Genomic DNA, 57,671 nt, shown 5'->3' on the forward strand with positions numbered 1-57,671 from the left:
CTCGCTGCCCTCCCCACCGCTCGCCGAACTATTCAGGGCTCGCTGAATTCAGCGAGCCCTAGATAGTTCGGCGAGCGGTGAGTGGGGTGGGGTGGGTGGGTGGGTGTTGAGTGAGTGGGCGGGATCGCGGTCGCCCGGCGTGGTCGTGACCGATGCGGAACCTGGCGCGGCATCATGGAACGCAGGGATCAATCGACGAAGAGGGGTTGCGATGACTCAGGTGGTTCCGATCCTTCGTGTCAGCGACGTGGATGAATCGCTCGCTTGGTGGTCGCGGATCGGCTTCGTCCATGACTTCACCCACCGTTACGGCGGCGGCACCACCCACCGCTTCATGGGTATCCGCCGGGACGGCGCGGACATCTTTCTCAGCGAGAATCCCGCCGACGATGTCGGTCCGGCATTGATCTTCGTCTGGGTTCCTGACGCGGACGAGGTCGCCCACCGGTTCGGCGCCACGGTCGAACAGCACCCGTGGGCGCGGGACTTCGAGGTCACCGATCCCGACGGCCACCACGTCCGGGTGGGCACGAAGGAGATCGGCCAATCGGCCTGAACGCCACCGCTGGTTGAGCTTCATCGAAACCCAGACCACCGCTGGTCGAGCTTGTCGAGACCCCTTGGAAGGATCTCGACAAGCTCGATCAGCGGTGCGTATGTGGCTCTCAGCGCAGGAACAGTGCGCGTAGCCGCAGCGTGCAGAACGCGACGCCGGCCACCGACATCACCACGAAGTAGCCCAGGTGCACCCAGGTGGCGTCGGTGAAGGCGCCGATCGAGAGCTGCCGCATCAACTCGACGCCGTGCCATAGCGGCAGCGCCTGGATGAACCATTGGACGGCCTGCGGGTAGACGCCGATCGGGAACAGCGTGGCGCTGAACAGGAACATCGGCAGCAGCACGATGTTGATCAGATCCATCTGCTGGAAGGTGGTGAACCAGCTTGTCACCGCCATGCCGACGGCGGCGAAACCGAGCGCGATCAGCACCGCGACCGGCACCATGGCCAGCGCCCACCACGATGTCGCGATGCCCAGTACCCCCATCACGCCGAGGAAGCCGCAGGCGTACAACAAGCCCCGGAAGAGGGCCATCGCGATCTCGCCGGCGGCCACGTCCAGCGGGCCGAGCGAGGTGGAGAGCATCGCCTCGTAGATGCGTCCGAAGCGCATCTTGAAGAAGACGTTCCAGGTGGAGTCGTAGATGGCGCCGTTCATCGCAGACGTGGCCAGCAGCGCAGGTGCGATGAAGGCCACGTACGACATCTCGGCACCACCCGGACCGGTCACGGTGCCGACCAGTCCGCCCAACCCGTAGCCCATAGCGAGCAGGTAGAAGACCGGTTCGAAGAAGCCGGACACGACGATCGTCCAGTTCTGGTTGCCGATCACCTTGAAGCCGCGCTCGAGCACGGCGCGGACGTTGCCCGCGTACAGGCCTGACAGCGTTCGGGACGCCGGCGCGCTCATCGGGTCAGCCTCCGTTCGAACATCCGTGCGCTCGCCACGATGCCGCCGCCGGCGGCAACGACGAGCACCAGCAGGTGCAACCAGGTCAGCCACCACGGGTTCGCCATGCCGAAGCCGACGACGCGGGCCAACTGGGTGCCGTGCCACATCGGCGAGATCCAGCCGATCCACTGCAGATAGGTCGGCATCGCGCTCAGCGGGAAGAAGGTGCCGGCGAACAGGAACATCGGCATCACGATGAACCGCTGGACGAAGGTGAACTGATAGCCCTCGTCGGTCTGGGTGGCCGCGAACGCCATCAGCGGCGCCCCGAAGGCGAGCGCCGCCAGCGGCGCGATCAGCACCATCAGTACGGACGCCGGGGCGGTGACTCCGCCGAACCAGACCAGAGCCAGCCAGAACAGCAGTGCTTCGGGAATGAACCGCAGCCCGACGGCGACCACCTCACCCACCGCCACCTGACCGGGCGTGATCGGGCTCGCGGACGCGGCGAAGTAGTGCCGCTGCCACTTGAAGCCGCTCATCACCGGAAAGGTGAACTCGCCGCTGGACTCCATCACGATGGACGAGACCAGCAGCGCCGGGCCGACGAAGACCAGGTAGCTGACCCCTTCAACACGGCCGGCACCCGAGTCGACCAGGGCGCCCAGGCCGAGGCCCATCGACGACAGGTACAGCAGCGGCAGCCCGATGGAGCGGATCAGGATGGTCGGCAGGTAGGCGCGCATCGAGGTCAGCCGGTATTCGGCGTAGAGCCACCAGCCCCAGCGGCGTCCGATACGGGCCTGGGACGCGGCCGGCAGTGCGCCGCCGGCGTAGGCGAGCCGGTTGGAGTCGAGCAGTTCGGGGGCACGGTCAGTCAATGAGCGACCTCCCGGTGAGCCGCAGGAAGACGTCCTCGAGCGAGGAGCGCCGGACCAGCGAGGTGATCGGCTGAAGGCCGCGCGAGATGACCTGTTCGAGGGTGGCTTCGCCGTCGGCGGAGTAGAGCAGCACCCGGTCGGGCAGCACCTCGATGCGTTCGGCCACCCCGTCGAGTTGGGCGACGACTGCGGCGTTGCGGTCGGAGCCGAACCGCACCTCGAGCACCTCGCGGGTCGAATAGCGCCGGATCAGTTGAGCCGGCGAGCCCTCGGCGACGATCTTGCCGTGGTCCATCACCACCAGCCGGTCGCACAGCTGCTCGGCCTCGTCCATGAAGTGGGTGGTCACCACCAGGGTGACGCCCTCTTCCTTGAGCCGGAACAGCCGATCCCAGAGGATGTGCCGGGCCTGCGGATCGAGCCCGGTGGTGGGCTCGTCGAGCAGCAGGATCCGGGGTTCGTTGATCAGCCCGCGAGCGATGGTGAGGCGCCGTTTCATGCCGCCGGAAAGGTTGTCGACCTTCTCGTCGGCCTTGTCGGTGAGCTGGGCGAAGGCCAGCAGATCATCGGCGCGACGCCGCAGATACGACCGCGGCAGGCCGAAGTAGCGGCCGTAGGTGATCAGGTTCTCGCGGCAGCGCAGCTCGGTGTCGAGGTTGTCCTGCTGCGGGACGACGCCCAGGTTGGCGCGCACCTCGGGTCCGTGGGTCTCGGGATCGAGACCGAGCACGGTGAGCGTGCCGGAGGTGCGCAGCGAAGTGCCGCCGATCATTCGCATCGTCGTCGACTTGCCGGCACCGTTGGGACCGAGCAGGCCGAAGGACTCCCCCGGCGCGACGTCGAAGTCGATGCCGTCGACTGCGTTCAGTTCGCCGTAGCTCTTCACCAGGGCGCGGGCTTCGATCACGGACACGGCGAGAAACCTACCAACCGGCTCTGACAGATCCCGGGGCAAGCCCCCTGGGGCCCGCTTCGAGCAGCGCAACCACCGCGACAACCGGACGCCTACACGCTCAGCGATGTGCCTCCGTGTAGCGGTCGAGGACGATGTCGACCAGCTCGGCGGGCACCGGGCTGTCCGGTTTGAGCAGCGGCGCCGTCGTGACATCGCCGCCCGCGCGGGCGGCCAGGCCGGCGAAGTAGCCGGGCGCCAGCAGGTAGCTGGCGACCACCACGCGGCGTCCGGGACGAGCGGCACGGGCGGTGACGATCTCGTCGGCCAGTCGCGGCAGCGCGGCGGAGATGAAACCCACCGAGACCGGTAGGCCGAGCAGCCCACCGAGCCGGGAGGCGGTCTCGACGCAGTCGGCGACCGCACGGGCATCGCTGGAGCCCGCGGCGGCCAGCACCACGATGTCGTCCCTGGTCAGACCGGCCTCGGCGAGGCGGCGGGCCAGCAGTCGCACCAGCCGTTCGTCCGGTCCGAGCGCTGCGGCGACGGTGGCACCGGTGGCGTGCGCCACCTCGGCGAGATCGACATGGACGTGGTAGCCCGCCGACAACAACAACGGCACGATCACCGACCGCCGGCCCTCCGGAAGCGCGCCGAGCACCGTGGGCACGTCGGGCTGTTGGACGTCGACGAAGCCCTCATGCACCGCTAGCTTGGGACGGCTGCCGGTCACGGCGGCAACCAGGGCCGCCACCGCGGCCTGCCCGGCGGGCGACGACGTGCCGTGCGAGATGGCGAGCAGATCCGGCGCCAGGACCGGGGTGGCGACCGAAGTCACGCCGCGACCTCCACCTCGACCTCGCCGGCCACCACCCGCGTCCGGTAGGTCGCCACCGCGAGCCCGGGATCGTCGAGGCAGGCTCCGGTCTGCAGGTCGTACACCTGCTTGAGCAGCGGGGAGGCGATGGTGGCCCGGTCACCGCGGCTGCCGACGATGCCCCGGGCCATCACATAGGCCGAGGTGACCGGGTCGCGGTGGTCGATGGCGTACAGCTCGCCAGGTTCGACCAGCACCAGCGCGATCTGCCGTCCCTCGATCAGCACAGCCTCGCCCCAAGTGGGTTCCAGGGCGTCCACCGGGCACACCCGGTGCCAGGCGACGGCGGCCGGTTCGATCTCGCGTGCGGGCTCGGACGTCGTCCGGTCGGGAAGGGTGAGAGTCATGATCGGGAAGTCCTTTCACTCGGCGACACCGACGCTAGGCAGCCGGTGTTTCGTCGGGTGACGGCCTGGGTTTCTCCTCGGTGACGCTCTACTCACACGCTCCGGACGCCGTGGTGGGGTGGCTGTGAGGCGTCCGTTACATCGGGGAAACAGTCGGGCAATCGTGGCTTCATACCGTCGAAGAGCATCGACGGAAGGCACACCCCCATGACCGACAGCACTTCCCCACGCCAGGTGGTCGTGATCGGTGCCGGCCCGGCCGCGCACCGACTTGCCAGCACCATTCATCGCCGCGACACCGAGGGCGACATCCGGCTGACCGTGATCGGTGAGGAGGAGCATCTGCCCTACGACCGGGTCGCGCTCAGCACCCGATTCATCGGCGGCGCCGACCTGGCCCTCGACCCGACGATCTGGGACGGCGACGCGATCAGCCTGATCCGCGGCGAGCGGGTGATCGCCCTCGACCGGACGGCACAGACGGTGACCACCGACACCGGACGATCACTGCCCTACGACGATGTCGTGTTCGCGACCGGCTCACGCGCCCCGGTGCCCGACATCGCCGGCGCCGACCATGCCCGGGTGTACCGGACGATCGGTGACGTCGACGACCTGTCCGCCGAGGTGCGGCTGCTGGCGGTCGCGCTGGGCCGTCCGCCCCGGACGGTGGTGGCCGGCGGCGGCCTGCTCGGCCTGGAAGCGGCCGGCGGTTTGGCCGAACTGGGCGCCGAGTCGTCCATCGTGCACTCCGGCAACTGGTTGATGTCGGCGCAGCTCGACGAGGGCGCCGGCACCTCGCTCGGACGCCTGATCGGCGCCCGCGGCATCACCATGCATCTGGGGGTGCGACCGCGGGCGATCCAGGCCACCCGCGGCGCCGTCACGGGGGTGGAGCTGACCGACGGACGCATCCTCGACGCCGACCTGATCGTCTTCGCCATCGGCATCTCGGCCCGCGACGAGGTGGCTGCCGCCGCCGGCGTCGAGGTGGCGCCCCGCGGCGGCATCGTCGTCGACGAGGCCTGCCGGACGTCCGACCCACGAGTGTGGGCGATCGGCGAGGTCGCCCACGTCCACGATCGCTGCGTGGGGCTGGTGGCGCCGGCCAACGCGATGGCCGAGGTGGTCGCCGACCGGCTGCTCGGCGGCGACGCGGCGTTCACCACGATCGACGACGCCACCAAGCTGAAACTGGCCGGGGTGGAGGTGGCCAGCTTCGGTGACGCCTTCGGCCACGCCGAGGGTGCTCTCGAAGTGGTCTACGCCGACCCGGCCCGCGGCCTCTACCAGAAGGTCGTGGTGTCCGACGATGCCCGCACCCTGCTCGGCGGCGTATTCGTCGGCGACGCCTCCCCCTACCTGTCGCTGCGGCCGCTGCTCGGCCGGGAGCTCGGTTCCGAGCCGGCGGCGTACCTGTCGGCGTCCGGAGCCCAGCCGTCGGGTGCCGATGAGCTGCCCGACGACGCCCTGCTGTGTGCCTGCAACAACGTCTGCGTCGGTGCGGTCCGCGACGCCGTCACCGGCGAGCCGGCCTGCCAGACGGTGCCCGCGTTGAAGGCCTGCACCCGGGCCGGCACGCAGTGCGGGTCGTGCGTGCCGCTGCTGAAGAAGACCCTCGAACAGGAACTCGCCAAGGCCGGGCTGAGCGTGTCGCGGGCCTTGTGCGAACACTTCGCGCAGTCCCGCCAGGAACTGTTCGAGTCGATCAGGGTGCTCGAGATCACCTCCTGGGACGAGGTGCTGGCCCGGTTCGGCACCGGCCGCGGCTGCGACATCTGCAAGCCGGCGGTGGCCTCGATCCTGGCCAGCCAGCACGGCAGCTACATCCTCGACGGCGGCCGCGGCGCCCTGCAGGACACCAACGACCGGGCACTGGCCAATATGCAGCGCGACGGCAGCTACTCGGTGGTGCCGCGGATTCCGGGCGGCGAGATCACCCCGGAGAAGCTGGCCGTGATCGCGCGGGTGGCGTCCGATTTCGGGCTGTACACCAAGATCACCGGCGGCCAGCGGATCGACCTGTTCGGTGCCCGGCTCGACCAGCTGCCGGCGATCTGGGAACAGCTGGTGGAAGCCGGTTTCGAGTCCGGTCATGCCTACGGCAAGTCGTTGCGCACCGTGAAGAGTTGCGTCGGCTCGACCTGGTGCCGGTTCGGCGTCCAGGACTCCGTCGGCATGGCGATCCTGCTCGAGCTGCGCTACCGCGGGCTGCGGGCGCCGCACAAGATCAAGCTCGGGGTGTCCGGCTGCGCCCGAGAATGTGCCGAGGCCCGCGGCAAGGACGTCGGCATCATCGCCACCGACGCCGGCTGGAACCTCTACGTCGGCGGCAACGGCGGCTTCCAGCCCAGCCACGCGCAACTGCTGGCCGGCGACCTGGACGACGACACCCTGATCCGCTACATCGACCGCTACTTGATGTACTACATCCGCACCGCGGACCGGCTGCAGCGCACCGCCCGCTGGATGGAGGAACTGGACGGCGGCCTCGACCACGTCCGGGAGGTGGTGGTGCACGACTCGCTCGGGCTGGCGGCGGAACTCGAGGCCGCGATGGCCGCGCATGTGGACACCTACGAGGACGAATGGGCGGCGACCCTGCGCGATCCGGAACGGCTGAAACGCTTCCGCAGCTTCATCAACGCACCGGCGGACGCCGCGACCGTGGCACCGCGGGTCGCGGAACGGGGTCAGCAGCGGCCCGCGACGGCGTCCGAACTGGCGGACGGCCGGGTCCTGCTGGCCGGCGCGAGCCTTCCGGTGCGGAGGAGCGGCGATGAGTGAGCCGGCGGCCACCACCGGCCTCACGGTGCCGACGTTCCGCCGCGACCAGCTGGAGGGCTTCCGGATCGGTGTCACCAGCGAGCGTCGCGCGGCCGATCTGATCGACGCCCTGGAGCGCCGCGGCGCGCAGGTGCTGCACGCCCCGACGCTGCGGATGGAGCCGGCCTCCAACGACGAGCGGGTGATCGCCGACACCGAGGCGATCATCGACGCACGTCCCGACGTGGTGCTGGTGACCACCGCGTTCGGCGTCCGGCGCTGGCTCGAGGTGGCGGACGCCGCGGGCCTCGGTGAGCGGCTGCTCGCCACCCTGGCCGCCTCGGCGATCCTGGTTCGCGGTCCGAAGGCCCGGGGCGGCATCCGGGCCGCCGGGCTGGACGACGCCGGGATGAGCGAGGAGGAGACCACCTCGTCCCTGGTGGCCAAGGTGCTGGCCGAGCACGGGCCCGGCCTGACCGTCGCCGTGCAGGCCCACGGCTACCTGCAGGACGCGGTGCTGGCGCCGTTGCGGGCCGCGGGACACCGGGTGGTGACCGTGTCGCCGTACCGCTGGAGCTCGCTCGACGAGGGCGACGAACGCATCCCGCGTCTGGTGGACGCCATCTGCACCGACCAGCTCGACTGCGTCACCTTCACCAGCGCCCCGGCGGTGGACGCCCTGTTCGCCGCCGCCGAGGGCCTGGGCAGCCTGGACGCGCTGCTGTCCGCGTTCCGGCGCGGGGTGGTCGCCGCCTCGGTCGGACCGGTCACCTCCGCGGCGCTCACCGCGGCCGGGTTGCGGCCGATCCAACCGGAGCGGTTCCGGATGGGTGCGCTGATCCGGCTGGTCTGCGAACGGCTGCCCGAGCTTCGGGTGGTCCGCGCGCGGACCTTCCACGGCGAGTTGCTGATCCGGGGAGCTCTGGTCGAGCTGGACGGCTGCCGCGTCCCGCTGACCCCGGTGCCGTTGACCCTGCTGCGCACCCTGATGTCCGCCGGGGGCTCGGTGGTCTCGCGGGAGCAGCTGCTGCGCGCGGTGCGCAGTTCCGACGAGCACGCGTTGGAGATGGCGCTGAGCCGGCTGCGGCGCAGCCTCGTGGTCCCGGTGATCACGACGGTGGTGAAGCGTGGTTACAGGCTCGACGTGATCATGGACGCGGGCTCGGCGGACGTCGTGACGCGCCCGGTGTCCGGCGCCGGATCACGGCGCAGAACCGTCACGGCCAACAGAACCGCAGCCAGCAGGTACGCCACTCCGAACGCCATCCGGCCGACCGGCGGCAGATAGAACTGCGGCAGCACCAGGGCCACCAGAACCCCCAGCGGCCACGCCGCCCGGCTGCCCGTGTAACGCGTCCAGGCCAGCGCGAAAGCGACGCCAGCAACGGCGAGCAGCAGCAGGCCGAGGCCGAACATGGTGATCGCCACCGGCTGGTTGCGGATCTGTTCGACCAACCCCAGCAGTGCCGGCTCGCCGTGCGCGGCGTGGCCTCCGATCACATGCAGGGCGAAGGTCTCGGCACCGAAGTAAGGCAGCACCAGCACCACGCCGGCGAGCCCCGCCCAGCGGGCCAGCCGGGTCACGAACCAGTCGCGCTCCAGGTCGGCCAGCCGCAGCGCGAGCCGTCCGAACCCGACCAGGGCCAACGCCCCGGCCACATGGGCAACCACCCACCACGGTGACGCGAACGCCGCCGCCTGCTCGGCCGCACTCGAGGTCATGTCGCCGTAGGGCCGCACCAACAGGTACACCGCCATCAGGATTCCGGTCGTTCCGAGCGGAACCAGCAGGTCCCGTTGCGTCCTCGCCTTGCTTCGCATATCCACTCCCTCGCTATTCGAGAGCACCGCTCTCTGTTTAGAAGGTAGAGCACTGCTCTCGGAAATGCAAGAGCATTGCTCTCTTTTGTGGCAGACTGGTCACCCGACACCGAAATGCCCTCCCTAACTAGCTCTGCCCTCCCGTCGACGGGAGGGTAGAACTAGTTAGGGAGGGCCCTACGAAGGGGCCGCAGGTGGGCAAGCGGGATGAGGCACGAGCCAGGACGACGGCGGCGATCCTGGACGCCGCGCGACGGGCGATCGCCGAAGAGGGCGGCGGCGGGCTGTCGATGCGGGCGATCGCCCGCGAGGTCGGCATGGTGTCGTCGGCGGTCTACCGGTACTTCCCGACCCGCGAGGCACTGCTGACCACGCTGATCGTCGAGAGTTACGGCAACCTCGACCGGGCACTCACCCAGGCCTCCGACGCCGACGCGGGCTGGACGACGCTGGGTCGCGCGCTACGTGGCTGGGCACGACGGACGCCGCACGAGTTCCAGCTGATCTACGGGACGCCGATCCCCGGCTATGTCGCGCCGCCGGAGACGGTTCCGGCCGCCGCCGCGGTCGCCGGTCACTTCCTGGCGGTCGCCGCCCGCTCCGCCCCCGCACCGTTCGACACTCCGGAGTTGGCCGAGCAGTTCGGTTCGCTGGCGTCCGTTCTGCCGGACGCCCAGCCGGCCGGCGTCGCCGCCGTGCTCACCGAACTGGCCGCCCTGGTGGGGTTCGTCGGCCTCGAACTGGCCGGTCACTTCGTCGGCACCGCCGACCCTGCGGACGCCCTATACGACGCGCTGCTGCGGCGGCAGTGCGCAACCCTGGGAGTGGGCGAAGGCTGAGCGGCGGGAGCGGGTCTCGACAGGCTCGACCAGCGGTATCCGGGCCTCGACCACAGGTGCGGGGCCTCGACAAGCTCGACCAACGACGGTTCAGGCTCGACCAGCGGTGGCCGGCTGACGGTCAGCGCAGGTCGTTCTCCGGCGGCTGGTAGCCGCGATCGATGGCCCGCTGATTGTGTCGATCGGAACGATCGCGGCGGTTCGCGCCACCCATGAAGCCCATGATCATCGGGATCGCGGTGCCCACCATCGGCCACATCGGCCAGTAGTAGATCATGTGGCCCGAGGTCAGCACCGTCATCAGCCAGATCAGGTTGAGCATCACGGCCATGCTGATCCACCAACGCGGGAAATGCGACAGCCAACTCGGTCTCCCCCCACCACCAACAGCGTCATTGGAGGGCGCACAAGCCTCTTGCGGGGCGGACTGCTGACCGGCCACCGCAGGGGTGATGTCGGACAGCACCGGCACCAGCTCGCCGAGGCTCTTGGAACTCATCACCTGATCGAGCCGCTGGTTGTACTCGTCGTTGTCCAGCCGGCCCTCCGCGTAGGCGTCGGCGAGCATGCCGGACGCCTTGGTGCGATCGGCGTCCGAGGCACGCAGCTGTTGGTACTGGGGATCGCGCGGGTCGGCGGAGAACCCTGACCAGCTGCGCCCACCGCCCGATTCGGGCACCGGGAGGTTCTGCCACTGCGGAGTTGACATGGGTCGTCCTACTTTCCTCGGTCGTCCCCATTCTGCATCAGTACGCCCCGGACGCCACCCGTCACCGGCCGCCGGCGTTGTATCGCAGCGAGTTCGGACGGCATTCCGCCTCGCTGCCGATGCGCAGATTGGCGGCGATCCGGCCGTCGTCGCGCAACGCCGCCAGCTTGGTCACCGTCCGGTCGCGAATCGCCCACGGATCGAGGGTGTTGAGGTAGATCTTGGTGGCACCCTCGAAGCCGGCCAGGGTCGAGATGCGCCACTTCAGCACGATCCGCCAGGGCATCGCGACGTCGACATCGATCGGCCGGTAGTGCCATTCCTCGTTGCTGGGCACCTCGACGCCGGTCGCGGCATGCATCGCGTGCAGCATGTCGGACATGCCGCGCAGTTCCTCGGGTGACATCTCCCACGGATCGCATTCCGCGCTCTTGGAATAGATCTCCAGCGACGGGAACCGGTGCCCGAACCCGGCGAACGCGATCGCGTGGTCGCTCTCGGCCAGCACCAGGTTCTTGTAGCCGGCGTAGTTGACGGCGTCCTCGTTGAACACGTTGGGGTTGACCCGCAGCTGCTCCACCGCCCGTTCGGCCTGGACGCCGCGCTCATCGACGGCCACCAGTTGCTTGTGCAGATGGTCGAAGGACGCCCCCGCGGGCCGCAGCCAGTTCTGGAAGACGACCACATAGCGGGCGTAGCGGTTGAGCGTGAACAGCGCCGACATCGACTCCACCGTGAACGCCAGCAGTTGGTAGTGCTCGTCGGGAGTCAGCGTCCCCGACCCGGCGAGCTGGGTGTTGTCGACCGCCCCGTCGATGTAGTGCCGGCGGCTGATGATCACGTCGTGGCCGCTGCCGAAGAACCCGGCCGCGTAGTCCAGCTGCCCCTCGACACCCATCGCGTCGATCTGCTCCGGCGTCCGGCCGCTGGCCAGCAGCTTGGCCCGGGCGACGCCGAGCACATGGGCCCGCCCGGCCTCCGACTCGAGGTAGGCCGTCCGCCGGGACGCCACCCGCGCGGGCAGCGCGTAGCCGTAGTTGGCATGCCAATACTGGAAGCTGAGGATCTCGAACAGGTTCGGCACCCGGCGGAACTCGGCGGTGCTGGCGAAGAGTTCCTCCGCGGTCGTGCGGTACAACGTCCGCCAGTCACCGCGGTCATCGCGCACCACCCGGGACTTCTCCGGCGGCGTCTCCAGGTAGCGGCGCTCGCAGAACGGGCAGTACCGGCCGTGCTGCTCCGGGTCGAGCGGAATCGGCGGTGGCAGGGCCACCCCAAGGGGTCTGTTGCCCCGTCCGGCGACCGTCCAGACTTCGGTGCCGGAGAACGGATTGAGTTGCTTGACGGTTCCGTCGGCCATGACGGTCAGCCAGTCAGGCTCTCTGTGGAACGCCTGCATGGGTAGTGCTCCCCTGGATCGACAATCCCGGCCAGGGTAGCGTCCCACCTAGTGCCGAGGCACTAGCCCGCTCGGAGTGCGCCCCATCCCGGGGCGGAATTCGGGCAGCGGAGACCGTCGCATTGTGCCCCCACAAGGGAGCAGCCCAACGGTTTCCGGGGGGAGTTGCAACCGAATCGTGACTGGCCGCGTCCAACCCCAAGATGACCAGCCACGGAAGTGAGTACGACATGCCGCATCGCATCCGCGCCGAGCGCGCCGCCTGCATCGACAACCCGGCCCTGTTCCAGCACGAGCTGCTGGAGGATCCGTCGCTGGCCCGTGGCGACGGCGAACGGCAGCGCCGGCTCACCGTCCTGACCGACCGGGCCCGCGCCACCTGCGCCGAGTGCCCGCTGTTCGAGTCCTGCCTGTACGACGCAGTGGTCAAGCACGACGTCGCCGGCTTCGTCGCCGGGACGACCGAGCGTCAGCGCTCACAGATTCGATCCGCCCTCGGGGTGAGCGTCGAGCCCGAGGATCTCGACACCCTCGCCGGCGTGATGCGCGGCGGTCGTCAGATCAACCACCAGGAGGTGCTGCGGCTGCGCCAGGCGAACCCGCACGAGAGCCTCGAGGTGCTGGCGATGCGGCTCGGCTGCTCGCTGTCGACCGTGAAGCGGCACATGCGCCGAGCGCGTGCCGCCGCGGCGTCCGAAACGAAGTTCGCCGTGGTGAAGCCGACCATCGAGCGGGTGCTGGCCGCGTTCGCCGCCGTCGTCCGGTCGCCTCGTTCTCGCGAACGTCGAGTCGCCTGACCTCTGTTCCGCTCTTCGCGCCCCGGACGCCCACGCGTCCGGGGCGCGGTGCGTCTCGGACGGTCGCGTGCGGAGAGCCCGGGATGACGGAGCCGAGCACCGCTGGTCGAGCTTGTCGAGACCGCGGGATCCGCGGAGCTCAATCAGCGGTCAGAACCAGCGCAGTAGTTCCTTGGCGGTGCCGTCGTCGGCGAACCGGTCGGTGACAGCATCGGCGGCGGCGACCACCTCGTCCGGGGCGTCACCCAGGGCGACCCCGCGTCCGGCCCAGCTGAGCATCTCGATGTCGTTGCGTCCGTCGCCCATCGCCAAGACGTCGGCGGCGTCGATGCCGAGGTCAGTGCAGACCCCGGCCAGCCCGTAGGACTTGTCGATGCCGTCCGGGGCGATGTCGAGCCAGGCGGTGTAGCCGATGAAGTAGCTGACGCCCTGCAGGCCGAGCCGGTGCGCGAGGCGCAGGAAGTCTGCCTCGGAAGCGTTCGGGTCACGGACGACGACGCGGGTCACCCGTTCGGCGACCAGTTCGTCCAGCTCGACCTCGACCAGTTCGCCGGTCAGCTCGCCCTCGGGGAACAACCGGTTGACCTTGAACCCGCGGCCGATCTCTTCGATGGCGAGCATCGCCTCCGGATGCTCGGCGAGCACCCGGTCGACGACATCGGTGGGGTCGAAGGTCACCCGTTCCAGCAGTTCCAGCGGCGGGTAGCTGACCCGGACGGCGCCGTTGGACGACACATGCTGGCCGGGCGGCAGGCCCAGCGCTTCGGCCACCGGCTTGGTGCCGGCCCAGCCGCGTCCGGTACTCAACACCACCGGGACACCGGCGGAGACCACGGCGTCCACGGCCGTCCGAACCGACTGCGGCAGCCGTCCGTCGAAACTCAACAGGGTGCCGTCGATGTCCAGCGCCACCAGGCGCGGTCGCCATGCCATGCCGATACCCCCTTCTGGTTCAGGCTTTCAGGGCGTTCAGCTGACCGGGGTCAGGAACTCCCGGCCACCCAGGTAGGGACGCAGGGCCTGCGGGATGCGGACGGACCCATCGGCCTGCTGATGGTTCTCCAGCAGCAGGATGATCATCCGGGTCATCGCGCACAGGGTGCCGTTCAACGTCGCCACCGACTCGATGCCGGCCTCGGTGCGCATCCGGATGTTCAGCCGGCGGGCCTGGAAGGTGGTGCAGTTCGAGGTCGAGGTGATCTCGCGGTACTTGCCCTGGCTGGGGATCCAGCCGTAGCAGTCGTACTTGCGGGCCGCGCTCAGGCCGAGGTCTCCGGAGGCCACCTCGAGCACCTGGAACGGCAGTTCCAGCGCGGTGATGAACTCCTTCTCGAACTCCAGCAGCTTGCGGTGCAGGGCGTCGGCCTCGTCGGGCTGGCAGTAGACGAACATCTCGACCTTGTCGAACCAGTGCACCCGGAAGATGCCCTTGGTGTCCTTGCCGTAGCTGCCCGCCTCGCGCCGGTAGCAGGGCGAGTAGCCGGCGTAGAGCCGGGGCAGCGTCGCGGCGTCCAGGATCTCCTCGCTGTGGTAGGCGGCCAGCGCCACCTCGGAGGTGCCGACCAGGTACAGGTCGTCGGCGGGCAGGTGGTAGACGTCCTGGGCGGCCTGGCCGAGGAAGCCGGTGCCCTCCATCGCGGACGGCTTCACCAGCGCCGGCGGCAGGATCGGCGTGAAGCCCCACTCCATCGCCTTGGCCAGCGCCAGGTTGATCAGCGCCAGCTCGAGCATCGCCCCTTGTCCGGTGAGGAAGTAGAAGCGCGCGCCGGAGACCTTGGCGCCGCGCGGCATGTCGATCGCGCCGAGCAGTTCACCCAGCTCCAAGTGGTCGCGCGGGGTGAAGCCCTCGGCCTCGAAGTCCCGCGGGGTGCCGTGTTCGGAGACCACCACGAAGTCGTCCTCGCCGCCGCGCGGGACGTCGTCGAAGACCGGGTTGGGCAGCGCCAGCATCAGCTCGTCGAACCGCGCCCCGGCCTCGGTGGCGGCGGCGTCCGCGGCCTTGACCTGCGCGGCGAGTTCGCGGGTGCGGGTGATCAGCGCCGCCTTCTCGTCGCCCTTGGCGCGTGCGACGTCCTTGCCGAGCGACTTCTGCTCGGCCCGCAACGACTCGAACGCGGCGATCGAGGAGCGCCGAGCCTCGTCGGCGGCGATCAGCTCGTCGACCAGCGCGACGGACTCGCCGCGCGCCTCTTGCGCGGCTCGCAGACGGTCGGGTTCGGTACGCAGTAGCTTCGGGTCGATCACCCGCTCAGCCTATCGGCCGGCGACGGACGCCCCGGTTACGCTCAGCCCATGCCCGCCGTACCGCAGCCTGTCGTCGTTGTGCCGTCCGAAGCCGCCATCGTGCTGGTGATGACGATCGCGGAGGGGAAGGAGCAGGCCGCCCGCGCCGCGCTCGGCGAGATCACCTCGGTGATCCGCGCCGTCTGCTTCCGCTACCCGGACGCCGCCACCACCTGCGTCGTCGGGATCGGTTCGGACGCCTGGGACCGGTTGTTCCCCGGCGAGCCGAAACCCAACGGCCTGCACCCGTTCGTAGCGCTGCAGGGCGACGTCCATCACGCCCCGTCGACGCCCGGCGACCTGGTCTTCCACATTCGCGGCCAACGCTTCGACCTGTGCTTCGAACTGGCCCACCAACTGGCGATCGCCCTGGACGGCATCGCCGTCGTCGAGGACGAACTGCAGGGCTTCCGGTACTTCGACGAGCGCGACCTGCTCGGCTTCGTGGACGGCACCGAGAGCCCCACCGGCGTCGAGGCCGACGCGGCCGCGTATCTCGCCGACGGCCCGTTCGCAGGCGGTAGCTATCTGATCGTGCAGCGCTACCTGCACGACCTGGCCAGCTGGAACCGGCTCAGCGTCGAGGAGCAGGAGCGGGCGATCGGCCGGCACAAACTGGACGACATCGAGATCCCGGACGCCCACAAGGCCGCCAACGCCCACGTCGCGTTGACCGTGCTCACCGCCCCGGACGGCACCGAGCGGCAGATCGTCCGCGAGAACATGCCGTTCGGCTCGGTCGGCAGCGGCGAGTTCGGCACCTATTTCATCGGCTACGCCGCCGATGTGAGCGCGATCGAGGACATGCTGCGCAATATGTTCATCGGCGATCCGCCCGGCAATCACGACCGCATCCTCGACTTCTCCACGGCGGTCACCGGCAGCCTGTTCTTCATTCCCACCATCGACTTCCTGGACGCGCTCGGCGAAGCCTGAAACGTCCGGTCCTCGAATGCCACAATGACGCATGCGCAGCCGACGGCCGAGCTTGGGCTTGATCGCCACCATCGGCTTCGGTGCGGGCTTCGCGCTCTGGACGGCACTGCTGTTCGCCGGCACGTTCACGACTCTGGACGCCCTGCAGGCCCCCACACCCCACTGGCAGAGCCACATCGTTCAGATCGCCGCCGCGGTGGCGATCGTGTTCCATCCGGTGGTGGTCAACTGTGCGCTGGCCGGCATCGCGATCTGGGCGTTCCGGCGCCGGCTGCGCAACCTGACCGTCGGCATCCTGCTGGCCATCGCGCTCGGCTGGGCCGGCCATGAACTGACGCGCACCCTGATCGCCCGCCCGCGGCCGCCGGACACCCTCAGCGAACTGATCGGCAACACCGGCTACGCGTACCCGTCGGGCCACATGGTCGGCATCGTGACCGCCGCCCTGGTGGTCATCGCCACCACGACCACCACCAAGCAGCCGCGGTCGGTGATCGAACTGTGGCGTTGGCTCGGGGTGGCACTGATCCTGCTGGTGGCACTCGACAGGTGGCTGCTGCACGCGCATTGGATCAGCGACCTGGTCGGCGGTGCGTTGTTCGGCGGGTTCACCGCCAGCCTCGCGCTCACCGTGACCCGGGTGCACATGCAGCCGGAACGTCCGACCAGGGCGGCCGTGCTGGCGGCGAAGAACCCGCGGCGCTGCGCCATCGTGGTCAACCCCACCAAGATTCCCGACTGGGCGGCCTTCCGGCGGCACGTCGAGGGTGATTGTCGCGAATACGGCTGGACGCCGATGTTCCTGGAGACCACTCCCGACGATCCCGGACGCGGCATGACCCAGCGAGCCCTCGAAGCCGAGGTCGAGTTGGTGATGGCGGCCGGCGGCGACGGCACGGTGCGGGTGGTGTGTTCCGAACTCGCCGGCACCGGCGTCCCCTTGGGTCTGCTGCCCTCGGGCACCGGCAACCTACTCGCCCGCAACCTCCGCATTCCGCTGGACGAGGCCGAGGCGCTGCGGGTGATCCTGGACGGACGTCAGGACCGGATCGATTTGGTCGAGGTGACGATCGACGACGCCGAACCCGAACACATCGCGGTGATGGCCGGGATGGGCCTGGACGCGCGGATCATGAGCGGCACCGACGAGGGCCTGAAGAAGGTCTTCGGACCGGCCGCCTATGTGATGGCCGCCGGCGACGCGGCCAACCTGCCGTCCTTCGACGTGACCATCACCCTCGACGACGGCGAACCGATCGAGCGCCATGCCGGGCTGGTGATGGTGGGCAACGTCGGCCAACTGCAGGGCAACGTGCAGTTGTTGCCCGAGGCCCAGTTCGACGACGGGCTACTCGACCTGTTCGTCGCCTCCCCGGCGAGCGTGGCGGACTGGCTGCGGATCACCACCAGCGTGCTGCTGCCGGTGCCCGAGGCGTCCGAGATCGACCGGGGTCAGGGCCGCCGGGTGGTGATCGAGGCGTCCGAGCCGGTGGAGTATCAACTGGACGGCGACGCCGCAGGTGAGTGCCGCCGGATGGTCGCCGAGGTCATCCCGCAAACCCTGACCGTGATGGTCCCCAAGCGCTGAACCACCGCTGATCGAGCCAACGGTCATCCCGGGCTTGACCCGGGATCCCGACGACGTCCTGAGCGAGCACGGAGACCCCTCCCGACCACCGGTGATCGAGCTTGTCGAGATCCTTGCGAGGGGTCTCGACAAGCTTGACCAACGGTCGGTCGTCCATGGGCAGACCGCGGAGATCCCGGCGTTCGCCGGGATGACGAGGAATCGGTCAGCCGGGAGTGGGGCGGACGACCGGCGTCCGGGGCGACCAGGGCACCACACCCAGGTTGCGGACGCCGTCCGGGAGATCGGTGACCGGGTGGCTGGTCACCCACAGGCAGTGGCCGTCGGCGTCGGTGAGCAGCTCGTCGAAGCCGGGGCCGCGTCCGACCAGGGAGGCGATCGAGGCCACCGACGGGGCGAGCACGATGCCGCGCAGGGTCGGGTCTGAACCGTCGCGATGCTCGTCGAAGGCGCCGGGCTGGCCGACGATGAGGAACCGGGTGATCGAGCCGGAGAGGTCGTCGATCTCGCGCTCGACCACGTGCACGAACGGGTGGTCGGCCTCGGCGCCTGAGGAGGCCAGCGCGATCGCCGGACCGCCGGCGGTGAGCAGCTGGCCGAGCGCGTCCGCGGTCGAGGCGCACGGACGCGGATCCAGACCCCAGCGTCGGACGAAGTTGGTGCACTGGGCCAGCGCCTGCGGATGGCTGAACACCGGTGCGCCGCGCAGTTCGGACAACGCGACCGGGGCAGCCGCGTACGCATCGAACCGGACGGCGACGTCCACCACGCCGCCGGCCACCACCGGCACATCGGAGGCCAGCAGCGCCTTGGTCGAGCGGGTGACCAGGCCGGAGGCCGAGCTGGTGATCGGCAGCACGCCGAGCCCGCCGGCCCGGGTCGCCTCCAGCACGTCGTCGAAGGAGTCCACCGCCTCGATCTCGACGTCGTGCTCGCCGGCCCCGGCCAGGCCCACCGCGAACTGCCGGGCGGCGTTCTCGGAGAAGGTGCCGGGAGGCCCCAGATAACGCAGCTCGGGACGGGTTTCGCGCAGCGGCCGGGCCACCCCGTGCGGCCAGGCGTAGGCGACCTCGACGGCCCGCCGGAGCCGCTCGATGGTCTCGTCCAGGTCGAGGTCGGCACGGATCTCGGTGCGGATCACCACCGCCCGCTGACCGGTCCGGACCGCTTCGGAGACCAGGTAGGCGGCGCCCACCCCGCGCTGTTCGCGCACCACCGAAGCGACCCCGTCGCCGGCCACCGATTCGGGCACCAGGAAGCGGATGTCGCGGCGCAGGTAGGCCAGCCAGGAGTCGAGAGCGACCTCGAGTTCGGCGTCCGAGAGCACCTCGACATGCCCGATGCCGAACCGGGTCCGGACGGCCTTGCCGCGGCGTCCGAGCCGTTTGGCGTTGCGGACGCCCGGTCCGAGCAGCAGCGCGGCCTCGCCCCGTGGGCCGATCAGCAACTCCTCCAACACCAGGTGCACCGGGGTCAGGTCGACCAGCCGTCCGACCCGCAGCTTGTCGGGGCGCCCGGTCGGATACAGGCCGACCAGGCCGCCCAGCCGGCGCACCCGGGCCAGGGTGGCCCGCTTCGACTGGCCGGCGGTCAGGGTCGCGGCGGCGGTGTTGCGGACGGTGTCGAACAAGGCACCGCTGAACCGGTCCCGGGTCGCGGTGATCCGGGCCACCAGGTCGTCGCGGGAGGTGGCGGACGCGCTCACCGACGCCACCGCGGCGGCCAGTTCGGCGGCGGCGGTTTCCCCGTCGACGCTGGCCTGGATGTGCGCCAGGGTCAGTTCCTGGTTCTCTTCCAGCAGGCTCACCGCCAGCCCGAGCAGCGCCTCGAACAGCGGCGTCCGGGCGGCCCACAGCTCGTCGGCCAGGTCGAGTCCGCTTTCGGCGACGGCGGTGACGAAGCCGAGCAGCGCCTGGTGGGTGAGCGCCAGCACGTAGGTCATGATCCGGTCGTGCCGCTCGGGTGACAGCACCGTGTAGATGCCGCCGCGGCTGGTGATCGCCTCGGCCAGCCAGCCGGTCGCCACCCCGCGCACCTCGGTCGCGCACACCGTCTGGCCGTCCAGCGAACGGGCCGCGGTGTCCATCAGCGGGTGCAGCGCGACGGCCGTCCGGTCGGGGACGGCGGCCAGCAGGTCCATCGTCCAGCTGAAGCTCGCACCGACCATTATGATCGGCGCATCGGCCGGCAGCAGGGCGTCCACATCGGCGAGCACGCCGGCGGCGGCGCCGTCCGGAACGGCGAGGCAGATGATGAAGCCCGCGGCGCCCAGTTCGGACGCGACCTCGTCGAGGGTGCCGGTGCGCACCGGCGTCGCACCGTAGGCGTGGGTCGCCCCCTCGAGCAGTTGCGCGGAGGCGGCGGTGTCGACCAGCACGACCTGCTGCCAGGGCAGGTCGGCGAACAGGTGATCGGAGAGCCAGCGCCCCATGCCTGCGGCGGCGCCGACGACGAGCAGCCGGGAAGGTTCGCCGGGCTGCGCTGACTGGGTCACCGGGTCAGTGTAAGCGGAACCCCTCGGTGCCGCCTTTCGTTGGTCGAGCTTGTCGAGACCCTGGACGTGCGTGCGCTGGCAAGGGGTTTCGACAGCTCAACCAGCGGCGGTTATGACCGGCCTCCCGCTCAGCCGACCGCGACGACGGACGCCGCGGCACGATCCAGCGCCGGGAACTGGGCGGCCGCACCGGGATGGTCGGGTCGCAACTCGACCAGCGCGAAGTGGCGTCCGTTCGGCAGCGCCACCACCAGCATCGACAACTCGACCCGTTCGGCGGCGCCGTCCGACAGCGTGCCGGTCACCGTCGCGTGCGCCCAACGTGCCGGATACGGCCCGATCGCCGTCTCCGGGTCGCTGCGGACGTCGCTGACCCGCAGATCGGTCAGCGAGCGGTAGACGCGGGCCCCGACCTCGGCGAGGACGCCCCGTCCGGTGGCGTCCAGGTCACCGACGACCACGGTGCGCGGCTCGAGGTCGGCGACGATCAGACCCACCGGCAGGTTCTGGTTCTGCTTCCAGCCCGGGTCGGCGGCCCACGCGATCAGCGTCGCCTCGGTGAACAGGCCGGTGGTCGAGGTGGGGTCGGCGACACCGAACGGCTTGCCGGGCATTCGCCCACTCAGGTACGGCTCGACCGTCAGTGTGCGGCTCAGCGGATCGACGCTGACCCGGTGCACGGGCTGGCTGGGCAGGATCGAAGCCGGTCCGGCAGTGGGTGCGGGCACCGTCGGCGCCGGTAGCACTGGTCCTCGGACGGCGCCCACCACGGCCAACGCGACGGTGACCACTAGCGCGGTCACCGCCACGGTGACCAGGGCACGAATGGCGACGCTGCGTCGCCGTCCGACCTCCGTGCCACTCACCCGGGGAGTGTAACCAGGCACCGGTCAGGCCTCGGCGCTCGATCCGGTCAGGGTGTCGCCGGACGACCGCGGAACCGGCGCCAGCCGTCCCGCAGCAGGCTCATCCGGGGCATCTCGCCGCCCTCGGAACGCCACCACCAGATCACCCAGACGATGGCTGCGATCTGGGCGGCGGTGCACAGCACATCGCGCATCGCGAAACCGGCGATCACCACGCCGGGCCCGAACTCGATCACCCGGCCGGTGACGTAGGCCAGCGACAGCCAGGTGCCGCGCCACATGGTGATCACATCGAGCCGGTTGGCCGCCATCAGCGCCAACGGCACCCAGGTGATCAGGTCGTACCAGCTCAGCGTGTACGGCGAGGTGATCAGCCACGCGGCGGTCAGCAGCGCCGCCGTCCGGACCGCGATGGTCAGCGGATCACGCCTCGGATCGGTTCCCGCCGGGGCGCCCGGGGCGGTCTCCCAGGGCAGCACCCGGGACAGCATCCAGCCGACCGCCACCATGCCGGCCATGCCGAGCACGCTGATCACCCGGCGGGTGATGCCGTCGCCGACCGTGACCACGCCGAGGCCGAGCAGCCACTCCGCCCAGGAGCCGGCCGACACGTACGAGGTGTTCCGGCCGGCCGCGAACAACGCCTCGGGGGCGAACAGTCCGTAACCGAGTCCGATGGTGACCGCGGCCGCCACACATAGCTGGATCAGCTTGCGCGGCTGATGCCGGTAGCCCCACACCATCGCCAACCCGTAGTAGACCAGCGACACCTTGACGCAGCCGGCCAGGCCGATCCCGACGCCGGCCAGCCAGGCGTTGCGCCGCATGAACCACAGTCCGGCGACGGCGAACACCAGCGTCAGCGGCTCGTTGTGGGCCTGCGCGCAGATCGACCAGATCATGATCGGGTTGAGAATGGTGAACAGCACCGCGCGGGTCTGGAAGGCCGGGTCGCCGTGCGCCATCTTCACCGCGATGAACGCCACCACCAGGAACGGCAGCACGGCGAACATCTGCAGCCAGAAGACCACCTGGTGCATGCTTTCGCCGCCCAGGGTGGCGGCCAGCCACTGGCTGAACGAGGCGATCGGGCCGTACACCGAGGGGGTGTCCTGCCAGGGCGCCTCCATCCAGCGCATCACCGGATCGAACTCCTGCCGGACGATGTTCGCCGGGGTGATGTCGTAGGGGTTCCAGCCCAGCACCATCAGCCGTCCGTAGGCGGCGTACATCAGCACATCGGCCGAAGTCAGCGGCGGTACCAGCGAGGTGACCAGGCAGAGCACCGCGCCCAGCACGAAGAGCCGATGGATGTTCGGTCGCCAGCCGGTGTCGACGGCGCGATAGCAGATCCACAACCCGATCGAGCCTGCGATGAGGGCGATCCACAGCGACAGCACCGCCACCCACTCGTTGAGGCTGACGATGCCCGCCGGCAGGTACCAGGGCGGCATCAGCGAGCTGCGCGGACCGAGCCGCAGCGCAACCGCCGACGGACCCATGAAGGCGATCACGATGGTCACGATGGTGGCGGCGACGATCAGCCGCAGACCGAGCCGGGAGTTCTTCGTCCACTCCTGGTCGAGGACCGCGCGAGCACGAGTAACCAGCGCGCTCGACATGGGACTCCTCGGGGTAGACGGCACCGCCGAGGATATCGGGCACCCACGGGCCACCCCCAGCAGCACGACCGGTCGAGATGATCCTGTTATCCGCCGCTATTCCACGGGAGCACGGGCCAAGTGCCTCCGCCGCGGATGCCGAGTGCCCGCATCAGGTTTGGGTTACCGTGCGGGGATGGACGCGGCGACGAACCCGGGCGGTTGGCCCGCGGAGTTGCCGGTGCCGGTCAGCGTCGAGCCGCTGAGTGGCGGCTGGGTCGGCGATACCCGACTGGCGACGCTGACCGGCGGACGTCGCGTCGTGGTCAAGGACTGCCCCTATCCGGCGGTGATCGAGGCCGACGGGCTGGGTGCGTTGCGGCGGGCCGGCGTCCCCACACCGAAGGTGCTGGCGGCGTCGGGAACACGGCTGATCCTCGAGTACGTCGACGGCCCCCCGGATTGGCCGGCGCTGGGCCTGGCGATCGGCCGGATGCATCGCCAGGCCGGGCCGCGGTACGGCTGGCACCGGGAAAACCGGGGCGGTCGTTTCCGCCAACCCAACGCCTGGTCGGACGACTGGCCGGCGTTCTTCGCCGAGCAACGCGTCCGCACCCACCTGGCCGACCCGTCCGTTCCGCGTGCGGTCGCCCGCCGCCTGGATCGGGCCTGCGACGGCGCGATCCAGGCGCTGCTGCCGTCCCGACCCGTCCCCTCGCTCACCCACGGCGACCTGTGGACGGGCAACACCGTCGCCGGCCGCTGGGTGATCGACCCGGAGGTGTCGTTCGCCGACCGTGAGCTCGATCTGGTGCACATGCTCGGCGTCAGCCAGAATCCGTTCCCGCCGGAGTTCTGGGAGGCCTACGAACACGAATGGCCGATCCCGGACGACTTCGCCGAACGCAGCAAGGTGCTCGGCCTGCACCACCGGCTGCTCGGCGTCCGGCACTTCGGCGACCGCGGGGTCCCCGCCCTGATCGCCGACCTGGACGCCCTCGGCTGGTGACCTACTTCAGCAGCTTGGACATCCGGCGGTCGGCCAGGGGTTTACCGCCGGTCTGACAGCCTGGACAGTACTGCAGGGACGAGTCGGCGAAGGAGACCTCGGCGATCGGCGTGCCGCAGACGTCACAGGGTTCGCCGGTGCGGCCGTGGACCCGCAGGCCGATCTTCTTCTCGCCCTTCAGCTCCTTGGCGGCCCGGCCGACCGAACGGGCGATCGCGTCGCCGAGCTCATCCTTGATCGCGGCGAACAACCGGGCATGTTCCTCGGCCGACAAGGCATTGGACGGCTTGAACGGGCTCAGCTTGGCGGCGTGCAGAATCTCGTCGCTGTAGGCGTTGCCGATGCCGGCGATCACCCGCTGGTCACGCAGCACCCCTTTGAGCTGGGCGCGTCCGGCCTTGGCCAGGATCGCCGCCAACGCGTCGGAGTCGAACTCGTCGGCCAGCGGATCGGGGCCGAGGCTGGCCAGCATCGGCACGTCCTGCGGGGCGCCGACCACATAGATGGCCAGCTTCCGCTGGGTGCCCATCTCGGTCAGATCAAAGCCCGAACCGTCGGCCAGCACCACCCGCAGACTCAGCGGACCACGTCCGGGACGAGCCGGCTTGGTGGGCATGGCGTCCTTCCATTGCAGCCAGCCGGCCCTGGCCAGGTGGAACACCAGCCAACTGCCCGAGACGTCGATCGCGATGAATTTCCCGTAGCGGCGGACCTGTTCCACCTCGCCCCCGTGCAATGCCGAGAGCGGCAGCTGGAACGTCTTCAGCGCGCTGAACGCCAACAGCTCGGTGCGGGCGATGGTCGCGCCGGTCAGCTTGTCGGTGAGGAACGAGCGCAGCGCCTCCACCTCGGGCAGTTCAGGCACCGTCGTCCTCCGTTCCCCGCTCACTCAGTTCTCGCTCGGACGCCCAGTCGGGCCCGGGCAGGCCGAGGGTTTCGTCCAGCGCCGCCAGGTATTCGTCGCGATCAATCTCGATCACCCCGAGCGAGGCCAGGTGGTCGGTGCGCCATTGGACGTCGATCAGCCGCTCGGTGCCGCCGTCGCGCTGCATCGCCCGGACCAGCCGCAGCAGTGCCACCTTGGACGCGTCCCGGCCGATCTCGGGGTCGTGGAACATCGATTCGCCGGCGAACAGGCCGCCCAGCGACACCCCGTACAGACCGCCGGCGAGCCGTCCGTCGGGAGTCCAGGTCTCGACGCTGTGCACCACCCCGTGCTCGTGCAGCAGGGTGAACGCGTTGACGATGTCGTCGTCGATCCAGCCGTGCGGACGGCTCGGGTCGGCGCAGCGGCTGATCACCTGGTCGAAAGCGGCATCGACGGTGGTCACATAGCGTTTCGCGGCTTGCCGCAGCGAGCGGGTGACCCGCATGCCGTCGGGCAGCAGAACCCCGCGCCGCATCGGCGACCACCAACCCATCCGGGCCGGGAACCAGGAGTTGTGCAGGGGCATCGGGAAGACCCCGCAGCGGTAGGCCAACACCACCAGGTCGGGGTCGAGCTCGTCGGAGAGCCCGATCAAGTCCTGCGCCGGCCAGTCCCGCGGCGGTCCGAAGATGCCCGGGCGACTCATTGCTCGATTGTGCCATCCGGCACCGACGATTCGACCGATCCTGGCACCCGCGCCTCCGATCACTGGGCGCCTGGCCACCGAGGACGCCGAGTGGCCCGAAAAGAACCGTCCCTCCGGTCCATTTCCGGGCAAAGTGGAACGAAAAGAACCGTCCCTCCGGTCCACTGTGCCGGCCCAGGGATGCCGCGGGGTCACCCCCGATAGTGGCTGGGGGCACCGTGAGTAGTGTGGACGGCGAATCCCGCGACGCTCAGGAGTGACCGCATGTCCACCCAGGAACCCAGCTCCTCCCAGGAAGCCAGCAAGACCCTCGTTCAGCGCGCGCCCGAAGTGGCCGGCAATGTGCTCCGGCAGATCCTCGAGTTCGCCATCGACGGCAATATGACCATTCCGGGCGCCAAGGACGCGGCCGCCCGCTGCCTGCAGACCCGCGGCGATCATGAGGCGGCCGTCGAGTCGGTGGTTCGGCAACACGTCGGACTGGCCGGGGCGCAGGGCTTCCTGACCAACCTGGGCGGCCTGCTGTTGCTGCCGGTGGCGCTGCCGGCCAACCTGGCCGGGCTGGCGGTCGTCCAGATGCGAATGATCGCGGCGATCGCGCACCTGCGCGGCTACGACCTGAACGACCGGCGGGTGCGCTCGGCGTTGACCCTGGCGATGCTCGGTGAGGACGACGTGCGCAAGCTGGTGGCGTCCGGCAAGTTGCCCAGCACGCCGATGGGGGTGGCCACCGCGCCCGTCTTTGACCCGATTCTGGAGCATGCGGTCAGCGAACGGGTGTTCGGCGACCTGGGCATGAAGATGGCCGGCAAGCATGCGGTGGTGCAGGTCGCCAAGCGGATCCCGCTGGTCGGCGGCGGCGTCGGCGCGGCCGCCGACGGCTACTTCACCTACGCCCTGGGTCAGTACGCCCGGCGCGAGTTCGTCCGGCGTCGCGGCTAGGTCTCACTCGCGGCGGTGAGTCGAGCGGCCAGTTCGCGGACGGCGGCCCGCAGCTCAGGTCCTTCCTCGACGACGAACGGGAACGGCACCTGCGCCAGCCACTCCCCCGCGTACATCTCCGGATTGCTGGTGGTACCGGTCAGCACGCACTCGTCACCGTCGGGTTCGAGGCGGCCCATCGGTGCCCGCAGCCAGGGCCGGACGCGCTCGGCGGACGCATGGAACCGCACCCGGGTGGTCAGCCCCCAGCCCTCGCCGAGACTGCGTTCCAGGACGGCGGCGGCGTCCAGATCGGCGGGCACCTCGGAGGCGGTGCTGAGCAGGTCGACCGAACCGATCCGGTCCAGCCGGTAGGTGCGCAGTTCGCCCGAGCCAGTCCGGCACAGCAGATACCAGAGTCCGTAGCGCACGACGACGGCCCACGGGTCGACCTCGCTGGTCCACTCATGTCCGGCCGCGCTGCGATACGAGATCCGGACGCAGCGGCCCGCAGCCACCGCCTCGACCAGGGCGGAGGTGACGCTGAGGTCGGGCCGCGGCGTCCGTGCACCGGCGGACGCGACGTGCTGCCAGAACTGCGTGGCGGGCCGTCCGACCGATTCCGGAAGTGCCCGCAACAGCTTCGCCACACCCGAGCCGGCCAAGCTGTCGGGGTCCGGTGCGCCGGCCGGCGAATCCAGCACCGCCATCACCGTCGCCAACGCCTCGGCGCCGCTGAACACCACCGGTGGTAGCCGGACGCCGCGTCCGATCTGATAGCCGCCGTACGGTCCGGTGGTGGCGGTGACCGGGATGCCGGCGTCGCGCAGGGTGCCGACGTAGCGACGGACGGCCCGCTCGCTCACTCCGAGCCGGTCGGCGAGGTCAGCGGCGCGGATCCCGGGCCGCTGGTGGATCAGGTCGAGCGTGCGCAGGGCCCGGGCGGTGGGGCTGGAGTCCATGGCGTCATGGTAGGTCGGTTGCGGACGCGGATCGTCCGGATTCGCTCCTAGGGTGCAAGGCATCGCTGATCATTCACGTCATCCCAGGCTCCGACCCTGGAGCTCCGGCCGGGGAAAGACCCCGGAGAGATCCCGGATCAAGTCCAGGATGACGAGGGCGGGGCTTTGATCAGCGCATCGCTGAAGGAGGAGACGATGACCGACATCGTGCTGGTTGCGGGCCTGTGGCTGGCCCCGCAGGTATGGACGGACGTGGTGACCGAGCTCGACCGGCGGGGGCATCGGGGCATCCCGGTGGCCCTGCCCGGACAGGGTGACGGCAACACCGAGGCAACCCTGGACGACCAGGTCGCGGCGGTTCTGGCCGCGATCGACGACTGTGCCGCACCGCCGCTGGTGGTGGGCCACTCGGCGGCGGCATCACTGGCCTGGATCGCGGCCGACCGGCGTCCGGTGGCCGGGGTGGCCCTGATCGGCGGCTTCCCGGTCGGGGACGGCGAGGCCTACGCCGATTTCCTGCCGATCGTCGACGGAGCGATGCCGTTCCCCGGCTGGCCGGCGTTCGAGGGTCCGGACTCCGCCGATCTGGACGCCGCGACCCGCGAACGGCTGGCGTCCGCGATGATCCCGGTGCCCGAGGCGGTCGTCCGCGGCGTCGTCCAGCTGCAGAACGAGGGCCGCTACGACGTCCCGGTCACGCTGATCTGCCCCGAGTTCACCCCGGACGACGCCAAGGCCTGGCTCACCGCCGGCGAACTGCCCGAGCTGGCGAAGGCGCGGCACCTCGACCTGGTGGATCTCGACTCTGGGCACTGGCCGATGGTCACCCAGCCGGCCGCGCTGGCAGCTGTGTTCGCCGACCTCTGAGGCCTCGGCAAGCTCGACCAGCGGTGGTCACCTCCGCAATGCGTTCACGGGCGGCTGCCCGGCCGGGCACAGCGACAGCACAGTGCTGGCCGCTGAACTCAAGGACATGATCACCAGCAGCGAAACGGCCCTCGACAGCATCCGCACCATCGACCTCGACGAGCTGATCGCCGGTCGCCCCCTGCTCACTCGCGTCCACCGCAGATACGTCCTCTCCGCAGCGGATGCCGCGATGGCGCTGGAACTGGTGGATCCGACGACGACCCGGGTGCTCGAGGTCGACGGACGCCGTGACCTGGGCCACACCTCGGTCTACCTGGACACCCCCGAGCTGGACGCCTTCCGGCGGGCCGCCCGCGGACGCCGGCATCGGTTCAGGATTCGCACCCGCCGGTACGAATCGGGTGGCACGTTCCTGGAGGTCCGGACGCGCCAACAGCAGCGCACCGTCCCTCACCGGCTGCCGGGCGAGCACCTGCCCGACGGTGGCTTCTCGGAAGCCGGGGCGCGGTTCGTCGCCGAGACGTTGCGTGGCGCCGGCGTCCGCAATCCACCGATCGCCGAGCTACGCGCCTCGTTGCGCGCCGACTACCGCCGGATCACCCTGCTGCACGAACCGACCACCTCCCGCATCACCATCGACTCGGGACTGACCTGGTGGGACGTCCGCACCGGTAGCTGGCTGAGCCGTCCGGAGCTGGCGATCATCGAGACCAGGTCGGCGGGCCAGCCCTGCGGAATGGACCTGTTGCTGTCGTCCCTGGGTCATCGCCCGGCACGGTTCTCGAAGTACGCCACAGCGCTGGCGGCGATGAACCCACGGCTGCCGGCCACCAGATGGCGGCGCACCCTGCGGCAGTATTTCTGACCCGTCAGGGCGGCACAGGGTGGCAGAATTGCCACCTGTCCGGACGTCGGAACGACCTGCGATTCTCACCTCGCCACGGGAGGGGAAGGGTCCACCATGTCCATGTTCCGCCGGTTCTGCGCTGTCACTGTGACAGCGCTCGCCCTGATTCTGGTAGCGGCACCGGGGGCGTCCGCTCACCCCGTGCCACAACACCGAGGGGGCCACCACAGTGCGCCACAACGCAGCTACGTCGCCCTCGGCGATTCGTTCGCCGCGGGCACCGGGGCCGCACCCGCGACCGACGCCTGCGGCCGCTCGAACCTCGCTTACCCGCGGCTGCTGGCGAAGGCCGCCAGGCTGAAGCTGACCACACTCGCCTGCGCCGGGGCGACGATGACCGATGTCGCCACCAAGCAGTTGCCGTCGGTGTCCCCGTCCGCCCGCTACGTGACCGTGCAGGCCGGCGGCAACGACATCGGCTTCACCCAGGTCTTCGGGCTCTGCGCGCAGCAGGACAACGATGACCAATGCGCGGCGGCGGTTGCCCAGTCGACGGCCTACATGAACTCGACCTTCACCGGCCAGGCGAGCGCACTGTTCGCCGCCGTCCGGCAGATCGCCCCGCAGGCGCGGATCGTCGTGGTCGGCTACCCGCGGCTGTTCAGCGGCAAGGACTGCAGTCCGCTGGTGGACTACAGCGCGAAGGAGCAGCGCCTGATGAACGGCGCGATCGACCTGCTGAACACGCGACTGTCGCAGGCAGCGGCCTCGGTCGGCGCCCGGTTCGCGAATCCGACCAGGTCGTTCAAGAACCACGCCTGGTGCGCCCGGCTGCCCTGGATCACCGGCCCGGAGAACCCGGTCGCCTTCCACCCCAACGCCCTCGGGCAGGTTCTGGGCTACCTGCCGACGGTTGCATCGAAGTTCTTCTGACGGCGCGTCACCCATAGCGAGAGCGTGGGTTCCGGCCGGTAGTGTTCGGCCATGCCGGAACCCCGCTTTCGCGTCGCGATCGTCGGCGCCGGGCCGTCCGGACTGTTCGCGGCCCAGTTCCTGTCCGCCCGCGACGACGTGGCCGTCGACATCTTCGACCGCCTGCCGACCCCGTACGGGCTGCTGCGGTACGGGGTGGCACCTGATCACACCTCGATCAAGGCGGTCGCCCACGCGCTGGCCCGGGTGTTCGACGCGCCGTCCGTCCGCTTCCTGGGCATGGTCCACTTCGGACGCGACGTCACCCGCGACGAGCTGCTCACCGGCTACGACGCGGTGATCTACGCCGTCGGCGCCAGCGAGGACCTGCGGATGGGGGTTCCCGGCGAGGACGCCGTCGGCAGCCGCTCGGCGCGCGAGTTCGTGGCCTGGTACTCGGGCCATCCGGACGCCGAACCGCAGTCGCTGGACGGCGTGCGGCAAGCGGTGGCGGTCGGCGTCGGCAACGTGGCGGTGGACGTGGCCCGCATCCTGGTCAAGGAGCCGCTGGCGCTCGCCGTGACCGACATGCCCGAGGACGTGCTGGGCGAACTGCGCCGGGCCCGGCTCACCGATGTCTGGGTGGTCGGACGGCGCGGCCCGCAGCACGCCAGCTTCACCACCACGGAACTGCGTGAACTGTGCCGGACCCCCGGGGTCGCGGTCAGCGTCGACCCGGAGGCGTTCGACGACATCGACGACGACGCCCTGGACCGGCGCACCCGGGCGAACGTCGCCGTGCTGCGCGAGGCGTCCGGGACCGAGGTGGCCGATCCGCGGATGCGGCTGCACTTCCTGTTCTGGCGCCGTCCGGTCGAGCTGCGCGGCGACCCGGTGCGCGAGTTGGTGCTGGAGCGCACCCGGCTCGACGACGGACGGGTGCTCGGCACCGGCGAAACCGAGACGCTCGAGGTCGAACTGGTGCTGCGTGCCATCGGCTACCGCGCCGTCCGGCTGCCCGGGGTGGCCTTCGACGAGAAGCTCGGCGTGATCCCCTCCGAGCATGGCCGGGTGCTCGACGGTGCCACGGTCGCGCCGCGCGAATACGTGGTCGGCTGGATCAAACGCGGCCCGATCGGGGTGATCGGCACGAACAAGTCCGACGCCCGCGAAACCGTGGAGCAGGTGCTGGCCGACCTGGCCGAGCTCGGTCCGCGCGCCGACCGTGTCGATCTGGTCGATGCCCTCGCGGCACGTGGCTTCGTGCCCTCCAGCTACGACGACTGGCGGCGGATCGAGGCGGCCGAGGCCAACCGTGGCGCGTCCTACGCGCGGGAACGGATGAAGATCGAGGCGTGGCACGAGTTGCTCGACCTGGTGCAGGCCGAGCGTCCGGGCGGGCCGATACCGCCCGGCTGAACCCTCGATATTCGCTCCCGGACGCCCCGCTTCCGGCGGCCCGAGACCCGCGCTGACGCGCGGTGTCAGAACCGCTCATCGTTCATTGCCCGGGCCGCCGCAATACGTGTAGATTCGACGGTCCGGCGCATCGTGGCGACTGTTCACCCTCAAGTGCCCGGTGGCGGCTCGACGGGAGAGGAGACGTGCAGCGATGCCCGGCAGCACGCGCGTCCCACACGTGGTGACACGAGCCGATGTCGCGCGCTACGCCGGCGTGAGCACCGCCGTGGTCAGCTACGTCATCAACAATGGTCCCCGCCCGGTGGCGGCCACCACCGCCGAACGGGTGAAGCAGGCCATCGACGTGCTGGGCTATCGCCCCAACGGCAGCGCGCGTGCGCTGCGCCGAGGGGTCAGCGACACCGTCGGGCTGATCACCCCCCACCTGGACAATCTGTTCTTCGCCGAACTCAGCCAAGAGATCGAGCAGCTCGCGGTCAGCACCGGCAAAGCGGTACTGCTCGGCAACTCGCTCGGCGACCTGCGCCATCAGCGCCAACTGATCGACGGCATGCTGAGCCGCCAGATCGACGGCCTGATCGTCCGGGGCAGTTCGTCGCACGACGATCCGCTGGCTGGCATTCGCACCAATGTGCCGTGCGTGTTGCTGGACACCATGGTTCCGCTGCCCGGACGGCGCTCGATCGGCTCCGACCTCCGGGGCGGCGCCGATCAACTGGTCGACCATCTGATCACCGTCCATGGCCTCACTCGGATCGCCCTGGTGGTGGGGCGCGACCTACCCGGCCTGGTCGATCCCCGCGAGCTGGGCTGGCGCGATGCCCTGCGTCGCCACGGCCTGCCGGAGGGCCCCATCGCGCGTGCGGCGTTCGACCGGACCGGCGGCTACCGGGCGGCGCACCAGCTACTGGCCGCACCTCTGCCGCCGCAGGCCGTGTTCGCGTCGTCGGATCTGCAGGCGACCGGTGTGCTGCGCGCGCTGCACGAGAGCGGCACGAAGGTGCCGTCCGACGTGGCGGTGGTCAGCTTCGACGGCACGTCGGAGTCCGCGTTCACCTACCCGGCGCTGACCGTGGCCCGGCAGCCGGTCGCCGCCATCGCCCGACGGGCCTTCGAGCTGCTGGCCGACCACGCCACGGCCGAGGTTTTCGAGCAGCTTCCCACCGACCTGATCGTCCGCCAGTCCTGTGGCTGCGCCGGGACGACGATCACGCCTTAGCCGCGTCTCAGTGAAAGAACCGAACTCTCAAGGAGCCCGTGTTGTCCACTCGACCATCTGAAACCGCCGCGAACTCCGCTCGGCTGAACGGCCCTCGGGCCGTTCTGATGCGGCGGGGCGGGACGTGCCTGGTGCTGCATTGCGAGGCCGACTCACTGCCTGAGGTGCTTCATTGGGGACGCGATCTCGGCCCGCTGAGCGACGCGCAGCTGGCGGCCTGGCGTTCCGCCCGGGCCGGCGTGGTGTCCGGCAACGCCGACGTTCCGCCTCGGCTGTCCCTGGTTCCCCAGCAGGCGGAGGGCTGGACCACCACCCCGGGGCTGGTCGGTTCGCGAGCCGGGCTGGGGCAGTTCTCCGACTTCCACCCGACGGCGATCGAGGTCGTGGCTGCCGAGGGCACCGACCAGGCGCCGTCGCACGTCCGGGTCGAGGCGCACGATGCCGAAGCCGACCTCGACCTGGCCATCGAGATCGAGCTGACGGCGTCCGGGCTGGTACGCACCCGCGCCACCCTGACCAACCGCGGCGCCGACGGCTACGGGGTCGACTCGTTGCTGCTCGCGCTGCCGACGCCGCCCAGCGAGACCCTAGTGCTCGACCAGTCCGGCCACCATCTGCGTGAGCGCGAGACCAGCACCCACGAGTTCACCCTCGGCAGCCATGAGCGCACCACCCGGACCGCCCGCGCCCACGCCGGCTCGAGCATCCACGGCACCTGCGAACCGGGCACCAACTGGAACCGCGGGCTGGTGCACTACGTGCACGTCGCCTGGTCGGGCAACACCCGGACGCTGGCCGAGCGGGTGGTGACCGGCTTCCAGGCGATCCTGGGCGGCGAACTGCTGCTGCCGGGCGAAGTGGTGCTCAACACCGGTGACTCGTATGTCACGCCGTGGCTGATCGCCACCTGGGGCGAGGGCCTGGACGAGGCCGCCGGCCGCATCCACGACTACTTGCGCGCGCGGCCCGGGCATCCCACCTCGCCGCGGCCGGTCACCTTCAACGCCTGGGAGGCGGTGTACTTCGACCACACGCTGGAGCCGCTGCTGGCCCTGGCCGAGGTGGCCGCCGAGGTCGGCGCCGAGCGATTCGTGCTCGATGACGGCTGGTTCGGTTCGCGACGCGACGATCGCTCGGGTCTCGGCGACTGGGTGGTCTCGGTCGACGCCTGGCCGAACGGCCTCGCCCCGCTGGCGGACGCCGTCCACGCCCACGGCATGGAGTTCGGCCTGTGGTTCGAACCCGAGATGGTCAACCCCGATTCGGACGTCGCTCGCGCCCACCCGGAATGGATCCTGTCGCCGCGGACCCACCGGCCCCAGGAGGAGCGTCAGCAGCAGGTGCTCGACCTGAGCAATCCGGACGCCTTCGCACACGTCCGCGATCAACTGCTGGCCGTCCTCGACGGGGTGCGGATCGACTACATCAAGTGGGATTTCAACCGTGACCTGCCCGAGGCGGTCTCCCCGCTGACCGGCAGGCCCGCGTATCACGCGCAGACTCTGGCCACCTATCGGCTGATGGACACCCTGCTCGCCGCCCATCCGGAGTTGGAGATCGAGTCCTGCGCCGGCGGCGGCGGACGGATCGACCTGGGCATCCTGGAGCGCGCGGTGCGGGTCTGGGGCTCGGACTGCATCGACCCGCTCGAGCGGCAGGACATCGAGGCCGGCACGGCGCTGCTGCTGCCGCCCGAGATGGTCGGTTCGCATGTCGCGTCGACGACGTCGCACACCACCGGCCGGACGCTGAACCTGACCTTGCGTGCCTCGACCGCCCTCTTCTCGCACATGGGCATCGAGTGGAACCTGCTGGAGGCCAGCGAGCAGGAACGTGGCGACCTGGCCGCCTGGATCGGCCTCCACAAGCGGCTTCGTCCACTGCTGCACACCGGGCGCGTGGTGCACCTCGACGCTCCGGACGCCAGTTGGCGCGCGCACGGCGTCGTTTCGGCCGATCGGGACGAGGCCGTCTTCACGTTCGTGCGGATGAGCACCTCGGCCGTCCGGCCGTCCGTCGCGATGCGCCTGCCCGGCCTCGATCCGAGCGCCGACTACCACCTGGTGGAGCTGCTGCCGGACGGCGTCCCCTCCGACCTGGCCCTGTCGCTGCGGTCACCGGAGAACTGGGGCTGGTGGCGCGAGGGTGTCACCCTTCCCGGCGCGGTGCTGGGCGAACTGGGCCTGAGAGCCCCCGACCTGTACCCGGAGCGGGCGACTCTGCTCCACCTGCGTCGAGCCTGACCCATCGCTGATTGAGCTTGTCTGAGCCACCGCTGGTTGAGCTTGTCTCAGCCACCGCTGGTTGAGCTTGTCGAAACCCTTGGTGACCCGAGGTCTCGACAAGCTCGACCAACAACATCTGGGGACAAGCTCGTCCAACGCGGAAGAGCCCGCCGAAACCCTCGCCCCAACGGGGCTCGGGTCTCGACGGGCTCAACCGGCGATACGGCGTTTCGTCAGCCCTTGACCGCACCTGAGGTGAGGCCGCGCACGAAGTAGCGCTGCAGGGCGAAGAAGACGATCAGCGGCATGATCATCGACACGAAGGCACCGGCGGTGACCAGGTGCCAGTTCTCACCACGGCTGCCGAGCAGGCCGGCCACCGCGATGGTCAACACCGCGTTGTCGCCCTGGCCTAGGAAGATCAGCGCCACCAGCAGATCGTTCCAGACCCAGAGGAACTGGAAGATCGCGAATGACGCCAATGCCGGTGTCGACATCGGAATGATCAATTGCCAGAACGTCTTCCAATGGGACGCCCCGTCGATCTCGGCCGATTCCACGACCGATTTCGGCAGCGACGCCATGTAGTTACGCAAGATGTACAGCGCCAGCGGCATGCCGAAGCCGGCGTGCGCCAGCCAGACGGTGGCGAACTGACCGTTGATGCCCATCTGCTGGAAGATGATGGACAGCGGCACGAACGCGACCTGGTTCGGCACCACCAGCAGGCCCACGATCAGGATGAACAGGGCGTCGCGGCCCGGGAACTTCATGAACGTGAACACGTATGCGGCGAAGGCGGCGATCAGGATCGGGATCACGGTGGCGGGCACCGCGACCGCGAGCGAGTTGACGAACGCCTGCCCCATCGGAATGGCGCCGGTGGTGAGCACCTCGCGATAGTTGTCGATGGTGATCTGCGTCGGGTTGGCGAAGACGTTCCACCAACCGTTCGAGTTCGATTCGCTGCGAGGACGGATGGACGCGATGAACAGGCCGATGGTCGGAATCAGCCAGAGCAGGCACATGATGACGACGATGATCTCGATGATCAGAATGCCCTTGCCGGCTCCGACCGAACGGCCGGAATTCTCGTCGTGCCCGGCGTCCTTCTTCTTCTTGACGGTCTGAGTGGCGGTGCTCATGAGTTGGCCTCCTGAATCCGGAACTGCCGAACCTGGTAGATCAGGACCGGGATGATCGCGATGATCAGGATCACCACGATGGCCGATGCCGTGCCCGGGTCACCGGCTTTGAAGAGCGCCCCGTAGAAGGCATTGCCGAGCACGTTGGTGGTGTAGTTGCCGTTGGTCATCGCATACACGATGTCGAAGACCTTCATGACGCCGATGAGCACCGTGATGAATACGGTGATCACGGTCGGCCAGGCCTGCGGAAGAATGATCCGGAAGAAGATCTTTCCTTCGGTGGCGCCGTCGATGCGTCCGGCCTCGATGGTGTCCTCGGGGACGGCCTTCAACGCCGAGCTGAGCAGCACCATCGAATAGCCGACCTGCGTCCAGACGTAGACCATCATCAGCAGGAACGTGTTGAAGCGGAACGTGTCGATCTGCAGCCAGGTCTGCGGCACACCGCCGAACCAGACCACGATCTGGTTGAACAGGCCGATCTGCGGCTGGCCCTCGGGCTTCCAGGCGAAGACCAGGTTCCAGATAGTCGACGCGCCGACCATCGAGATCGCCATCGGCAAGAAGATGATCGACTTCGCGATCTTCTCGCCGCGTGCGTTCAGCTTGTCGACCAGCACCGCGACGCCGAGACCCATCGCAACGATCAGTGCCGGAGCCACGATGATCCACAGCACATTGTTGATCAGCGTATTGATGAAGTCGGGATCGGTGAACAGATGTCGATAGTTGTCGAACCCGACCCAGCGGCCCAGCCGTCCGTAACTGCCCTTGCGGAAGGACGACATCACGGTTTCCACCGCCGGGTACAGCAGGAAGATTCCGATCACGGCGAAGGCCGGAAGAATCAGCGCGTACGGCTTGAGCCGGTTCTCCCATTTGCGGGGAAGTAGTTCGCAGGCTTTGTTCAACAACCAGAAGAGGGCGACTGCGCCGACGACGCCGACAACCACGGCGCCGAGGGCAAGCCCCAGTTTCTCTACCACGATTTTCTCCTAAGTTCGCGCCTGGCGGTGCCGCGAACACCTTCGCAGCACCGCCAGGCTGAGACTCGGACCTCTGGTTTTACTCAGTCGGCCACTTCGCGTCGATGCCCTTCAGGGTGTCGTCCAAGTTGGACCGGCCGCTGGTGTAGTTGACCATTCCGGTCCAGAAGGCACCGGAACCCACCACACCCGGCATCTGGTCGGAGCCGTCGAAGCGGAACACCGAGGCGCTCTGGATCGACTTGACCACGTCCTGCAGCACCTTGTTCGGGTACTTGTCGAGCGGGAAGGACTTCAGCGGCGACAGCCACGCACCGGTCTTCACCTGGTTCTCACCGAAGGTCGGATCGGAGGTCATGAAGGCCATCACCTTCTTGACGTTGGTGTCGTTCTTGGTCAGCGCCGCGGCCAGGTCGCCACCGCCGAGCACCGGGTGCTCGCCGTTGACGGTCGGGGTCACGAACATGCCCACCTGGGTGTCGAGCTTGGCGAAGACGTCGTCGGGGAAGAAGCCCTTCTGGGTGACGAAGTTGCCCTGCTTGCCCAGGTAGCACTTCGGGGTCTTCTCGAACATCGGGTTGAGCGCCTGCGCGAACGCGTTCGACGGGGCGTTCTTGATGCCACCGAAGACGTTGCCGTCGGTCATCAGGATCTGGTTGTAGACGTCGAACGCCTTGCGGATCTCGGGGCTGTCGAACTTGATCTCACCCGCGACCCACTTGTCGTAGACCTCGGTGCCCGAGGTCTGCAGCACGTAGTCCTCGATCCAGTCGGTGGCCGGCCAGCCGGTCGCCGAGCCCGACTCCATGCCGTAGCACAGCGGAGCGGTGCCATCAGCCTTGATCTTGTCGATCAGCGTCAGCAGCTCGGCGTGGGTGGCGGGCACGGTGTAGCCCTTTGCCTCGAAGGCGGGCTTGTTGTACCAGTAGAACGACTTGCCGTTCATCGCCATCGGCGCGCCGTAGGTCTTGCCGTCGACGGTCGCGGCGTCCAGGAAGCCCGGCACCACATCGGCCTGCAGCTTGGGCAGATCGACCTGGGTGCTCAGGTCGGCCACCTGGCCGTCCTTCGCCAGCTGCCGGAGGATGCCCGGCTGCGGGAAGACCGCGATGTCGGGCGCATTGCCGGACTGGATCTTGGCGGTGATCTGCACCTCGAACTCGTTCGACTGGATGAAGTCCAGCTTGATGCCCTGGCTGTCGGCCCAGGTCGTCATGTCTTTCTGGAAGGCCGTGGACTGGTCGCCCGAGAAGGCGTACATCACCTGAACGGTGTCCTTGGCCGTGGCCGGCCCGGTCTCGGTCGCACCTGGCTCGGGCTCTCCGCCGCCGCTCAAGCAGCCAGTCAGCAACAGGCTGCTCGCCGCCAGGCCCGTGATCAGGGCAAGGCTCTTTTTCCTCATAACTTCAGTCGCCCCCTTGCAACAGAAATGGATGTGAGCGGCTTCTGAGTGCCCGCTCTGGACCGCAACATACAGGAGACGACTCTTCTCGTGTAGACAGCAGCCCTAAGTTGCAACCATCGTGTGATCTAGGGGTGTTGGTATCTGCCCGGATCAGTGGCGTTCGTAGCTGCTGCCCATCCGGTGCACGTTCAGCTTGGTGACGGACGCCGTCCCGGCCTCGCTGAACAGCTCGACCGATCGTTCACCCTCGCCGGGGAACACCAGCAGGCTCAACGCCTCGCGTCCCTCGTCGAGGAACACTTCGACGCTGGAGGCGTCCAGCAGGATGCGCATCCGCAAGGTGCCGCCCCGCACCGCGGCGCTGCGGTAACCGCGCTGGCCGGCGCCGGAGTGACGCCTGTCGACCACCAGCCGTCCGGTCTGGACGTCGTAGGCGATCAGGGTCTCGTCACCACCCGGGGTCTTGTGAACGGCCAGGCCGATACGTTCGGCGGTGCTCGCCGCCAGGTCGATCTCGATGTCGATCTCCCCGGCCGTCAGATCGGTGGCGACCACGCGCGTTTCGTCCTCGGTCAACTGCAGGGCGCCGTGTTCGTCGGTGGTGCTGCGCAACGCCTCCACCTCGGCGACCGGCCACATGGTCAGCTTGTTGTCGGTGGTCAGCCCGAGTTGGCGCGGCACGGTCAGCTGGGAACACCAGCCGTCCGCCTGGGAGGGCATCGGCTGATCGGGGCCGCCGCCCATCCAGCCGAACAGCAGGCGGCGCCCGTCCGGGGCTTCGAAGGTCTGCGGCGCGTAGAAGTTGCCGCCCCGGTCCAGTTCGGTGTGTTCGGCGATCACCTCGAAGTCGCTTCCGGGCTGCCAATGCCCCACCACGTAACCGACGTTGTGGATGTTGCGGCGCTCGTAGCCGTCCGGGAGGGCCCGCATCGGACAGAACAGCAGCACCCAGCGGTCGCCGAACGGGAAGAAGTCCGGGCATTCCAGCATGAATGTGCCGGGCAGCGACGACCGATACAGCACCCGCTCGAAACGCCAGTCGCGCAGGTCGTCGGAGTCGTAGAGCCAGACCTCGCCGAAGCCGTCCGGGGTGCCCACCCCGACCACCAGGTACCAGGTGTTCCCCTGCCGCCAGACCTTCGGATCGCGGAACTGCGGGACGCCGTCCGGATTGTCGATGACGACCCCCACCTTGTCGAAGTGATTCCCGTCGGCGCTGACCGCGAGTATCTGGCGCTGGCTGACACCGTCGGTGAAGTCGACACCGTTGTTCCAGACGTGCCCGGTGTAGTAGGCGTACAGCTCGCCCGAATCGGCGACCACAGCGGAACCGGAGAAGACGCCGTCCCGATCGGCGGGCAGGCTCGGCGCCATCGCGATCGGCTCACGCCGCCAGGTGATCAGGTCGGCACTGCTGACATGCCCCCAGTGCATCAGCCCCCAGTCGGTGCCGTAGGGGTAATGCTGGAAGAACACGTGGTAGCGGCCGTTGAAATAGCACAGGCCGTTCGGGTCGTTGATCCAGCCGGCCACCCCGGCGATGTGGAATCGCGGGTACCACCGGTCGCGACGGGTCGCCGCCAGGTCGCCGACGGCGGCCTCGGCGCGCTGCAACGCCTCGCTCATGCTGACAGTCATGCTTCTGCTCCCAGACCAAATAGCTGTGTGTGTGATCGGACGGCACGATGCCCGCCACCCGATGGTGACGGGCATCGCATGGAGTGCGCTACTTGCCGGCGCCCGCGGTGAGGCCCTCACGAAGCGGCTTCTGACCGAAGACGAACACCAGCAGCGCCGGGATCATCGAAATGATGACACCGGCCAGCACGGTCGAGACCGAACCGCTGCCGAGCTTGCCCTGCAGCGACACCAGGCCGAGCGGCAGGGTGAAGTTCTGCTCGCTGATCGTCATGATCAGCGGACGGAAGAACTCGTTCCAGTGGTAGTTGAACGCCAGGATTCCGACGATCGCCAAACCGGGTGTCGACAGCGGCAGGTAGATGCTGAAGAACGTCTTCCACGGACCGGCACCGTCGATCTCGGCGGCTTCACCGAGTTCGGCGGGCAGGCCCATGAAGTACTGCCGCATCAGGAACGTACCGAACGCCGTAGGCAGCGCCGGAATGATCAGGGCGAGCAGCGTGTCGGCCAGCCCCATGCCACGGATCAGCATGAACACCGGGACGATGGTCACCTGCATCGGCACCATCATCGTGGCGAGCACGACCGCGAACAGGGCGTTCTTGCCGCGGAAGTCGAACCGGGCGAACACGTAGCCCGCCATGGCCGCGCTGATCATCTGGCCGGCGGCCACCAACACGGTGACCAGTGCGGTGTTCCACACGTACAACCAGACCGGGATCTTCTCGAACACGTCGGCGAACGCGCTGAAGCCGGGGGTGATCTCGTGGGTGACCGGATCCTGCGGGTTGAGCGCCGAGTACAGCGTCCAAACCACGGGTCCGATGGTGAGGAACACGCCGAGGGCGAGCACCAGATACTTGGCAAACGTGCCGAGCCCCGAAAGCGGGGATCGGGTTTTCACTGCGTCGATATTGCTCATGGAAACCTCACCCGTAGAAGACGTAACGCTTGCTCAGCTGGAACTGCAGACCGGTGACCAGCATGATCACGAGGGTCAGCACGATGCCGACGGCGGATGCGCCGCCGAAGTCGAGCTGCCGGAAAGCCGACTCGTAGATCACCATCACCGCCGTCCGCGTGTCGTCACCTGGGCCGCCACGGGTGAGAACCCACGGCTGATCGAAGATCTGCAGCGCGCTGATGATCGCCATCACGGACGCCACCAGCATCGTCGGGCTGATCAGCGGAATGGTGATGTGCCGGAACTGCGCCCAGCCCACCACACCGTCGATCGACGACGCCTCGTACACCTCCTTCGGAATACCGGCGACACCGCCGATGAACATCAGGAAGGTGAAGCCGAAGTTCTGCCACACGTAGACCAGCAGCACCACGACCTTGGCGCCGAAGCCGGTGGTCAACCAGCCGACCTTGCCGATGCCGATCCAGGTCAGGAACTGGTTGACCAGGCCGAACTCGTAGTTGAACAGGTAGGCCATGATCAGCGACACCGACGCCGCCGACAGGATCAGCGGGAAGAACAGCGCCGAACGGAAGAACGTCCGCAGCCAGTTGGGCATCTTGGACTGCACCAGGATGGCGAGTCCGAGAGCGACCGCCAACTGCACGATCACGGCGGCAATCACGAAGGTGATGGTGTTGAGGAAGGACACCCGAATCGTCGGATTGGTCACCATCTGACCGAAGTTGTCGAAGCCGACGAACTCGGGATTCGTGATGATGTCCCAGCGGAAGAACGCCAGGACGACGGAGCCGATGATCGGCACCACGCTGAACAGGCCCAGCCCGATCACCGTGGGAGCAAGGAAGACCCAGACCAGCGCCCGGTTCTTCTTTCGAGGATTTGATTCGGACATCAGCGTCCCTTCAGTGCGAATTCGAGGTCACGCTGCATCAGCTCGAGGCCGGGCCGGACACCGCCCGGTCCATTCATGATCGTGCCGACCACGTTCTTGAGCAGCGCGGATTCGACCGCCGCCTGCTGGGGCGGGGCCGGCATCGGACCGGTGGTGGGGAATTTGATCAGCGTGTCGTAGAAGACGTTCCAGTGCGCGGGGCCGACCCCGGCGCCGTAGAGCTTGTCGTTCAGCGACTTGCGCGGCAGTGACGAGTCCGGCTTGTTGTGGGCGATCGACATGCCTTCGAGAGACACGCAGTACTTCAGCCATTCCCAGGCCTCGTCCTTGCGCTCCGAGATGTCCATGATGGCGTAGCCGCCGGCACCGAACTGGTGCCGCTGGCCGTTCATCGCCGGGAAGTAGGTGACGTCGTAGGCGTCGTTGGCCACGCCCGCCTCCTTCAAACCCTGCACCCAGTAGCCGCCGGCCGGCGTCATGCCGACCGCACCGGTGGAGAACAGTGCGACGAGTTCGTTGCCGCCGCCCTGAGCCGGGTTGGCCGCCAGACCTTCGCTGACCAGTCGCTGCAGCACCGAGAAGCTCTCCACGGTGGCGTCACTGAGGGCGTCCGCGTTCTCCCAGAGGTAGCCGCCACCGCGTGGCGTCTCGTTGGGATAGAACTTCTTCCAGAACCAGTCGCCGCCGGGGGCCTTCTCCTCGGTGAGGAAGCTGGTCTTGTTGACGTACAGCCACGGCACGACGCCGCCCCACAACCGGTTGTTCCAGAAGTAGGGCAGGAAGCTGCCCTGGCCGCTGGACTTCATCTTCCGGGCGACGGTGAAGAAGTCGTCGACCGTCCAGTTGTCGTTGGGCCGCTCGAGGCCGGCACGTTGCAGCGCGGAGGTGTTGTAGAACACATTCGCCGCGTTGAAGTTGTCCGGCAGCTGGAACAGGCTGCCCTTGTAGAAGAACGATTCGATCAACGAGGGATGGACGTCGTCGAAATACTCCTGCATCTCGGCGGCGTCGCGTTGCACGAACTCGTCGAGCGGATAGGCCATCCGAGAGGCGAACAACTGGGTGCCCTCGGTGGCGACGGTGACAACGTCCGGCGGGGTGCCGGCCGCGATCATGGTGAGAATCTTGGCGAAATACTCGCTCCAGTCCTGGCCCTGGATCGCCACGATCCGGACCGGGATATCGGGATGTTTCTTCTGGAAGCCGGCGATCAGCCCCTGGCGCTGCTGGGCGTCCTGCTCGGTTCCGAAGAGCGCGATGGTGAGGGCGCTCTGCCCTCGGCCGGGGATGTCCTGAGCGGTGAGCCGCGGCCACGAGACCACCGTCCCGATCGCACCGAGGCCCAACGTCGCGAGCATTGCTCTTCGTGTGATGTCAGCCACTCTGCTGCTCCTTCTGCTTGGGTCACAGGCAGCGACGACCGCTGATCGGGACCCGAGTGTGGCGCGATGCTAATCGTTTTAGCACTCGTGCGTCAACGATTTTGCAGCCGCTCGGCCGACTTTCTGAGGCCAAGTCTCGGAAGGCGCTTTTCGCCCCTACTTGGACCTGGCGCTAGCATCCATGCCCTAAGCGAGGGAGCCTGGGATGAGGAAGCGCGTCACACTCGCCGACGTTGCCGCCCGCGCCGGTGTCTCGACGGCGTCCGCCAGCCTTGTGCTCAACAACCGGCCAGGCACCCGGCTCTCCGCCACCTCCGCCGCACGGATCCGGGCAGCAGCCGAGGAACTGAACTACCGCCCCAACCACACCGCGCGCAGCCTGCGGCTGGGTTCGACCCGAACCGTGGCCTTCCTCTCCGCCGACGTCACCACCACCCGCTTCGCCTCGGCGATGATCCTCGGCCTGCTGCAGGAGGCCGACGCGCGGGAGCACACGGTGCTGATCGCCGAGACCGGCAACGACGCGGCCCGCACCGAACGCGCGCTGCTCACCATGCTCGACCGCCAGCCGTCTGCACTGATCCTCGGCTTCATGCAGGCACGGCGGATCCATGTTCCGCCGGTCCCCTCCGACGTGCCGGTGATCATGGTGAACGGTGCGAGCGATGAGCAGCACCCCACGGTGCTGCCCGCCGATCACGAGGGTGGCCGGCAGATCGCCTCGGTGCTGGCCGACGCGGGGCACACCGACATCGCCGTCATCGGCTACGACCCGAATCGGGACCCGGACTGGGGCGAGACGGTGACCATCGGAGCCCGATTCGCGGGCATCGACGAGGTGATCGCCGAGCGCGGGCTGCGGGTCACCGGCTACCGGGCCCGTCGCTGGGATCCGGACGTCGGCTTCGAGGGCATGAACGAACTGCTCGATTCGGGCGCGGAGTTCACCGGGCTGATCTGCCTGAACGACCGGCTCGCCTTCGGCGCCTACCAGGCCATGCAGTTGCGCGGGTTGCGCATTCCGGACGACGTCTCGGTGGTGTCGTTCGACGACGACGTGATCGCCGCGCACCTGCGTCCGGCACTGACCACCGCGCTGCTGCCGTACGAGGAGATGGGACGCCGGGCAATGGAGATGGCGCTCAGCGATTCGGTCGACCCGCAGAATCTGCTGGTGCCGATGCCGATACAACTGCGGGATTCCGTGCGCGAGCTGCGCTCGTGAGCCCTCGCGTGGTGGGACGTCGTCGGGACTCCCTCAGGTCGAGATTCGGCGTCCGGTCGATCCGCGCCAACTTGCTCACGGGGCGCTGCGAGACGCCAGTGCTTTACTGACATGCATGGCCCCTCGACCTCGGCTGGAGATGCTGTGGGAGTCCGCCGACCCGGCGGCTGCGCTCACCTCGCGATTCGGCTTCGTGGGCGAGGACCACGCCGCGGCATGGCTCACTGATGCGTTGCGCGACGCCTGGGGTCTTCGTGTCGAGCGTTGCGATCGTCTTGTCATCAGTGCGAGCAAGCTTCTGGCGTGGCTCACCGTCGACGGTAGATGTCTCATCGCCAAGTGCGCAGTCGATCCGACGCTGTTTGCGCGGCTTGCTGAGATCGACGAGCTCATCGCCTGGCTGCACCATGAGGGTCTTCCCGTCGCGGCTCCTCTCGCCACCACAGATGGGCCCCGACGCCTCGACCGAGACCGCTACTCCGTCGGCCTCTACCCCGTCATCGGCGGTGACCTGCTTGACGTGGATGACCAGGACCAGGTCGAGGCCGCGGGTCAGACACTCGCGACGCTGCACCGGTCGCTGGCGGCCTACCCCGGGGAACTCTCGGGCGGTCAAGCCCAGGAGGGTCAGCAGCTCGTGCATGGCGATTTCCGGTCTGCGAACATCCTCTGTGCCGACCAGATCACGGCAGTCCTCGACTTCGACGAGGCGTCGCACCGCAGTCGGGCAGACGAACTTGCCCGCTCCGCGGTGCTCCTCGGTACCCGCTATCACAATTGGCAGCCGACACCGCCAGCAACCCGGAAGGCATTCGTCGCTGCCTACAACGATGTCTGGCCTCTGACTGGCATGGAGTGGAAGGAATACGATCTCGTCGTCGCTGCAGTCGCAAAGCACTTCGGCTGGACATAGTCGGCCGCGTCCTGGCCGTCAGATCTCGTCGAGGTACTGCGAGCGGGCCTTCATGGCATGGATGAGCAGTTCATAGCCGTCATCGAAGACCAGGGCAACCAGTTCGAGAAGACGGCCCGCGGGGTCCGTCCCGATCATGAGCTAGCGACGAGGATCGTCCTCGTCGTCAAGTGGGCGGAAGTGCAGGACATGGGCGGCCGCGTAGAGGACTGAAGCATCATCGAGCCGGTCGCGACCATAGTGCTTGCGAGCGGACGGGTGAAGCTCAAGCAACGTGAGTCGTCCACTCGCGCACCGCGGCCCGGATGGCCTCAGAGCGCGTGGCAATACCCTCGGCTTCGGCACGCGCAGTGAGTGCGGCGAGGGTGGCTGCGTCGAGACGTACCGGCACGACCACACCGGGGCCGTCCCCCACCGGTGGACGACCGCGACGCGCCTTCGGGAGCTTCGACAGGTCGTAGCCTGCCTCGGCCTCATCGGCCCACGCTTGAATCTGCTCATCGGTCACAGACTCGCCGTGCAGCAGGTGCTCACTCATGGACTTATCGTATACGGAAACATTGTTTCCGTATACGAAACTCCTGCGTCGTTGGTCAAGATCGGTGAGAACTCCCCTACTCAGGGGGAGAGGCGCCATTCTGTACCTGACCGACGCGGTCGACGGAGACTGACGAAGAGGAGTCCGATGAGCGAGTGGCAGCAGGCCTGGCCGAGTGAGGTCGGCGTCCGGACGGCACGAGAGTTGTTCCGGACGGCGTACGACGCCGAGCCGGACGGCGTCTGGGCCTCGCCGGGGCGGGTGAACCTGATCGGCGAGCACACCGATTACAACGGCGGGTTGTGCCTGCCGATCGCGCTGCCGCACCGCACCTATGTGGCCGTCTCCGCCCGGTCGGACGGCCGGGTCCGGATGACCACCGACATCGGCGATGAGGTGTGGGAGGGCGAGGTCGCCGAGCTCGCTCCCGGCAAGGTGTCGGGCTGGGTGGCCTACTGCGGCGGGCCGGCCTGGGCGCTGCGGGAGGCGGGCTTCGAGGTGCCCGGATTCGACCTGGCCGTCGCCTCGTGCGTGCCGCTGGGTGCCGGACTGTCGTCGTCCGCGGCGGTGGAGTGCGCCGTCGGCCTGGCGCTGGCCCAGCTGGCCGGACAACGACTCGACACCGACGATGACTCCCGGGCCCGGCTGGCCACGCTCTGCGTGCTGGCCGAGAACGAAGTCGCCGGTGCGCCAACCGGCGGCATGGACCAGGCGGCCTCGCTGCGCACCACCGCAGGACATGCGCTGCTGCTCGACTGCCGCGACGGCTCGGTTGAACAGGTGCGCTTCGATCTGGCGTCCGCCGGCCTGGAGTTGCTGGTGATCGACACCCGGGCCAGCCACTCACTGGCCGACGGCCAGTACGGCGCCCGCCGTGCCGCCTGCGAATCGGCCGCCCGCACCCTGGGCGTCGTGACGCTGCGTGAGGTCAGCGATCTGGACGCGGCGCTGGCGCAGCTCGACGACGAGGAAGTGCGCCGCCGCGTCCGTCATGTGGTGACCGAGATCGCGCGGGTGACCGAGTTCGTGACAGTCGCCGAAGCCGGTGACTGGACCGCCGCCGGCGAGCTGATGAACGCCTCGCACGAGTCGCTGCGCGACGACTACGAGGTCAGCTGCCTCGAACTGGACGTGGTGGTGACCGCCGCGCGGGCCGCCGGCGCCCTCGGTGCCCGGATGACCGGCGGCGGCTTCGGCGGCAGCGCCATCGCGCTGGTCCGCGGTGAGGACGCCGCGTCCATCGCGCATGCGGTGCGTGAGGCGTCCGGGTCGCGCGGTCTGCCCGTGCCGGACGTTCATCAGGCCACGCCGTCCGAACCCGGAGGTTGCCTGGTCGAGCCGTGAGGCGATCGGGACCAGCGAAATTCGAGCCCCGCGTCCTCGCCCCGCCCGAGATCCCGGCGTTCACAGCCGGGATGACAGGCCACCAAGACCAACGAGACTTGGACCCCTGCCTCAGCCGGTCATCCCGGGCTCGACCCGGGATCTCGTGCGGGAGTTATCCACAGGTTGAAAAGTAATTCTGAGGATCGGGCAATTTTCGCTCTAGCTTGTCCGCATGAGTCGTTCCCGGTGGTTGATCATGGTGCTGGCGTTGCTGGTGCTGACGGCCTGCACGGGCGAGCCGCCGCGTCCGCCGGCGAACACTCCCGGCCTGCCGGCCGACGTATTCCCCGGACTGCCGAACCTGGGTGCCGGCGTCGAAACGACTGTCGAGGCGATGGCCAGCGACGGCGACACCATGCTGATGGTCGCGACGATCGAGGGCCGCACCTCGATTCCCCTCCTGCGCTACTCGACGGACGCCGGCGCGACCTGGCACGACGGCGTGCCGAGCGCAGCAGCCGCGTCTGCGGCTGCCATCGGCGAAGAGGCCGTTGGGGTCGCCGCCGTGGCCGGCGCCGGGGCGGATCGTCGCTGGCTGAGTCTGACCAGTAAGAGCCAGACGCTGTTCGCCTGGACCAGCCCCGACGCACAGACCTGGGAGCGCACCCCAGTGGCCGGCATCGATCCCAAGAAGGGCGAAGAGGTCTTCAGCATCACCGGGCTGTCCGGTGGTGGTTTCGTGGCGGTCGGCGGCGGCTGGCGCCACGACAAGACCTGGCCAATGGCTTGGACATCGCCGGATGGCGTCACCTGGACGGCACAGAAGCTCCCCGGCGAGGGCCACCTGAGCGAGGTCGCCGCCAATGGCGACCGGCTGGTGGCGGTGGGCAGGAATGAACTGCCCCGGCTCCGCAAGGGCCGGTCGCAATTCTCCCTGCTGTTCACCTCCACCGATGGCGGCACGAACTGGCGTCGCGTGGCGGTGAAGGAGCCGGCCACCTCGGGGAACTTCATCAGCTCGCTCAGCCATGTGGTCACCACCGACAAGGGCTTCATGGTCGGCGGGAGCTACTGCGACAACCCCATGGGGACCTACCGTCCGCTGATGTTGACCAGCGACGATCTGCGTTCGTGGCGTTCTCCCCGCCGACTACCCGACGCAGGCGAGTCGTCCGGCGTCACCGAGCTGATCAGGATGGGGTCGGGGACACTCGCTGTGCAACGCGCCTCCGCTGCAGGTGCGAGCGACGAGGTGCGCGTTTGGCACTTGTCGCCCGGCGACATGTTCTGGACACCGGTCACCATCCCGTCCACCAGGGGAAGCGCGTGGGCAGAGGCCGGCGCCGGTGCGGGTGCGGTCGGAGTGGTCGCGATCGGTATCGATGGCAACCCGGGATCGACCCGGCTGTGGCGCTTCGACGGCCCGGCGCGGGTTGACGCGACGGAAGTGGCGGCTCCGTCCGAGACTCGCGAACGGATTCAGCCCAGTGGGCTGCTCGTCGTTGAGAACCACCTGGCCGCATACGGGCGCACCCAGGGCTCCTATGCCCTGTGGCACGCCGACGGCTCCGCCTTCAGCACGCCCATCCCGGTCGGGGCCGCGGCGGACGAGACGATCGACGCGGTCGCCTGGAGCGCCGACGGAGGCTACCTGGCGACCGGGGAGGTGGAGGGCACCGACGCCTTCACGCTGCACTCGACGGACGGCCAGAAATGGCGACGAACCGCGCCGAAGGCCTTCAACAAGGTGGCGCAGTACCACTACTCGAGCATCGCCGACGCCATCCGTGCCGACGGACGGTGGGTGGTGGTCGGCGAGCGGAGCACCAACGGCGAAATCCGCCGCTCGGCACTCGTGGCCAGCTCAGCCAACGGGCTCTCCTGGACACACGGACGTCCCGCCAGAACGACAACGCGCGGTGACTGGTACGACCGGCGCGACCCGTTGGACGACCTGCACGGTCTGGACGGCCGAGAGCGAGCGATGACCGCGGTAACGGCATTCGGACGCGGCCTGGTGGCAGTCGGCTCGATCAGCGACGGTCCCGGCACCGAGCCCGCGGCATGGGTGGCTGCCGATGCTCGGACCTGGCGCCTGATCCCGCTGCCGTTCGATCACTACGAGCAGGCCGAGGTGAACAGCGTGCACCGCGTCGGAGAGGTCCTGGTGGGCTACGGCTGGGCTCTGGGGAAGGGCACGACCCGCAGCACCCGTGCGGTGTGGCGCTCCACCGACGGCGGGGCTCATTGGTCCTTCACCGCTTTCGAGGGCGTCCATTCGGGGGCGCTGATGGCTCACTCCGGCGGCGAGTTCCTCGAGGTCTTCCTCTCCGACGACCACCGGACGCTCACCTTGTCGCGATCCTCGGACGGCCTGACCTGGGCGAAGGCGCCACTGAAGGTCGAGGATCTGGCGGACGGAATGGAGCTCTCACTGGATGACGTGCTGGTGCACGACGGCGCGCTCCACCTGTTGGTGACCGTTCAAAGCCGCAGCGACGCGGTCACCCTGGTGCAGCGCGTGCCGCTGTGAGGGCAGGCCCCAGGGAAACGCTGGTCATTCACGTCATCCCGGGCTCTCAAGCGGAGAGATCCCGGATCAAGTCCGGGATGACGATGGAGGGGCTTTGATCAGAGCATCCCTAGCGGTAGTCGCGGGTGACCCGGCCGGTGATCAGGCAGGTCACCTCGTACGGGATGGTGCCCATCAACTCGGCGACCTCGGCGACGGTGATCTCCTGGTCGCCGTAACGTCCGATCAGCACGACCCCGTCACCGACCGCGACGTTCGGCTCGGGGCCGAGGTCGATCATGGTCTGGTCCATGCAGACCCGACCGACGATCGGGTAGGAGGTGCCGTCGATCAGCACCCGTCCCCGGTTGGACAGCAGTCGCGAATAGCCGTCGCCGTAGCCGACCGGAATGGTGGCGATCCAGGTGTGGCGGGGGGCCGTCCAGGTGCGTCCGTAGCTCACCGTCTCTCCTGCAGCCACCGGTTTCACGAACGAGATCTCCGTGGTCAGCGCCAGGCCGGGGCGCAGTTCGACGCTGCGTTCAGCCTGCGGGTCGGGCAGGCTGCCGTAGATCATGATCCCGGGACGGACCAGGTCGAACCAGGTGTCGGGGTGGCCCAGCACGGCGCCCGAGTTGGCCAGATGTTTGATCTCCACCGGGCCTGCGGCGTCCTCGACGGCGGCGATCGTCTCCCGGAACAGCTCGGTTTGCGCGCGGGTGAAGTCGACGCCGTCCGGAGTGTCCGAGATCGGCAGGTGGCTGAACAGACCCTGCAGATGCAGGTGCGGATCGGACGCGATCCGCGCGGCCAGCGCCGGCGCCGCGGCGGGTTCGATGCCGACCCGGCGCATGCCGGTGTCGACCTTCAGATGGACGGAGACTCCGGTCAGCCCGACCTGCTCAGCGACCCGGGACGTCTCTTCCACCGACGCCTCGTCGACCACGGTCAGGGTGAGCGCCGAGATCAGCGCGCGGCCGACCTCGTCCAAGCCACGGGTCGGCGACAGCTTCAGGATCGGCAGCCCGATGCCGGCGCGGCGCAGCTGCCGTCCCTCGTCGACGGTGGCGACGCCGAGCCAGTCAGCCGCCTGCCGCTGCTCGATCATCGCCGCCACCGCAGCCGCGCCGTGCCCGTAGGCGTTGGCCTTGACCGCGGCCAGCACCTGCCGGTCACCGACCCGTGCCCGGACGCCGCGCAGGTTGGCCTCGATGTTGTCGAGCAGGGTGTGTGCGGTGGTGGGGTAGCTCATGCGGGTTCCGACTCACCGGTCGCGACCGGACGCGACGGGTCGTTGCTCCAGGCCGACCATGACCCCGGGTAGAGCGCGATCTCGAGGTCGAGCGCAGCACCCGCCAGCACCAGCTGCGCGGCGCTCACCCCCGAGCCGCAGTAGGCCGCCAGCGGAGCGGTCTGGTCGCCGAGCAGTTCGCGCAGGCGGTCCTGTTCGGGCAGCCGTCCGTCGGCGGCGAAGAAGTCGCTGACCGGAACGTTGACCGCTCCGGGGATGTGCCCGGCGACCGGATCCATCGGCTCGGTCTCGCCGCGGTATCGCTCGGGCGCGCGGGCGTCCATCAGGGTGCCGGAGAAGCCGGCGGCGTCGTCGGCCTCGATGGTCGGCAACTGTCCGGGCGTGACGTGCAGCTCGGCACTCTCGACGATCGCATCACCGGTTGTCATCGGGCGGTTGTGCACCGTCCAGGCATCGATTCCGCCGTCCAGGACGCGGACGTCCAACCCGGCCCAGCGCAGCACCCACCAAGCGCGGGAGGCGGCGAACGAGCCGGCCTCGTCGTAGACCACGATCGGACGGCTGCCGTCCACACCCAGCGCACCCAGGCCGCGGGCCAGGGTGTCGGCGTCGGGCAGCGGATGCCGTCCGTCGGTCGGTTCGCCGTGCCGGGTCAGCACGGTTTCCAGGTCGAGGAAGCGGGCACCCGGGAGATGGGCCTCCCGGTAGCGGTCGCGCCCCGCCCCGGACGGCTCACCCAGCCGCCATCGCACGTCGAGCAGATCGACATCGGCGAGGACGCCGTCCAGTTCGTCGGGAGTGATCAGCACATCGCCACGGGCCATGCCCCCAGCCTGTCAGACCCGGCCGTTGATGATCACCCCCGGCTCGTCGAAGAACGGCCGGCGGTCGATCGCGCGATCGGCCACAGGTTTCGGGATCGGCCACTGCTTTCGGCATATTTCCCGAAACCAGTCGCGCAACCTGTCAGCAGTTGTCGATCGCGCGATCAGTGAGCCGCGGGTGCCCGCGCCAAGCCGGCAGGGACGCCATGTAGGCCCGGGTCTGTTCCTCGATCATCTCTTGGGACTGGTCGGGGTGCCGGCGCCGCTGCCAGCCGACCATTGCGGCGAAGCGGGTGTCGAAGTCCTGCAGGTTGCCGTCGGCGTCGGTGCAGTACTGGCAGTAGTGCCCGCTCTCGATGGGCATGCCGCAGCTCTCGCAGGAAGCGGTCTGGGTGGTCATCGGTGGTCCTCTCGTCGGGCCGCGGCGATCAGGGCGTTCAGCCCGTCGATCAGCCCGCGGCGGGTGGTGTCGTCCAGTTGCTCCATGGCGCGTGCGACCAGGGTGCGGTCGAGCACGTCGGCGTCGTCGCGCAGCCGGTTCATCCCGGCCTCGGTGAGCCAGACCAGGGTGCGGCGCCGGTCGTCCGGATCAGGTTCGCGCTCCAGCAGGCCATGGCCCTCCAGTTGAGTGACGATGTCACTGACCACCGACTGGGCGCGGTCGAGATGCCGAGCGGCCTCACCGACGGTGATCGGACCCGACCCGGCCAGGTGGGTGAGCACCGCCCGGGAGGCGTTGGTCAGCTCGCTGCGGCGTCCGTCACGGCGGTGAAAGGCCAGGTAGGTCCGTGGGAACACCTCGCAGAACGCATCGGAGTCGGACATGACTTCATCGTCCGGCGGAGTGAATCCATCGTCAATCCCGATGGATCGGACCGCTCACAACGTGTAGACGCTTCTGTCCATGGTCCGCACCTAGATTCGTCTAGATAGCGGAGCTTTATAGGCGAATGTAGATGAATACAACCTCCCTGGTGGGGCCCCGAACAAAAGGGATCCGGATCGGGCTGGTCAGTCCAAGCCCGATCCGGATCCTTGTTTCAGCTGCTTCAGACCGCCGCGCTGACCGATACGACGCTGTCACCCCGCTGCAGCGCGGCGTCGGCGTCGTCGAACTCGTTCACGGTGGAGACCTTGCCGAGGTTCGTCACCAGCACCAGGATCACGGGATCCTTGCCGGCGCGACGGACGGCGTCGAGGTCGACCCGGGCGATCAGGGTCGACGGGTCGACCCGGTCGCCCGGCGCGCATAAGACCTCGAAACCCTCACCCTGAAGCGACACCGTGTCGATGCCGAGATGAACGAGAACCTCGACTCCGTCATCGGTCTCCAGGCCGATCGCATGCTTTGTCGGGAAGACCACCGTGACGGTGCCCGACACGGGCGCATACACGTCGCCGTCTGCGGGCTGCAGCGCGTAGCCGTCGCCGACCGTCTTGCTGGCGAAGACCGCGTCGCTGACCTCCTCGAGGGGCACAAAGGCGCCCCGCGCGACCGCAACCAGTTCCACACGCTCACCCTTGACTCCCAGCGCCGCCGCCTCCGGGGCGACTGCAGATTCGTCCGCCGGACGCTCGGCCGGCACCAAGAACATCGTCAGGATGAACGAACTGGAGATGGCGATGGCAATGCCGGCCAACGCGAACGGGAAGTAGGGACCGACGTAGGCCGGCAGACTGAAGATCGACGACAGGATGTAGGCGTAGATCCGGACGCCGGTGACGGCGAAGAACGTCGCCGCGAGAGTACTGCCGATCGTCGCCGCCACGAACGCCCGGCGGTACTTGGAGAGCACGCCGAACAGGGCCGGCTCGGTGATGCCCAGCAGACCTGACACGGCGGCAGATGCGACGACCGTCTTCTGATCCTTGCTGCGCACCTTGAAGTAGACCGCCGCAGTCGCACCGGCGATGGCCATGTTGGCCATGAACATCATCGGCATGAGCATGTCCCAACCCTGGGTCGCGAAGTTCTGCAACGCGATGGGGGTCTCGGCATGGTGCAGGCCGGTGAAGATCGCGATCGGGCGAGTGGCACCGAAAATGACGCCCGCGAGGATGGGCGAGAAGGCGAACAGCCAGGCAACGCCGGCGGCGAGCTGGTTGCCCAAGAAGATGCCGATGGGGCCGATCACCGTGAGCGCCAGCGTGCCGGCGATGAATAGCGAGAAGGTGGGCGTGAAGACCGTCCGCAGGACGCGCGGCAGTGCCCGGTCCACCCAGCGATAGATGTGACTGAGCGCGAAGACCGAGAAGATGATCGGAATCACGGTTCCGGCGTAGTTGAACACCGGGACCGGAATGACGCCGAACAGCATGAACGCCGTGATCTCCTTGGCGGCTGCGGCGGCGGTCATCGTCGGGTACTGCATGGCGGCGGCGATGGCGACCGCCATGAACATGTTCGTCTTGAAGATCTTCGCCGCGGACGCGGCCACGAAGAACGGCAGGAAGGTGAAGACACCGCTCGCGAGCATGTCGATGACGACGTAGGTGTCGTTCTTGTTCGAGATCACGCCCAGTGCCGCGAGCCCGGCCATCAGGCCCTTGATCATGCCCGCGCCCGCGATGGCAGGGACGATCGGCCCGAAGACACCGGACACCGTGTCCATGGCCAGTGCGACCCAGCCGCGCTTTCCACCGGCTGCTTCGCCGCCACCCGCTTTGTCGGAGAGCCCGAGCTTGTCAGCCAGCGGTTCGTAGTACTTCTCCACCTCGGTGCCGACCACCACCTGCAGTTCACCGTTCTGGACGTTGGTCCCGATCACCTCAGGAACGCCGTCCAGTGCGGCCATGTCCACCTTGGCGCCGTCCTTGAGGTCGAAGCGCAAGCGCGTCATGCAGTGCCACGCGTTGCTGACGTTGTCCACCCCGCCGACGGCGGCGATGACTTTCTCAGCTACCTCGCTGTAGCGCATCTACAGTCCCCTCTCTCATTTCTCATTCACAGCTCGACCCCAGCCGAGCGATGGTACCGATCCAATCCCCGGTCCCGACTGGGTAGATTGGAGCATGTAAGCCTGCTCTTTACGAAGCCGCGAAAGCATTGGACTGGCAACTACGAGCTTTTGGCGCCGTTGACCGAGCCATGCTGGCGGCTCCTCCGGCGCAGCCGGTTGAATAGCGGCGCAGACATGCAGCGAAAGGATCCTGATGACCCCCAGCACGATCACCCAGGTCGAGGCCATCGTGACGAAGCCAGACAAGCACAACCTGGTGGTCGTGCGAGTTACCACCGACGCCGGCGCCTGGGGTCTCGGCTGCGCCACCTTCCAGTTCCGCCCATGGGCCGTCCGGAGCGCCGTCGACGACTACCTCCGGCCGCTGCTTTTGGGGCGTGACGCCAATGACATCGAGGACCTGTGGCACGTGATGCGCATGAGTTCGTACTGGCGCAACGGCCCGGTGCTCAACAACGCCATCGCGGGGGTCGATATGGCCCTGTGGGACATCAAGGGAAAGCTGGCGGGGATGCCGCTGTATCAGCTTCTCGGCGGACGGTCGCGAACGGCCATCCCCGCCTACGCCCACGCGGTAGCCGATGATCTGGGCGGCCTCTACACCCAGATCGACAGGCACCTCGCCGACGGCTACCGCCACGTCCGGGTCCAGTTGGGCTTCTACGGCGGTAATGCGACAGATCTGCAGGCGCCCGAGAACCCGCTGCCCGGCAGCTACTACGACCCGCGCCAGTACGCGGCCACTACGCTACGGCTGTTCAAGGCGGTCCGCGACCGCTACGGCGACGACATCGAGTTGCTGCACGACGTGCACGAGCGATTCAACCCGTCCGACGCGATCCGGTTCGCGAAAGAGTGCGAGCCTTTCGGCCTGTACTTCCTCGAGGACGTTCTGCCGCTTGAGCAGACCGCCTGGTACGAGAAGCTGCGGGCCCAGACATCGACCCCGATCGCAACGGGCGAACTGTTCAACAATCCCAAGGAGTGGGAGGAACTAGTCGTGCGTCGCCAGATCGATTTCCTGCGCATCCATGTCTCGCAGATCGGAGGCATCACGCCTGCTCTCAAGGTGGCCCACTTCGCCGATGCCATGGGCATCCGGCTGGCCTGGCACACGCCGTCCGACATCACTCCGGTCGGTTTGGCGGTCAATACCCACCTGAACGTTCACCTGCACAATGCGAGCGTGCAGGAGAACCTCGACGTGCAGCCGAATACAGCGGCGATGTTCGCGGGCTACCCGGTGCAATCCCGCGGGTTCCTGCGGCCTTCCGACGAGCCCGGCATCGGTGTCTCATTCGACGTGGATGCGGCCGCCGAGTTCCCAGGGGTGTTCAAGGAGCACCCCTGGACCACCAGTCGCACCGCCGACGGCACGCTCGTCACCCCGTGACGAGGCGCGGCTCTCGATCTAGAGCCGCGCCTGGTGCACCTCGCGGTCGAACCGGCTGATGTAGGACACCTCATAGTTCAGCGCGATCATCTCGCTGTGTGCGAAGACGCGACCGTCGGTCAGCACCCCGCGGCTATCGATGGCCATCGCCGGGGCTCCCCGGCGACACTCCAGGATGCTCGCGTCCTGTCGAGTCACGGTCACCGGCCGATAGCTCGTCATGTAGTGCGAGATGCGGTAGCCGGCCCCCTCCACGAACCCCTGAACCGACTTCTCCAGAACGGCGTCCGACAAGGTCGGGAACATGGCTGCGGGCATCACCGTGCGCTCAATCTGGGAGCTCACCCCGTCAATGATTCGCAGTCGGTCGAACTGCCAGATCTCACCACCGGAGGGCAGCTGGAAGAGGAGAGCCTCATCGGCGCTCGGGGACGTGCGGTTCAGGTGCAGCACGCGCGAGTCGATCTGTTCGTACGGCGTTCGGGTCATCGTGTTGTAGATCAGAGGATTCTTACGCAGGCCCTCGCGCACGTAGGTGCCCGAACCCTGCGTGGAGCTGAGCGCTCCGATCAGCGTGAGGTTCTCGATCACCGCCTGAATGGTGAACCTCGAGACGCCGTACTCACGCGCGAACTCCCGCTGGGTCGGCAGCTTTCCCGACGGCCATTGCTGGCGGAAGATGCGACTCAAGACGTCGGCCACGATGAAGTCGACTTTCTTACCCATGAGCCACACCCAGATTCGTCTAGAAGAGCCGGTCGTCCCGGACGAATCTAGACGATGCGCCCGTCGTCGCGATTGCGCCGCAAATATGGATCGGGACCGGGCACCGACTACCGTGCCCGATCCCGATCCTTATTTGCCGCAGGGTTCAGAACATCATCGCCAGGCCGGGATCGGCCAGGATCGCCGCCACATCGCTGAGGAACTTCGACGCGAGCTCGCCGTCCACCAGCCGGTGGTCGAAGGTCAGCGACAGCGTGCACACCGAACGGATCACCATCTGTTCGTCGGCACCCTTCCCGATCACCCACGGACGGCGGGCGATGGTGCCGAGGCACATGATCGCCGACTCGCCCAGATTGAGGATCGGCGTGCCGCCATCCACGCCGAAGACGCCCACGTTGGTGATGGTGAAGGTGCCGCCCTGCATGTCCTCGGCGGAGACCTTTCCCGACTTCGCCACCTGCACCATGTTGTGCAGCGCCTCGGCCAACTGCAGCAGGTTCATCGTGTTCGCCTGCTTGATGTTCGGCACCAGCAGCCCGCGCGGGGTGGCCGCGGCGATGCCGAGGTTGACGTCCTCGTTGCGGACGATCTCGGTGGCGGCCATGTCGAGGGTCGAGTTGATGTCGGGGTTGCGGGCGATCGCCAGGCAGGCGGCCTTGGCGAAGATCAGCAGCGGCGAGACCCGTAGCCCGGCGAACTCGCGGCGTGCCCGCAGCCGCTCCACCAGCTCCATCGAGGCGGTCACGTCGGTCTGCATGATCACCGTCGCGGTGGGCACCTTGTACGACTCGGCCATGGTGCGGGCCATCTCGCGGCGGACGCCCTTGAGCGGCACCCGCGAGGTCACCCCGGTCTGAGCCTCGGGCGTCCCGCGGGAGAGCACGGCTGCGGTGAGCACGTCGTCAGAGGTGATCGTGCCGCCCGGCCCGGTGCCGATCACGGCGTCCAGGTCGAGACCGAGGTCGCGGGCCAGCCGGCGCACCGGCGGTTTGGCCAGCGCCCGCTTGGCGGCCGACGGCGGCTTGGGGGTCTTGCCCGGACGGGGCAGCGGCTCGCCGCTGGCCTCGGCGCTGAGCGGTCCGGTGGTGGTCGACTGATCGATCGGACGG

The 57,671-nt window shown here is 68.5% G+C and carries 51 protein-coding genes (1 of these 51 running past the window's edge); 20 read left to right on the forward strand and 31 right to left on the reverse strand.

The features are described 5' to 3' along the window. Nucleotides 1-211 precede the first annotated feature (211 nt). Complete coding sequence (locus tag QM624_RS05325; RefSeq protein ID WP_415089498.1) at nt 212-556, forward strand: glyoxalase superfamily protein; 345 nt, start codon at nt 212-214, stop codon at nt 554-556. Nucleotides 557-665: 109 nt separating this feature from the next. On the opposite strand, the gene QM624_RS05330 is transcribed toward QM624_RS05325, so the two are convergent. The 5 genes from QM624_RS05330 to nirD form a co-directional block, all read right to left on the reverse strand. Continuing rightward, on the reverse strand, nt 666-1,469 hold the full coding sequence (locus QM624_RS05330) for an ABC transporter permease (RefSeq protein WP_415089500.1): 804 nt from the start codon (nt 1,467-1,469) through the stop codon (nt 666-668). Beyond that, a complete protein-coding gene (locus QM624_RS05335; RefSeq protein WP_415089502.1) occupies nt 1,466-2,332 on the reverse strand; it encodes an ABC transporter permease in 867 nt (288 codons plus the stop codon). The genes QM624_RS05330 and QM624_RS05335 overlap by 4 nt, the downstream gene beginning before the upstream one ends. Then, nucleotides 2,325-3,245, reverse strand: a complete 921-nt coding sequence (locus QM624_RS05340) for an ABC transporter ATP-binding protein (protein WP_415089504.1) — start codon at nt 3,243-3,245, stop codon at nt 2,325-2,327. The genes QM624_RS05335 and QM624_RS05340 overlap by 8 nt, the downstream gene beginning before the upstream one ends. Nucleotides 3,246-3,345: 100 nt before the next feature. After that, nucleotides 3,346-4,062, reverse strand: coding sequence for a sirohydrochlorin chelatase (locus QM624_RS05345; RefSeq protein ID WP_415089506.1), 717 nt, complete (start codon nt 4,060-4,062; stop codon nt 3,346-3,348). Next, nucleotides 4,059-4,448 carry a nitrite reductase small subunit NirD gene (gene nirD / locus QM624_RS05350; RefSeq protein WP_415089508.1) on the reverse strand — a complete coding sequence of 130 codons (390 nt, stop codon included), beginning with the start codon at nt 4,446-4,448 and terminating at the stop codon, nt 4,059-4,061. Before nirD ends, QM624_RS05345 begins: the two co-directional genes overlap by 4 nt. A gap of 207 nt (nt 4,449-4,655) precedes the next feature. Between nirD and nirB the strand changes: the two genes are divergently transcribed. From nirB to QM624_RS05365, 3 genes are all read left to right on the forward strand, one after another. Next, nucleotides 4,656-7,235 carry a nitrite reductase large subunit NirB gene (gene nirB, locus QM624_RS05355; RefSeq protein WP_415089511.1) on the forward strand — a complete coding sequence of 860 codons (2,580 nt, stop codon included), beginning with the start codon at nt 4,656-4,658 and terminating at the stop codon, nt 7,233-7,235. Next, complete coding sequence (locus QM624_RS05360; RefSeq protein WP_415089514.1) at nt 7,228-8,502, forward strand: uroporphyrinogen-III synthase; 1,275 nt, start codon at nt 7,228-7,230, stop codon at nt 8,500-8,502. The genes nirB and QM624_RS05360 overlap by 8 nt, the downstream gene beginning before the upstream one ends. Nucleotides 8,503-9,229: 727 nt before the next feature. Beyond that, nucleotides 9,230-9,874, forward strand: a complete 645-nt coding sequence (locus QM624_RS05365) for a TetR/AcrR family transcriptional regulator (protein WP_415089516.1) — start codon at nt 9,230-9,232, stop codon at nt 9,872-9,874. 121 nt (nt 9,875-9,995) lie between these two features. Here QM624_RS05365 and QM624_RS05370 read toward each other — a convergent pair whose 3' ends face one another. Together QM624_RS05370 and QM624_RS05375 are read right to left on the reverse strand one after the other, a co-directional pair. Beyond that, nucleotides 9,996-10,583, reverse strand: a complete 588-nt coding sequence (locus tag QM624_RS05370; RefSeq protein WP_415089518.1) for a DUF1707 SHOCT-like domain-containing protein — start codon at nt 10,581-10,583, stop codon at nt 9,996-9,998. A gap of 61 nt (nt 10,584-10,644) precedes the next feature. Further along, nucleotides 10,645-11,943, reverse strand: a complete 1,299-nt coding sequence (locus QM624_RS05375) for a DUF4921 family protein (protein WP_415089520.1) — start codon at nt 11,941-11,943, stop codon at nt 10,645-10,647. Between the two features lie 242 nt (nt 11,944-12,185). Here QM624_RS05375 and QM624_RS05380 point away from each other — a divergent pair, with 242 nt between their 5' ends. Further along, nucleotides 12,186-12,779 (forward strand): WhiB family transcriptional regulator, encoded by a 594-nt coding sequence (locus QM624_RS05380; RefSeq protein WP_415089522.1) that lies wholly within the window; start codon nt 12,186-12,188, stop codon nt 12,777-12,779. 150 nt (nt 12,780-12,929) lie between these two features. On the opposite strand, the gene QM624_RS05385 is transcribed toward QM624_RS05380, so the two are convergent. Beyond that, nucleotides 12,930-13,694: an HAD family hydrolase gene (locus QM624_RS05385; RefSeq protein ID WP_415089620.1), complete on the reverse strand. Its 765-nt coding sequence runs from the start codon at nt 13,692-13,694 to the stop codon at nt 12,930-12,932. Nucleotides 13,695-13,748: 54 nt separating this feature from the next. Continuing rightward, nucleotides 13,749-15,023: a serine--tRNA ligase gene (serS, locus tag QM624_RS05390; protein WP_415089524.1), complete on the reverse strand. Its 1,275-nt coding sequence runs from the start codon at nt 15,021-15,023 to the stop codon at nt 13,749-13,751. 48 nt (nt 15,024-15,071) lie between these two features. Between serS and QM624_RS05395 the strand changes: the two genes are divergently transcribed. Together QM624_RS05395 and QM624_RS05400 are read left to right on the forward strand one after the other, a co-directional pair. Next, nucleotides 15,072-15,998, forward strand: coding sequence for a Dyp-type peroxidase (locus QM624_RS05395; protein ID WP_415089526.1), 927 nt, complete (start codon nt 15,072-15,074; stop codon nt 15,996-15,998). A 31-nt stretch (nt 15,999-16,029) separates the two neighbouring features. Beyond that, nucleotides 16,030-17,586, forward strand: a complete 1,557-nt coding sequence (locus QM624_RS05400) for a diacylglycerol kinase family protein (RefSeq protein WP_415089528.1) — start codon at nt 16,030-16,032, stop codon at nt 17,584-17,586. Between the two features lie 205 nt (nt 17,587-17,791). Here QM624_RS05400 and QM624_RS05405 read toward each other — a convergent pair whose 3' ends face one another. From QM624_RS05405 to mptB, 3 genes are all read right to left on the reverse strand, one after another. Beyond that, on the reverse strand, nt 17,792-20,080 hold the full coding sequence (locus tag QM624_RS05405; protein WP_415089530.1) for a prephenate dehydratase domain-containing protein: 2,289 nt from the start codon (nt 20,078-20,080) through the stop codon (nt 17,792-17,794). A gap of 128 nt (nt 20,081-20,208) precedes the next feature. After that, nucleotides 20,209-20,946: a hypothetical protein gene (locus tag QM624_RS05410; protein WP_415089532.1), complete on the reverse strand. Its 738-nt coding sequence runs from the start codon at nt 20,944-20,946 to the stop codon at nt 20,209-20,211. A gap of 47 nt (nt 20,947-20,993) precedes the next feature. Further along, nucleotides 20,994-22,568 carry a polyprenol phosphomannose-dependent alpha 1,6 mannosyltransferase MptB gene (gene mptB / locus QM624_RS05415; RefSeq protein ID WP_415089534.1) on the reverse strand — a complete coding sequence of 525 codons (1,575 nt, stop codon included), beginning with the start codon at nt 22,566-22,568 and terminating at the stop codon, nt 20,994-20,996. Nucleotides 22,569-22,743: 175 nt separating this feature from the next. Here mptB and QM624_RS05420 point away from each other — a divergent pair, with 175 nt between their 5' ends. Next, the gene (locus tag QM624_RS05420; protein WP_415089536.1) at nt 22,744-23,556 is read left to right on the forward strand and encodes a fructosamine kinase family protein; all 813 of its coding nucleotides are present in this window, start codon (nt 22,744-22,746) and stop codon (nt 23,554-23,556) included. A 1-nt stretch (nt 23,557) separates the two neighbouring features. On the opposite strand, the gene QM624_RS05425 is transcribed toward QM624_RS05420, so the two are convergent. Continuing rightward, nucleotides 23,558-24,421, reverse strand: a complete 864-nt coding sequence (locus QM624_RS05425) for an Fpg/Nei family DNA glycosylase (protein ID WP_415089538.1) — start codon at nt 24,419-24,421, stop codon at nt 23,558-23,560. Beyond that, on the reverse strand, nt 24,414-25,130 hold the full coding sequence (gene aat, locus QM624_RS05430; protein WP_298129753.1) for a leucyl/phenylalanyl-tRNA--protein transferase: 717 nt from the start codon (nt 25,128-25,130) through the stop codon (nt 24,414-24,416). The genes QM624_RS05425 and aat overlap by 8 nt, the downstream gene beginning before the upstream one ends. A 264-nt stretch (nt 25,131-25,394) precedes the next feature. Here aat and QM624_RS05435 point away from each other — a divergent pair, with 264 nt between their 5' ends. Then, nucleotides 25,395-26,072, forward strand: a complete 678-nt coding sequence (locus QM624_RS05435; protein ID WP_415089541.1) for a hypothetical protein — start codon at nt 25,395-25,397, stop codon at nt 26,070-26,072. Here QM624_RS05435 and QM624_RS05440 read toward each other — a convergent pair. Further along, on the reverse strand, nt 26,069-27,013 hold the full coding sequence (locus QM624_RS05440; protein WP_415089543.1) for a helix-turn-helix transcriptional regulator: 945 nt from the start codon (nt 27,011-27,013) through the stop codon (nt 26,069-26,071). The genes QM624_RS05435 and QM624_RS05440 overlap by 4 nt on opposite strands. A 195-nt stretch (nt 27,014-27,208) precedes the next feature. On the opposite strand from QM624_RS05440, the gene QM624_RS05445 reads away from it, so the two are divergent. From QM624_RS05445 to QM624_RS05470, 6 genes are all read left to right on the forward strand, one after another. After that, on the forward strand, nt 27,209-27,880 hold the full coding sequence (locus QM624_RS05445) for an alpha/beta fold hydrolase (protein ID WP_415089545.1): 672 nt from the start codon (nt 27,209-27,211) through the stop codon (nt 27,878-27,880). 106 nt (nt 27,881-27,986) lie between these two features. Next, nucleotides 27,987-28,748: a VTC domain-containing protein gene (locus tag QM624_RS05450; protein WP_415089547.1), complete on the forward strand. Its 762-nt coding sequence runs from the start codon at nt 27,987-27,989 to the stop codon at nt 28,746-28,748. A gap of 96 nt (nt 28,749-28,844) precedes the next feature. Then, nucleotides 28,845-29,663: an SGNH/GDSL hydrolase family protein gene (locus QM624_RS05455; RefSeq protein WP_415089549.1), complete on the forward strand. Its 819-nt coding sequence runs from the start codon at nt 28,845-28,847 to the stop codon at nt 29,661-29,663. Nucleotides 29,664-29,714: 51 nt separating this feature from the next. Then, nucleotides 29,715-31,061, forward strand: coding sequence for an FAD-dependent oxidoreductase (locus QM624_RS05460; protein WP_415089551.1), 1,347 nt, complete (start codon nt 29,715-29,717; stop codon nt 31,059-31,061). Nucleotides 31,062-31,254: 193 nt separating this feature from the next. Then, on the forward strand, nt 31,255-32,283 hold the full coding sequence (locus QM624_RS05465; RefSeq protein WP_415089553.1) for a LacI family DNA-binding transcriptional regulator: 1,029 nt from the start codon (nt 31,255-31,257) through the stop codon (nt 32,281-32,283). Nucleotides 32,284-32,324: 41 nt separating this feature from the next. Next, the gene (locus QM624_RS05470; RefSeq protein ID WP_415089556.1) at nt 32,325-34,526 is read left to right on the forward strand and encodes an alpha-galactosidase; all 2,202 of its coding nucleotides are present in this window, start codon (nt 32,325-32,327) and stop codon (nt 34,524-34,526) included. A gap of 215 nt (nt 34,527-34,741) precedes the next feature. Here the strand turns inward: QM624_RS05470 and QM624_RS05475 are convergent, their stop codons facing one another. The 7 genes from QM624_RS05475 to QM624_RS05505 form a co-directional block, all read right to left on the reverse strand. Then, nucleotides 34,742-35,653: a carbohydrate ABC transporter permease gene (locus QM624_RS05475; protein WP_415089558.1), complete on the reverse strand. Its 912-nt coding sequence runs from the start codon at nt 35,651-35,653 to the stop codon at nt 34,742-34,744. Continuing rightward, the gene (locus tag QM624_RS05480; protein ID WP_415089560.1) at nt 35,650-36,642 is read right to left on the reverse strand and encodes a carbohydrate ABC transporter permease; all 993 of its coding nucleotides are present in this window, start codon (nt 36,640-36,642) and stop codon (nt 35,650-35,652) included. The genes QM624_RS05475 and QM624_RS05480 overlap by 4 nt, the downstream gene beginning before the upstream one ends. 79 nt (nt 36,643-36,721) lie before the next feature. Next, nucleotides 36,722-38,044 (reverse strand): ABC transporter substrate-binding protein, encoded by a 1,323-nt coding sequence (locus QM624_RS05485; RefSeq protein ID WP_415089562.1) that lies wholly within the window; start codon nt 38,042-38,044, stop codon nt 36,722-36,724. Nucleotides 38,045-38,197: 153 nt separating this feature from the next. Next, a complete protein-coding gene (locus QM624_RS05490; RefSeq protein ID WP_415089564.1) occupies nt 38,198-39,685 on the reverse strand; it encodes a glycoside hydrolase family 32 protein in 1,488 nt (495 codons plus the stop codon). Between the two features lie 88 nt (nt 39,686-39,773). Beyond that, nucleotides 39,774-40,610: a carbohydrate ABC transporter permease gene (locus tag QM624_RS05495; protein WP_415089566.1), complete on the reverse strand. Its 837-nt coding sequence runs from the start codon at nt 40,608-40,610 to the stop codon at nt 39,774-39,776. Nucleotides 40,611-40,617: 7 nt separating this feature from the next. Beyond that, entirely contained in the window at nt 40,618-41,508 is an 891-nt protein-coding gene (locus QM624_RS05500; protein ID WP_415089568.1) for a carbohydrate ABC transporter permease, read from the reverse strand. After that, entirely contained in the window at nt 41,508-42,890 is a 1,383-nt protein-coding gene (locus tag QM624_RS05505; RefSeq protein ID WP_415089570.1) for an extracellular solute-binding protein, read from the reverse strand. Before QM624_RS05505 ends, QM624_RS05500 begins: the two co-directional genes overlap by 1 nt. Nucleotides 42,891-43,095: 205 nt before the next feature. Here QM624_RS05505 and QM624_RS05510 point away from each other — a divergent pair, with 205 nt between their 5' ends. Then, on the forward strand, nt 43,096-44,115 hold the full coding sequence (locus QM624_RS05510; RefSeq protein ID WP_415089572.1) for a LacI family DNA-binding transcriptional regulator: 1,020 nt from the start codon (nt 43,096-43,098) through the stop codon (nt 44,113-44,115). 139 nt (nt 44,116-44,254) lie between these two features. After that, nucleotides 44,255-45,028, forward strand: a complete 774-nt coding sequence (locus QM624_RS05515) for a phosphotransferase (protein ID WP_415089574.1) — start codon at nt 44,255-44,257, stop codon at nt 45,026-45,028. An 18-nt stretch (nt 45,029-45,046) separates the two neighbouring features. On the opposite strand, the gene QM624_RS05520 is transcribed toward QM624_RS05515, so the two are convergent. Beyond that, nucleotides 45,047-45,166, reverse strand: a complete 120-nt coding sequence (locus tag QM624_RS05520) for a toxin-antitoxin system toxin subunit (protein WP_415089576.1) — start codon at nt 45,164-45,166, stop codon at nt 45,047-45,049. Nucleotides 45,167-45,293: 127 nt separating this feature from the next. Next, nucleotides 45,294-45,566 carry a ribbon-helix-helix protein, CopG family gene (locus tag QM624_RS05525; protein WP_415089578.1) on the reverse strand — a complete coding sequence of 91 codons (273 nt, stop codon included), beginning with the start codon at nt 45,564-45,566 and terminating at the stop codon, nt 45,294-45,296. 147 nt (nt 45,567-45,713) lie between these two features. On the opposite strand from QM624_RS05525, the gene galK reads away from it, so the two are divergent. Together galK and QM624_RS05535 are read left to right on the forward strand one after the other, a co-directional pair. Continuing rightward, nucleotides 45,714-46,910, forward strand: a complete 1,197-nt coding sequence (gene galK / locus QM624_RS05530) for a galactokinase (protein WP_415089580.1) — start codon at nt 45,714-45,716, stop codon at nt 46,908-46,910. Nucleotides 46,911-47,124: 214 nt separating this feature from the next. Further along, nucleotides 47,125-49,425 (forward strand): hypothetical protein, encoded by a 2,301-nt coding sequence (locus QM624_RS05535; protein ID WP_415089582.1) that lies wholly within the window; start codon nt 47,125-47,127, stop codon nt 49,423-49,425. A gap of 109 nt (nt 49,426-49,534) precedes the next feature. Here the strand turns inward: QM624_RS05535 and alr are convergent, their stop codons facing one another. From alr to QM624_RS05560, 5 genes are all read right to left on the reverse strand, one after another. Continuing rightward, nucleotides 49,535-50,656, reverse strand: a complete 1,122-nt coding sequence (gene alr, locus QM624_RS05540) for an alanine racemase (protein WP_415089584.1) — start codon at nt 50,654-50,656, stop codon at nt 49,535-49,537. Further along, the gene (locus QM624_RS05545; protein ID WP_415089586.1) at nt 50,653-51,480 is read right to left on the reverse strand and encodes a sulfurtransferase; all 828 of its coding nucleotides are present in this window, start codon (nt 51,478-51,480) and stop codon (nt 50,653-50,655) included. The genes alr and QM624_RS05545 overlap by 4 nt, the downstream gene beginning before the upstream one ends. 142 nt (nt 51,481-51,622) lie before the next feature. After that, nucleotides 51,623-51,880: a zinc ribbon domain-containing protein gene (locus QM624_RS05550; protein ID WP_415089588.1), complete on the reverse strand. Its 258-nt coding sequence runs from the start codon at nt 51,878-51,880 to the stop codon at nt 51,623-51,625. After that, a complete protein-coding gene (locus tag QM624_RS05555) occupies nt 51,877-52,305 on the reverse strand; it encodes a MarR family winged helix-turn-helix transcriptional regulator (protein ID WP_415089590.1) in 429 nt (142 codons plus the stop codon). The genes QM624_RS05550 and QM624_RS05555 overlap by 4 nt, the downstream gene beginning before the upstream one ends. A 224-nt stretch (nt 52,306-52,529) precedes the next feature. Further along, nucleotides 52,530-54,398, reverse strand: a complete 1,869-nt coding sequence (locus QM624_RS05560; protein ID WP_415089592.1) for a glucose PTS transporter subunit IIA — start codon at nt 54,396-54,398, stop codon at nt 52,530-52,532. Between the two features lie 235 nt (nt 54,399-54,633). Here QM624_RS05560 and QM624_RS05565 point away from each other — a divergent pair, with 235 nt between their 5' ends. Then, the gene (locus tag QM624_RS05565; RefSeq protein WP_415089594.1) at nt 54,634-55,833 is read left to right on the forward strand and encodes an enolase C-terminal domain-like protein; all 1,200 of its coding nucleotides are present in this window, start codon (nt 54,634-54,636) and stop codon (nt 55,831-55,833) included. Nucleotides 55,834-55,851: 18 nt separating this feature from the next. Here QM624_RS05565 and QM624_RS05570 read toward each other — a convergent pair whose 3' ends face one another. Then, nucleotides 55,852-56,559, reverse strand: coding sequence for a GntR family transcriptional regulator (locus QM624_RS05570; RefSeq protein ID WP_415089596.1), 708 nt, complete (start codon nt 56,557-56,559; stop codon nt 55,852-55,854). Nucleotides 56,560-56,704: 145 nt separating this feature from the next. Further along, a protein-coding gene (locus QM624_RS05575) for a dihydrolipoamide acetyltransferase family protein (protein WP_415089598.1) crosses the window boundary here: on the reverse strand, nt 56,705-57,671 show its 3' portion. Its footprint extends 515 nt past the window's final position; 967 of the gene's 1,482 nt are visible here — the last part of the coding sequence; its start codon lies off the right edge, out of view; the stop codon is at nt 56,705-56,707.

Origin of the sequence: Micropruina sp., from assembly GCF_047606365.1 — a bacterium.
GTDB lineage: Bacteria > Actinomycetota > Actinomycetes > Propionibacteriales > Propionibacteriaceae > Micropruina.

Bases quoted from the DNA above. Each gene is read 5' to 3' on its own strand.
- QM624_RS05325 (WP_415089498.1), top strand. From the start codon at position 212: ATGACTCAGGTGGTTCCGATCCTTCGTGTCAGCGACGTGGATGAATCG.
- QM624_RS05330 (WP_415089500.1), bottom strand. From the start codon at position 1,469: ATGAGCGCGCCGGCGTCCCGAACGCTGTCAGGCCTGTACGCGGGCAAC.
- nirD (WP_415089508.1), bottom strand. From the start codon at position 4,448: ATGACTCTCACCCTTCCCGACCGGACGACGTCCGAGCCCGCACGCGAG.
- nirB (WP_415089511.1), top strand. From the start codon at position 4,656: ATGACCGACAGCACTTCCCCACGCCAGGTGGTCGTGATCGGTGCCGGC.
- QM624_RS05360 (WP_415089514.1), top strand. From the start codon at position 7,228: ATGAGTGAGCCGGCGGCCACCACCGGCCTCACGGTGCCGACGTTCCGC.
- QM624_RS05370 (WP_415089518.1), bottom strand. From the start codon at position 10,583: ATGTCAACTCCGCAGTGGCAGAACCTCCCGGTGCCCGAATCGGGCGGT.
- QM624_RS05375 (WP_415089520.1), bottom strand. From the start codon at position 11,943: ATGGCCGACGGAACCGTCAAGCAACTCAATCCGTTCTCCGGCACCGAA.
- QM624_RS05380 (WP_415089522.1), top strand. From the start codon at position 12,186: ATGACCAGCCACGGAAGTGAGTACGACATGCCGCATCGCATCCGCGCC.
- QM624_RS05395 (WP_415089526.1), top strand. From the start codon at position 15,072: ATGCCCGCCGTACCGCAGCCTGTCGTCGTTGTGCCGTCCGAAGCCGCC.
- QM624_RS05400 (WP_415089528.1), top strand. From the start codon at position 16,030: ATGCGCAGCCGACGGCCGAGCTTGGGCTTGATCGCCACCATCGGCTTC.
- mptB (WP_415089534.1), bottom strand. From the start codon at position 22,568: ATGTCGAGCGCGCTGGTTACTCGTGCTCGCGCGGTCCTCGACCAGGAG.
- QM624_RS05420 (WP_415089536.1), top strand. From the start codon at position 22,744: ATGGACGCGGCGACGAACCCGGGCGGTTGGCCCGCGGAGTTGCCGGTG.
- aat (WP_298129753.1), bottom strand. From the start codon at position 25,130: ATGAGTCGCCCGGGCATCTTCGGACCGCCGCGGGACTGGCCGGCGCAG.
- QM624_RS05435 (WP_415089541.1), top strand. From the start codon at position 25,395: ATGTCCACCCAGGAACCCAGCTCCTCCCAGGAAGCCAGCAAGACCCTC.
- QM624_RS05440 (WP_415089543.1), bottom strand. From the start codon at position 27,013: ATGGACTCCAGCCCCACCGCCCGGGCCCTGCGCACGCTCGACCTGATC.
- QM624_RS05445 (WP_415089545.1), top strand. From the start codon at position 27,209: ATGACCGACATCGTGCTGGTTGCGGGCCTGTGGCTGGCCCCGCAGGTA.
- QM624_RS05450 (WP_415089547.1), top strand. From the start codon at position 27,987: ATGATCACCAGCAGCGAAACGGCCCTCGACAGCATCCGCACCATCGAC.
- QM624_RS05455 (WP_415089549.1), top strand. From the start codon at position 28,845: ATGTCCATGTTCCGCCGGTTCTGCGCTGTCACTGTGACAGCGCTCGCC.
- QM624_RS05460 (WP_415089551.1), top strand. From the start codon at position 29,715: ATGCCGGAACCCCGCTTTCGCGTCGCGATCGTCGGCGCCGGGCCGTCC.
- QM624_RS05465 (WP_415089553.1), top strand. From the start codon at position 31,255: ATGCCCGGCAGCACGCGCGTCCCACACGTGGTGACACGAGCCGATGTC.
- QM624_RS05475 (WP_415089558.1), bottom strand. From the start codon at position 35,653: ATGAGCACCGCCACTCAGACCGTCAAGAAGAAGAAGGACGCCGGGCAC.
- QM624_RS05485 (WP_415089562.1), bottom strand. From the start codon at position 38,044: ATGAGGAAAAAGAGCCTTGCCCTGATCACGGGCCTGGCGGCGAGCAGC.
- QM624_RS05490 (WP_415089564.1), bottom strand. From the start codon at position 39,685: ATGACTGTCAGCATGAGCGAGGCGTTGCAGCGCGCCGAGGCCGCCGTC.
- QM624_RS05495 (WP_415089566.1), bottom strand. From the start codon at position 40,610: ATGAGCAATATCGACGCAGTGAAAACCCGATCCCCGCTTTCGGGGCTC.
- QM624_RS05500 (WP_415089568.1), bottom strand. From the start codon at position 41,508: ATGTCCGAATCAAATCCTCGAAAGAAGAACCGGGCGCTGGTCTGGGTC.
- QM624_RS05510 (WP_415089572.1), top strand. From the start codon at position 43,096: ATGAGGAAGCGCGTCACACTCGCCGACGTTGCCGCCCGCGCCGGTGTC.
- QM624_RS05515 (WP_415089574.1), top strand. From the start codon at position 44,255: ATGCTGTGGGAGTCCGCCGACCCGGCGGCTGCGCTCACCTCGCGATTC.
- QM624_RS05520 (WP_415089576.1), bottom strand. From the start codon at position 45,166: ATGATCGGGACGGACCCCGCGGGCCGTCTTCTCGAACTGGTTGCCCTG.
- QM624_RS05525 (WP_415089578.1), bottom strand. From the start codon at position 45,566: ATGAGTGAGCACCTGCTGCACGGCGAGTCTGTGACCGATGAGCAGATT.
- galK (WP_415089580.1), top strand. From the start codon at position 45,714: ATGAGCGAGTGGCAGCAGGCCTGGCCGAGTGAGGTCGGCGTCCGGACG.
- QM624_RS05535 (WP_415089582.1), top strand. From the start codon at position 47,125: ATGAGTCGTTCCCGGTGGTTGATCATGGTGCTGGCGTTGCTGGTGCTG.
- alr (WP_415089584.1), bottom strand. From the start codon at position 50,656: ATGAGCTACCCCACCACCGCACACACCCTGCTCGACAACATCGAGGCC.
- QM624_RS05545 (WP_415089586.1), bottom strand. From the start codon at position 51,480: ATGGCCCGTGGCGATGTGCTGATCACTCCCGACGAACTGGACGGCGTC.
- QM624_RS05550 (WP_415089588.1), bottom strand. From the start codon at position 51,880: ATGACCACCCAGACCGCTTCCTGCGAGAGCTGCGGCATGCCCATCGAG.
- QM624_RS05555 (WP_415089590.1), bottom strand. From the start codon at position 52,305: ATGTCCGACTCCGATGCGTTCTGCGAGGTGTTCCCACGGACCTACCTG.
- QM624_RS05560 (WP_415089592.1), bottom strand. From the start codon at position 54,398: ATGCGCTACAGCGAGGTAGCTGAGAAAGTCATCGCCGCCGTCGGCGGG.
- QM624_RS05565 (WP_415089594.1), top strand. From the start codon at position 54,634: ATGACCCCCAGCACGATCACCCAGGTCGAGGCCATCGTGACGAAGCCA.
- QM624_RS05570 (WP_415089596.1), bottom strand. From the start codon at position 56,559: ATGGGTAAGAAAGTCGACTTCATCGTGGCCGACGTCTTGAGTCGCATC.